The 52993-nt window shown below is 67.1% G+C and carries 68 protein-coding genes (1 of these 68 cut by a window edge); 56 read left to right on the top strand and 12 right to left on the bottom strand.

Features of this window, described 5'->3' with window-relative positions; translation table 11 throughout:
- The 5 genes in view from ACTIGJ_RS09755 to cyoA are tightly spaced (at most 58 nt apart) and all read right to left on the bottom strand, a layout consistent with a single transcriptional unit that may run on beyond the window.
- A protein-coding gene (locus ACTIGJ_RS09755; RefSeq protein WP_439640117.1) for an SURF1 family protein crosses the window boundary here: on the bottom strand, window positions 1-483 show its 5' portion. Its footprint begins 240 nt before the window's first position; 483 of the gene's 723 nt are visible here — the first part of the coding sequence; its start codon is at window positions 481-483; its stop codon lies beyond the left edge, outside the window.
- Window positions 483-905 (bottom strand): cytochrome o ubiquinol oxidase subunit IV, encoded by a 423-nt coding sequence (cyoD, locus tag ACTIGJ_RS09750; RefSeq protein ID WP_439640116.1) that lies wholly within the window; start codon window positions 903-905, stop codon window positions 483-485. The genes ACTIGJ_RS09755 and cyoD overlap by 1 nt, the downstream gene beginning before the upstream one ends.
- Complete coding sequence (gene cyoC / locus ACTIGJ_RS09745; RefSeq protein WP_439640240.1) at window positions 902-1507, bottom strand: cytochrome o ubiquinol oxidase subunit III; 606 nt, start codon at window positions 1505-1507, stop codon at window positions 902-904. Before cyoC ends, cyoD begins: the two co-directional genes overlap by 4 nt.
- Window positions 1508-1532: 25 nt before the next feature.
- Complete coding sequence (gene cyoB / locus ACTIGJ_RS09740) at window positions 1533-3554, bottom strand: cytochrome o ubiquinol oxidase subunit I (protein WP_439640115.1); 2022 nt, start codon at window positions 3552-3554, stop codon at window positions 1533-1535.
- Window positions 3555-3612: 58 nt separating this feature from the next.
- A complete protein-coding gene (gene cyoA, locus ACTIGJ_RS09735; RefSeq protein ID WP_439640114.1) occupies window positions 3613-4707 on the bottom strand; it encodes a ubiquinol oxidase subunit II in 1095 nt (364 codons plus the stop codon).
- Between the two features lie 159 nt (window positions 4708-4866).
- On the opposite strand from cyoA, the gene ACTIGJ_RS09730 reads away from it, so the two are divergent.
- On the top strand, window positions 4867-6198 hold the full coding sequence (locus ACTIGJ_RS09730) for an MFS transporter (RefSeq protein WP_439640113.1): 1332 nt from the start codon (window positions 4867-4869) through the stop codon (window positions 6196-6198).
- A gap of 36 nt (window positions 6199-6234) precedes the next feature.
- Here ACTIGJ_RS09730 and ACTIGJ_RS09725 read toward each other — a convergent pair whose 3' ends face one another.
- Window positions 6235-6510 carry a hypothetical protein gene (locus tag ACTIGJ_RS09725; protein ID WP_439640112.1) on the bottom strand — a complete coding sequence of 92 codons (276 nt, stop codon included), beginning with the start codon at window positions 6508-6510 and terminating at the stop codon, window positions 6235-6237.
- A 234-nt stretch (window positions 6511-6744) separates the two neighbouring features.
- Between ACTIGJ_RS09725 and ACTIGJ_RS09720 the strand changes: the two genes are divergently transcribed.
- From ACTIGJ_RS09720 to ACTIGJ_RS09700, 5 genes are all read left to right on the top strand, one after another.
- On the top strand, window positions 6745-8295 hold the full coding sequence (locus ACTIGJ_RS09720) for an amidohydrolase family protein (protein ID WP_439640111.1): 1551 nt from the start codon (window positions 6745-6747) through the stop codon (window positions 8293-8295).
- Complete coding sequence (locus ACTIGJ_RS09715) at window positions 8292-9053, top strand: SDR family NAD(P)-dependent oxidoreductase (RefSeq protein WP_439640110.1); 762 nt, start codon at window positions 8292-8294, stop codon at window positions 9051-9053. Before ACTIGJ_RS09720 ends, ACTIGJ_RS09715 begins: the two co-directional genes overlap by 4 nt.
- Window positions 9054-9094: 41 nt before the next feature.
- Complete coding sequence (locus tag ACTIGJ_RS09710) at window positions 9095-9496, top strand: nuclear transport factor 2 family protein (protein ID WP_439640109.1); 402 nt, start codon at window positions 9095-9097, stop codon at window positions 9494-9496.
- A 70-nt stretch (window positions 9497-9566) separates the two neighbouring features.
- A complete protein-coding gene (locus tag ACTIGJ_RS09705) occupies window positions 9567-10844 on the top strand; it encodes an ATP-binding protein (protein WP_439640108.1) in 1278 nt (425 codons plus the stop codon).
- Window positions 10841-11491: a response regulator gene (locus tag ACTIGJ_RS09700; RefSeq protein ID WP_439640107.1), complete on the top strand. Its 651-nt coding sequence runs from the start codon at window positions 10841-10843 to the stop codon at window positions 11489-11491. The genes ACTIGJ_RS09705 and ACTIGJ_RS09700 overlap by 4 nt, the downstream gene beginning before the upstream one ends.
- A 32-nt stretch (window positions 11492-11523) precedes the next feature.
- Here ACTIGJ_RS09700 and ACTIGJ_RS09695 read toward each other — a convergent pair whose 3' ends face one another.
- The 3 genes from ACTIGJ_RS09695 to ACTIGJ_RS09685 form a co-directional block, all read right to left on the bottom strand.
- Complete coding sequence (locus ACTIGJ_RS09695) at window positions 11524-12582, bottom strand: LuxR C-terminal-related transcriptional regulator (RefSeq protein WP_439640106.1); 1059 nt, start codon at window positions 12580-12582, stop codon at window positions 11524-11526.
- A gap of 337 nt (window positions 12583-12919) precedes the next feature.
- Window positions 12920-13366: a hypothetical protein gene (locus ACTIGJ_RS09690; protein WP_439640105.1), complete on the bottom strand. Its 447-nt coding sequence runs from the start codon at window positions 13364-13366 to the stop codon at window positions 12920-12922.
- Window positions 13367-13472: 106 nt separating this feature from the next.
- Complete coding sequence (locus ACTIGJ_RS09685) at window positions 13473-13832, bottom strand: helix-turn-helix domain-containing protein (RefSeq protein WP_439640104.1); 360 nt, start codon at window positions 13830-13832, stop codon at window positions 13473-13475.
- A gap of 84 nt (window positions 13833-13916) precedes the next feature.
- Here ACTIGJ_RS09685 and ACTIGJ_RS09680 point away from each other — a divergent pair, with 84 nt between their 5' ends.
- The 12 genes from ACTIGJ_RS09680 (at window position 13917) to ACTIGJ_RS09625 (ending at window position 21154) form a co-directional block, all read left to right on the top strand.
- On the top strand, window positions 13917-14120 hold the full coding sequence (locus ACTIGJ_RS09680) for a helix-turn-helix domain-containing protein (protein ID WP_439640239.1): 204 nt from the start codon (window positions 13917-13919) through the stop codon (window positions 14118-14120).
- Window positions 14121-14178: 58 nt separating this feature from the next.
- Entirely contained in the window at window positions 14179-16239 is a 2061-nt protein-coding gene (locus ACTIGJ_RS09675) for a transposase domain-containing protein (protein WP_439640103.1), read from the top strand.
- A gap of 101 nt (window positions 16240-16340) precedes the next feature.
- The gene (locus tag ACTIGJ_RS09670; RefSeq protein ID WP_439640102.1) at window positions 16341-17321 is read left to right on the top strand and encodes an AAA family ATPase; all 981 of its coding nucleotides are present in this window, start codon (window positions 16341-16343) and stop codon (window positions 17319-17321) included.
- On the top strand, window positions 17318-17749 hold the full coding sequence (locus ACTIGJ_RS09665; RefSeq protein ID WP_439640101.1) for a hypothetical protein: 432 nt from the start codon (window positions 17318-17320) through the stop codon (window positions 17747-17749). Before ACTIGJ_RS09670 ends, ACTIGJ_RS09665 begins: the two co-directional genes overlap by 4 nt.
- Window positions 17746-18060, top strand: a complete 315-nt coding sequence (locus tag ACTIGJ_RS09660) for a hypothetical protein (RefSeq protein WP_439640100.1) — start codon at window positions 17746-17748, stop codon at window positions 18058-18060. Before ACTIGJ_RS09665 ends, ACTIGJ_RS09660 begins: the two co-directional genes overlap by 4 nt.
- Complete coding sequence (locus ACTIGJ_RS09655) at window positions 18057-18623, top strand: hypothetical protein (protein ID WP_439640099.1); 567 nt, start codon at window positions 18057-18059, stop codon at window positions 18621-18623. Before ACTIGJ_RS09660 ends, ACTIGJ_RS09655 begins: the two co-directional genes overlap by 4 nt.
- Window positions 18620-18922, top strand: coding sequence for a hypothetical protein (locus ACTIGJ_RS09650; protein WP_439640098.1), 303 nt, complete (start codon window positions 18620-18622; stop codon window positions 18920-18922). The genes ACTIGJ_RS09655 and ACTIGJ_RS09650 overlap by 4 nt, the downstream gene beginning before the upstream one ends.
- Window positions 18919-19194: an HU family DNA-binding protein gene (locus ACTIGJ_RS09645; RefSeq protein WP_439640097.1), complete on the top strand. Its 276-nt coding sequence runs from the start codon at window positions 18919-18921 to the stop codon at window positions 19192-19194. Before ACTIGJ_RS09650 ends, ACTIGJ_RS09645 begins: the two co-directional genes overlap by 4 nt.
- 2 nt (window positions 19195-19196) lie before the next feature.
- Window positions 19197-19850 (top strand): gp16 family protein, encoded by a 654-nt coding sequence (locus ACTIGJ_RS09640; protein WP_439640096.1) that lies wholly within the window; start codon window positions 19197-19199, stop codon window positions 19848-19850.
- The gene (locus ACTIGJ_RS09635) at window positions 19847-20053 is read left to right on the top strand and encodes a hypothetical protein (protein ID WP_439640095.1); all 207 of its coding nucleotides are present in this window, start codon (window positions 19847-19849) and stop codon (window positions 20051-20053) included. The genes ACTIGJ_RS09640 and ACTIGJ_RS09635 overlap by 4 nt, the downstream gene beginning before the upstream one ends.
- Window positions 20046-20450: a Mor transcription activator family protein gene (locus ACTIGJ_RS09630; RefSeq protein WP_439640094.1), complete on the top strand. Its 405-nt coding sequence runs from the start codon at window positions 20046-20048 to the stop codon at window positions 20448-20450. Before ACTIGJ_RS09635 ends, ACTIGJ_RS09630 begins: the two co-directional genes overlap by 8 nt.
- A complete protein-coding gene (locus ACTIGJ_RS09625) occupies window positions 20447-21154 on the top strand; it encodes a DUF2786 domain-containing protein (RefSeq protein ID WP_439640093.1) in 708 nt (235 codons plus the stop codon). Before ACTIGJ_RS09630 ends, ACTIGJ_RS09625 begins: the two co-directional genes overlap by 4 nt.
- 120 nt (window positions 21155-21274) lie before the next feature.
- On the opposite strand, the gene ACTIGJ_RS09620 is transcribed toward ACTIGJ_RS09625, so the two are convergent.
- A complete protein-coding gene (locus ACTIGJ_RS09620; RefSeq protein ID WP_439640092.1) occupies window positions 21275-21499 on the bottom strand; it encodes a hypothetical protein in 225 nt (74 codons plus the stop codon).
- Window positions 21500-21676: 177 nt separating this feature from the next.
- Between ACTIGJ_RS09620 and ACTIGJ_RS09615 the strand changes: the two genes are divergently transcribed.
- From ACTIGJ_RS09615 to ACTIGJ_RS09550, 14 genes are all read left to right on the top strand, one after another.
- On the top strand, window positions 21677-22243 hold the full coding sequence (locus ACTIGJ_RS09615; protein WP_439640091.1) for a hypothetical protein: 567 nt from the start codon (window positions 21677-21679) through the stop codon (window positions 22241-22243).
- 60 nt (window positions 22244-22303) lie between these two features.
- Window positions 22304-22876: a hypothetical protein gene (locus ACTIGJ_RS09610; protein ID WP_439640090.1), complete on the top strand. Its 573-nt coding sequence runs from the start codon at window positions 22304-22306 to the stop codon at window positions 22874-22876.
- A gap of 134 nt (window positions 22877-23010) precedes the next feature.
- Window positions 23011-23616 carry a glycoside hydrolase family 19 protein gene (locus tag ACTIGJ_RS09605; protein WP_439640089.1) on the top strand — a complete coding sequence of 202 codons (606 nt, stop codon included), beginning with the start codon at window positions 23011-23013 and terminating at the stop codon, window positions 23614-23616.
- Window position 23617: 1 nt separating this feature from the next.
- Window positions 23618-24100, top strand: coding sequence for a holin family protein (locus ACTIGJ_RS09600; RefSeq protein ID WP_439640088.1), 483 nt, complete (start codon window positions 23618-23620; stop codon window positions 24098-24100).
- Complete coding sequence (locus ACTIGJ_RS09595; protein WP_439640087.1) at window positions 24097-24480, top strand: DUF2730 family protein; 384 nt, start codon at window positions 24097-24099, stop codon at window positions 24478-24480. Before ACTIGJ_RS09600 ends, ACTIGJ_RS09595 begins: the two co-directional genes overlap by 4 nt.
- Window positions 24477-24776, top strand: a complete 300-nt coding sequence (locus tag ACTIGJ_RS09590) for a VpaChn25_0724 family phage protein (protein ID WP_439640086.1) — start codon at window positions 24477-24479, stop codon at window positions 24774-24776. Before ACTIGJ_RS09595 ends, ACTIGJ_RS09590 begins: the two co-directional genes overlap by 4 nt.
- Window positions 24773-24895: a hypothetical protein gene (locus tag ACTIGJ_RS09585; protein WP_439640085.1), complete on the top strand. Its 123-nt coding sequence runs from the start codon at window positions 24773-24775 to the stop codon at window positions 24893-24895. Before ACTIGJ_RS09590 ends, ACTIGJ_RS09585 begins: the two co-directional genes overlap by 4 nt.
- Window positions 24892-25143, top strand: a complete 252-nt coding sequence (locus ACTIGJ_RS09580) for an Acb2/Tad1 domain-containing protein (RefSeq protein WP_439640084.1) — start codon at window positions 24892-24894, stop codon at window positions 25141-25143. Before ACTIGJ_RS09585 ends, ACTIGJ_RS09580 begins: the two co-directional genes overlap by 4 nt.
- Before the next feature lies 1 nt (window position 25144).
- Window positions 25145-25345: a hypothetical protein gene (locus ACTIGJ_RS09575; RefSeq protein WP_439640083.1), complete on the top strand. Its 201-nt coding sequence runs from the start codon at window positions 25145-25147 to the stop codon at window positions 25343-25345.
- Entirely contained in the window at window positions 25342-25902 is a 561-nt protein-coding gene (locus tag ACTIGJ_RS09570; protein WP_439640082.1) for a DUF3486 family protein, read from the top strand. The genes ACTIGJ_RS09575 and ACTIGJ_RS09570 overlap by 4 nt, the downstream gene beginning before the upstream one ends.
- A gap of 1 nt (window position 25903) precedes the next feature.
- Window positions 25904-27490, top strand: a complete 1587-nt coding sequence (locus ACTIGJ_RS09565) for a terminase large subunit domain-containing protein (RefSeq protein ID WP_439640081.1) — start codon at window positions 25904-25906, stop codon at window positions 27488-27490.
- Window positions 27490-29043: a DUF935 domain-containing protein gene (locus tag ACTIGJ_RS09560; RefSeq protein WP_439640080.1), complete on the top strand. Its 1554-nt coding sequence runs from the start codon at window positions 27490-27492 to the stop codon at window positions 29041-29043. Before ACTIGJ_RS09565 ends, ACTIGJ_RS09560 begins: the two co-directional genes overlap by 1 nt.
- 2 nt (window positions 29044-29045) lie before the next feature.
- Complete coding sequence (locus ACTIGJ_RS09555; RefSeq protein ID WP_439640079.1) at window positions 29046-30332, top strand: phage head morphogenesis protein; 1287 nt, start codon at window positions 29046-29048, stop codon at window positions 30330-30332.
- A gap of 225 nt (window positions 30333-30557) precedes the next feature.
- The gene (locus ACTIGJ_RS09550; RefSeq protein WP_439640078.1) at window positions 30558-31079 is read left to right on the top strand and encodes a phage virion morphogenesis protein; all 522 of its coding nucleotides are present in this window, start codon (window positions 30558-30560) and stop codon (window positions 31077-31079) included.
- Between the two features lie 7 nt (window positions 31080-31086).
- On the opposite strand, the gene ACTIGJ_RS09545 is transcribed toward ACTIGJ_RS09550, so the two are convergent.
- A complete protein-coding gene (locus ACTIGJ_RS09545; protein WP_439640077.1) occupies window positions 31087-31401 on the bottom strand; it encodes a hypothetical protein in 315 nt (104 codons plus the stop codon).
- A gap of 330 nt (window positions 31402-31731) precedes the next feature.
- On the opposite strand from ACTIGJ_RS09545, the gene ACTIGJ_RS09540 reads away from it, so the two are divergent.
- From ACTIGJ_RS09540 to ACTIGJ_RS09490, 11 genes are all read left to right on the top strand, one after another.
- Window positions 31732-32466 carry a BRO family protein gene (locus tag ACTIGJ_RS09540; RefSeq protein ID WP_439640076.1) on the top strand — a complete coding sequence of 245 codons (735 nt, stop codon included), beginning with the start codon at window positions 31732-31734 and terminating at the stop codon, window positions 32464-32466.
- A 20-nt stretch (window positions 32467-32486) separates the two neighbouring features.
- Entirely contained in the window at window positions 32487-32696 is a 210-nt protein-coding gene (locus tag ACTIGJ_RS09535) for a hypothetical protein (RefSeq protein WP_439640075.1), read from the top strand.
- 283 nt (window positions 32697-32979) lie between these two features.
- Window positions 32980-33978, top strand: coding sequence for a phage protease (locus ACTIGJ_RS09530; protein ID WP_439640074.1), 999 nt, complete (start codon window positions 32980-32982; stop codon window positions 33976-33978).
- 33 nt (window positions 33979-34011) lie between these two features.
- Window positions 34012-34404: a hypothetical protein gene (locus ACTIGJ_RS09525; RefSeq protein ID WP_439640073.1), complete on the top strand. Its 393-nt coding sequence runs from the start codon at window positions 34012-34014 to the stop codon at window positions 34402-34404.
- Between the two features lie 34 nt (window positions 34405-34438).
- Window positions 34439-35347 (top strand): Mu-like prophage major head subunit gpT family protein, encoded by a 909-nt coding sequence (locus ACTIGJ_RS09520; protein ID WP_439640072.1) that lies wholly within the window; start codon window positions 34439-34441, stop codon window positions 35345-35347.
- Window positions 35348-35353: 6 nt separating this feature from the next.
- Complete coding sequence (locus ACTIGJ_RS09515; RefSeq protein ID WP_439640071.1) at window positions 35354-35791, top strand: gp436 family protein; 438 nt, start codon at window positions 35354-35356, stop codon at window positions 35789-35791.
- 2 nt (window positions 35792-35793) lie between these two features.
- The gene (locus tag ACTIGJ_RS09510) at window positions 35794-36333 is read left to right on the top strand and encodes a hypothetical protein (RefSeq protein WP_439640070.1); all 540 of its coding nucleotides are present in this window, start codon (window positions 35794-35796) and stop codon (window positions 36331-36333) included.
- On the top strand, window positions 36330-37799 hold the full coding sequence (locus ACTIGJ_RS09505) for a phage tail sheath subtilisin-like domain-containing protein (RefSeq protein WP_439640069.1): 1470 nt from the start codon (window positions 36330-36332) through the stop codon (window positions 37797-37799). The genes ACTIGJ_RS09510 and ACTIGJ_RS09505 overlap by 4 nt, the downstream gene beginning before the upstream one ends.
- 12 nt (window positions 37800-37811) lie before the next feature.
- Window positions 37812-38177: a phage tail tube protein gene (locus ACTIGJ_RS09500; RefSeq protein WP_439640068.1), complete on the top strand. Its 366-nt coding sequence runs from the start codon at window positions 37812-37814 to the stop codon at window positions 38175-38177.
- On the top strand, window positions 38174-38455 hold the full coding sequence (locus ACTIGJ_RS09495; RefSeq protein ID WP_439640067.1) for a phage tail assembly protein: 282 nt from the start codon (window positions 38174-38176) through the stop codon (window positions 38453-38455). Before ACTIGJ_RS09500 ends, ACTIGJ_RS09495 begins: the two co-directional genes overlap by 4 nt.
- The gene (locus ACTIGJ_RS09490) at window positions 38428-38580 is read left to right on the top strand and encodes a GpE family phage tail protein (protein WP_439640238.1); all 153 of its coding nucleotides are present in this window, start codon (window positions 38428-38430) and stop codon (window positions 38578-38580) included. Before ACTIGJ_RS09495 ends, ACTIGJ_RS09490 begins: the two co-directional genes overlap by 28 nt.
- Here ACTIGJ_RS09490 and ACTIGJ_RS09485 read toward each other — a convergent pair.
- Complete coding sequence (locus ACTIGJ_RS09485) at window positions 38519-38701, bottom strand: hypothetical protein (protein WP_439640066.1); 183 nt, start codon at window positions 38699-38701, stop codon at window positions 38519-38521. The two genes, ACTIGJ_RS09490 and ACTIGJ_RS09485, sit on opposite strands and share 62 nt — an antisense overlap.
- 14 nt (window positions 38702-38715) lie before the next feature.
- Between ACTIGJ_RS09485 and ACTIGJ_RS09480 the strand changes: the two genes are divergently transcribed.
- From ACTIGJ_RS09480 to ACTIGJ_RS09420, 13 genes are read left to right on the top strand one after another with little or no spacing between them, the layout of a single operon-like run.
- Window positions 38716-40473: a tape measure protein gene (locus ACTIGJ_RS09480; RefSeq protein ID WP_439640065.1), complete on the top strand. Its 1758-nt coding sequence runs from the start codon at window positions 38716-38718 to the stop codon at window positions 40471-40473.
- Window positions 40470-41591, top strand: a complete 1122-nt coding sequence (locus ACTIGJ_RS09475) for a DNA circularization protein (protein WP_439640064.1) — start codon at window positions 40470-40472, stop codon at window positions 41589-41591. The genes ACTIGJ_RS09480 and ACTIGJ_RS09475 overlap by 4 nt, the downstream gene beginning before the upstream one ends.
- Window positions 41584-42633 (top strand): phage baseplate assembly protein, encoded by a 1050-nt coding sequence (locus tag ACTIGJ_RS09470; RefSeq protein ID WP_439640063.1) that lies wholly within the window; start codon window positions 41584-41586, stop codon window positions 42631-42633. The genes ACTIGJ_RS09475 and ACTIGJ_RS09470 overlap by 8 nt, the downstream gene beginning before the upstream one ends.
- Window positions 42630-42971 carry a hypothetical protein gene (locus ACTIGJ_RS09465; protein WP_439640062.1) on the top strand — a complete coding sequence of 114 codons (342 nt, stop codon included), beginning with the start codon at window positions 42630-42632 and terminating at the stop codon, window positions 42969-42971. Before ACTIGJ_RS09470 ends, ACTIGJ_RS09465 begins: the two co-directional genes overlap by 4 nt.
- Complete coding sequence (locus tag ACTIGJ_RS09460) at window positions 42961-44661, top strand: hypothetical protein (protein ID WP_439640061.1); 1701 nt, start codon at window positions 42961-42963, stop codon at window positions 44659-44661. Before ACTIGJ_RS09465 ends, ACTIGJ_RS09460 begins: the two co-directional genes overlap by 11 nt.
- On the top strand, window positions 44631-45635 hold the full coding sequence (locus tag ACTIGJ_RS09455; protein ID WP_439640060.1) for a hypothetical protein: 1005 nt from the start codon (window positions 44631-44633) through the stop codon (window positions 45633-45635). Before ACTIGJ_RS09460 ends, ACTIGJ_RS09455 begins: the two co-directional genes overlap by 31 nt.
- Window positions 45632-46204, top strand: coding sequence for a phage baseplate assembly protein V (locus tag ACTIGJ_RS09450; protein ID WP_439640059.1), 573 nt, complete (start codon window positions 45632-45634; stop codon window positions 46202-46204). Before ACTIGJ_RS09455 ends, ACTIGJ_RS09450 begins: the two co-directional genes overlap by 4 nt.
- Entirely contained in the window at window positions 46204-46743 is a 540-nt protein-coding gene (locus ACTIGJ_RS09445) for a phage GP46 family protein (RefSeq protein WP_439640058.1), read from the top strand. The genes ACTIGJ_RS09450 and ACTIGJ_RS09445 overlap by 1 nt, the downstream gene beginning before the upstream one ends.
- Window positions 46740-47168, top strand: coding sequence for a spike base protein, RCAP_Rcc01079 family (locus tag ACTIGJ_RS09440; RefSeq protein ID WP_439640057.1), 429 nt, complete (start codon window positions 46740-46742; stop codon window positions 47166-47168). The genes ACTIGJ_RS09445 and ACTIGJ_RS09440 overlap by 4 nt, the downstream gene beginning before the upstream one ends.
- Window positions 47168-50503, top strand: coding sequence for an alginate lyase family protein (locus tag ACTIGJ_RS09435; protein ID WP_439640056.1), 3336 nt, complete (start codon window positions 47168-47170; stop codon window positions 50501-50503). The genes ACTIGJ_RS09440 and ACTIGJ_RS09435 overlap by 1 nt, the downstream gene beginning before the upstream one ends.
- Window positions 50503-51561 (top strand): baseplate J/gp47 family protein, encoded by a 1059-nt coding sequence (locus ACTIGJ_RS09430; RefSeq protein ID WP_439640055.1) that lies wholly within the window; start codon window positions 50503-50505, stop codon window positions 51559-51561. Before ACTIGJ_RS09435 ends, ACTIGJ_RS09430 begins: the two co-directional genes overlap by 1 nt.
- Window positions 51552-52091: a YmfQ family protein gene (locus ACTIGJ_RS09425; RefSeq protein ID WP_439640054.1), complete on the top strand. Its 540-nt coding sequence runs from the start codon at window positions 51552-51554 to the stop codon at window positions 52089-52091. Before ACTIGJ_RS09430 ends, ACTIGJ_RS09425 begins: the two co-directional genes overlap by 10 nt.
- A gap of 3 nt (window positions 52092-52094) precedes the next feature.
- The gene (locus tag ACTIGJ_RS09420; RefSeq protein WP_439640053.1) at window positions 52095-52721 is read left to right on the top strand and encodes a phage baseplate protein; all 627 of its coding nucleotides are present in this window, start codon (window positions 52095-52097) and stop codon (window positions 52719-52721) included.
- Window positions 52722-52993 lie beyond the last annotated feature (272 nt).

Below are 52993 nucleotides of genomic sequence, written 5' to 3'. Positions count from 1 at the left end.
CGAGTACCAGCGGTTGCCGGTCGGGTCGTTGCGACGCAGGAAGCCGCCGTTCGGCTCGCTGAGCCGCAGCAGGCCGGTGACGGTAACCGGCCCGGTGCGCTGCGCGGCGGCGCGGGTCGCCGGATCGCGATGCGCCTCGTCGACGAAGCCGCGATTGACCAGCAGCCAGTCGCCGGCATCCGTCTGCAGCGGCGTCAGCACCCAGCAGCCGGGGCCGCGTTCGGTGACCGCCTGCGTGCAGGCTTCGAGATCGTGGTGGAACACGCCTGCGGCGCGCAGCCGGCGATAGGCGTCATCGCGGCCGATGGCCTGCCATTGCTCGGCGCCGGGCACCGGCACCGGTGACGCGGCCAGGTGCTGCGCCACCTGTTCGACCAGCGCCCGCTTCCACTCGCGCCGCGCCAGCTGCCAGTTGCCGAGCAGCAACAGTCCGGCGAAGGCCGCCGCCAGCACCACCAGCAGCGCCAGGCGGCGGCGCTTCATCAGGGCGAGGTGCCCATCTCGTGCACCATCGCCGGCATCATGTTGTCGTTCATGTGGAACATCACCCACAGCGAGCCGGCGATGGTGATCACCACCAGCACCACGGTGAAGATCGCCGCCAGCATGTTCCAGCCGCCCTGCGAGCGGCTGTCGAGATGCAGGAAGTAGACGATGTGGACCAGCATCTGGGCGATCGCGAACACCACGATGATCGCCGTGGTGGCGAGCTTCGACGGCAGCACGTCGGCCATCACCAGCCAGAACGGTACCGCCGTCAGCAGCACCGACAGCAGGAAGCCGATCAGGTAGTCCTTGAACGCGGCGTGGGGAATGCCGTCGTCGTGATGGTCGTCATGCGCCTCGTCGTGGCCGTGGACGAACTCGGCGTTGGCGGAGGCCTTGTGCAGGTCGGCGGCACTCATCGCAGCACTCCCATCAGATACACGTAGGTGAAGACGCCGATCCAGATCAGATCGAGGAAATGCCAGAACATCGACAGGCAGGCGAGCCGGCGGCGCGTGGCGTCGGTCAGGCCCCAGCGCTTGAGCTGGAACACCAGGGTCACCAGCCAGACGATGCCGAAGCTGACGTGCAGGCCGTGGGTGCCGACCAGCGCGAAGAACGCCGACAGGAAGGCGCTGCGCTGCGGCCCGGCCCCTTCGTGGATCAGGTGCTGGAACTCGTACAGCTCGATGCCGACGAAGGCCAGGCCGAACAGGCCGGTGACGATCAGCCAGACGATCGTCGCGTTCACGCGCCGGCGCTGCATCTCGATCATCGCGAAGCCGTAGGTGATCGAGCTGAACAGCAGCATCGCGGTGTTGACCGCGACCAGCGGCAGCTCGAACAAATCCTTCGGGCTCGGGCCCGCCGCGTAGTTGTGGCCGACGACGCCATACATCGCGAACAGGCAGGCGAAGATCAGGCAGTCGCTCATCAGGTACAGCCAGAAGCCGAGCATGGTGCCCGGCTGGGCGTGCAGCTCTTCGCGGACCAGCCAGCGGTCCGCGCCTTCAGCGGCCATCACAGCATTGCTTGCGGACATCGGCTCAGGCTCCGTTCGCGGCGAGCGCACGGGTATGCGCGCCTTCGACGCGCGCGACCTCGTCCGCCGGGATGTGGAAATCGCGGTTCAGGTTGAAGGTGTGGAAGATCGCGAAACCGACCAGGCTCGCGAAGCTGGCCACCGCCAGCCACCAGATGTGCCAGATCAGCGCGAAGCCGACGACCGCACTGATGCCGGCCAGGATGATGCCGGCCGAGGTGCCCTTCGGCATGTGGATCGCCAGGAAGCCGGTGGTCGGCCGCTGATAGCCGCCGCGCTTCATGTCCCACCAGGCGTCGATGTCATGCACGCGTGGCGTGAACGCGAAGTTGTACTCCGGCGGCGGCGACGAGGTGGCCCATTCCAGGGTGCGGCCATCCCAGGGGTCACCGGTGACGTCGCGCAGCTGCTCGCGGCGCTGGTAGCTGACATAGAACTGGATCAGCGAGGCCAGGATGCCGCAGCCGATCAGCACGGCGCCGAACGCGGCGACGATGAAGAACGGCTGCAGGCTGGCGTCCTCGAAGTGGCTGACCCGGCGGGTCACGCCCATCAGGCCCAGCACGTACAGCGGCATGAACGCGAACAGGAAGCCGATCTGCCAGCACCAGAAGCTGACCTTGCCCCAGAACACGTCGAGCCGGTAGCCGAACACTTTCGGGTACCAGTAGCTGACCGCCGCGAACACGCCGAACACCACGCCGCCGATGATCACGTTGTGGAAGTGCGCGATCAGGAACAGCGAGTTGTGCAGCACGAAGTCGGCCGGCGGCACCGCCAGCAGCACGCCGGTCATGCCGCCGACGACGAAGGTGAACATGAAGCCCATCATCCACAGCATCGGCAGCTCGAAGCGGATGCGGCCGCGGTACATCGTGAACAGCCAGTTGAAGAGTTTGGCGCCCGTCGGGATCGAGATGATCATCGTCGTGATGCCGAAGAAGCTGTTGACGCTGGCGCCCGAGCCCATCGTGAAGAAGTGATGCAGCCACACCAGATACGACAGGATGGTGATCACCACCGTCGCGTAGACCATCGAGGTGTAGCCGAACAGGCGCTTGCCGGCGAAGGTCGACACCACTTCGGAGAACACGCCGAACAGCGGCAGGATCAAGATGTAGACCTCGGGGTGGCCCCAGATCCAGATCATGTTCACGTACATCATCGGGTTGCCGCCGAAGTCGTTGGTGAAGAAGTTGGTCCCCACCGTGCGGTCCAGGCCGAGCAGCAGCAGCACCGCAGTCAGCACCGGGAACGCGGCGACGATCAGCACGTTGGTGCACAGCGCGGTCCAGGTGAACACCGGCATCTTCATCAGGGTCATGCCCGGCGCGCGCATCTTCACGATCGTCACGATCAGGTTGACGCCCGACAGGAGCGTGCCGACGCCGGCGATCTGCAATGCCCAGATGTAGTAGTCGACCCCGACGCCGGGGCTGTAGTCGGCACCCGACAGCGGCGGAAAGGCCAGCCAGCCGGTGGTCGCGAACTCGCCGACGAACAGCGACAGCATCACCAGCGCTGCGCCGGCCGTGGTCATCCAGAAGCTGAAGTTGTTGAGGAACGGAAAGGCCACGTCGCGCGCGCCGATCTGCAGCGGCACGATGTAGTTCATCAGCCCCGTGACGAACGGCATCGCCACGAAGAAGATCATGATCACGCCGTGCGCGGTGAAGATCTGGTCGTAGTGGTGCGGCGGCAGGTAGCCGGCCGAATCGCCGAAGGCGATGGCCTGCTGGGCGCGCATCATGATGGCGTCGGCAAAGCCGCGCAGCAGCATCACGAAGCCGAGCACCATGTACATCACGCCGATCTTCTTGTGGTCGATCGAGCAGAACCAGTCGCGCCACAGCCAACCCCAGGCGCGGGCCCGGGTGATCCAGGCCAGCACGGCGGTGCCGGCCAGCGCGGCGACTAGGAAGGTCACCACGATGATCGGCTCGTGATACGGAATGGAATCGAGGCTCAGGCGACCGAACAGCAAGGTCGCCAGCTCGGAGCGGGGTTCGGCGGATGCAGGCGTCATGGAAAGCTCAGTCCGTGGAATCTGGGCGTGAAATCAGGGCGGGCGCGATGGCCGGCGTTCAGGGCGCGAGCCGTGCGCCGCCGTAACGCGGCGGGTCGACCGGGCTCTGGTAGGCATCGGGCGCAACGGTGCACAGCGCGGTGACGTAGCGGTCCGGCGTGGGGGCGGCGCGGTCACGCCGGCGGTCGGCGTCGTAGCGCAGCTGGGCGACGTTGTAGACATTCGCGAGGCCGAGACCGCCGCGCGCGTCGATCGCCATCATGTCGCGCATGCACATCTTGGTCGGGTCGACGCACAGGTTCAGCGCCGCGTCGTAGAGACCCGCGACGACCTTGCCGTAATGGCGCGCCGGCTCCTTCTCGCTAGGCCGTTCGAGCTTCAGGTATTCCTCGCGGCTCAGCTCGGCCGGTGCCGCGCGCACCTGGGCCACCCACTGGTCGAAGGCCGCACCGTCGAGACCCTTGAAGCGGAAGCGCATGTGCGAGAAGCCGGCGCCGCTGTAGTGGGCGGACATGCCCTCGTAGTCGCCGGCCTGGTTGATCACCGCGTGCAGGCGCGTGTCCATCGCCGGCATCGTGTAGATCATGCCGGCCAGGGTCGGCACGTAGAAGGTGTTCATCACCGTCGACGAGGTGAGCTGGAATTCGATCGGCACGTCCACCGGCGCCGCCAGCTCGTTGACCGTGGCGATGCCGTAGTCCGGATAGATGAACAGCCACTTCCAGTCCAGCGCCACCACCTGCACCTTCAGCGGCTGCACGTCGGCCGGCACGGCGCGCGTCGCGTCAAGGCGATCGAGCTTGCGGAACGGATCAAGCGTATGGGTGCTGATCCAGGTCACCGCGCCGAGCGCGATGATGATCAGCAGCGGTGCCGACCAGATCACCAGCTCCAGCTGCGTGGAGTGATTCCACTCCGGCGCATAGGTGGCGCGGCGGTTCGACGCGCGGTAATGCCAGGCGAACCAGCTGGTCAGCGCCATCACCGGCACCACGATCAGCAGCATCAGCACGGTGGACACCACGATCAGGTCGCCCTGCTGGCGGGCGATGTCGCCGGCCGCATCGAGGGTGACGAGGTTGCAGCCGGACAGCAGCGCGGACAGCGCGGTCAGGCACAGGGTGGCGGCAAGGCGCAGCGATCGGGCAGACATGACGGAATTCGCGACGGGCGCAGTGGCAGGATTGCGAGGCGCAGTCTGGGCCGCAGGGTGCGGGCGCGCGATTGGACCAATTGTCCAATGGGCGCAGGCGGCCACCCGTGCGAAAGTCTCGGCGCCGGAAATCCCCGGCCCGCACCCGGATTGCGCCCGATGGCCCTGACCACCGCCCACCCCAGCTCCGCGCTGCCCCCTACGGCCGGCGCGCATCACGCCTCGGTTTCGCCCGGCGAGATCGCCATCGGCGTGGTCATCGGCAGGCTGTCTGAGATGTTCGACTTCTTCGTGTTCGGCATCGCCTCGGTGCTGGTATTCCCGTCGGTGTTCTTCCCGTTCGTCGACGCCCGCACCGGCACCTTCTACGCATTCGCGATCTTTTCGCTGGCCTTCGTCGCGCGGCCGTTCGGCTCGGTGCTGTTCCGGCTGATCCACGAACGTTACGGGCGCGGCAGCAAGCTGACGATCGCGCTGTTCGTGCTCGGCACCGCCACGGCCGGCATCGCCTTCCTGCCCGGCTACAAGACGCTTGGCGAATGGTCGATCGTGCTGCTGGCGCTGATGCGCATGGCCCAGGGCATCGGCCTGGCCGGCTCCTGGGACGGCCTGCCGTCGCTGCTGGCGCTGAACGCACCGGAGAACCGCCGGGGCTGGTTCGCGATGCTGCCGCAGCTTGGCGGGCCGATCGGCTTCTTCATCGCCGCCGGGCTGTTCGCGTTCCTGGTGTCGTCGCTGAAGCCGGAAGATTTCCTCGTCTGGGGCTGGCGCTATCCGTTCTGCGTGGCGTTCGCGATCAACGTGGTGGCGCTGTTCGCCCGCCTGCGGCTGGTGGTGACGCCGGAGTTCACGGCGCTCTTGCAGACCCGCGAACTGGAGCCGTCGCCGATCGGCGAGCTGCTCAGCAGCCAGCGCGCCGGCATCGTGCTGGGCGCCTTCGCGCCGCTGGCCAGCTTCGCGCTGTTCCATGTCGTCACCGTGTTCCCGCTGTCCTGGGTCACGCTGCTGACCACCGAGAAGGTCAGCGTCGTCGAATGCCTGAGCGTGCAGATGTTCGGCGCGCTGCTGTGCATCGTCGGCATGCTGCTGTCCGGCCAGATCGCCGATCGCATCGGCCGCCGCGCCACGCTGGCGCTCGGCGCCGGCCTGATTGCGCTGTTCAGCCTGATCGGCCTGCTGCCGATGTTCGTCAAGGGCAGCCTGATCGGCGCGCTGCTGTTCGTACTCGGCGGCTTCGTGCTGCTCGGCTTCACCCACGCGCAGGCGGCCGGCGCGATCAATTCCACCTTCCCGAGCCGCTACCGCTACAGCGGCGCGATCATCACCTCGGATCTCGCCTGGCTGGTCGGCGCGGCGTTCGCGCCGCTGGCCGCGCTGTTCATCGCCAGCCGTTTCGGCGTCGGCTATGTCGGCCTGTACCTGCTGTCCGGCGCGGTCGGCACCTTGATGGCGCTGGGCATCAACCGCAGCCTGGAAATGCGCGACGACTGACCGCGCGGCACGCGGTCCAGCTGCCGGCCACGACGGTCAGTCCAGCGGCCCGCGCAGTCCTTCCAGCCAGTAGCTGCGCACGGTCGTCCGGTCACCGTCGGTGCGGGTGATCGTGCGGATCAGCGTGTCGGCCTCCGGCGGCACCGGCCGCTCGGTCACCGGCACCCAGCGGCACAGCATCGGATTCCGCGTCCGATCCACCAGTCCGACCCCCGCTTCGCGCAGCAGCGCGACCAGCAGGTCGGCATCCGCCACGCCCGCCCGCTGCAGGGCCTGCAGGGCTCGCCATTCGCCGGCGCTGTCGTCATGCATGAGGCGGTTCCGTCCAGAGTCAGAGGAAAAGGGTAAAGCAAGGCTCGCGCCGGAGGTCCTTGAATGGGCCGCGACATGAGGCGCGCAATCCCGAGCCTGCGCACGGCTCCGGGCACGCCGACTGCGCTGCCGGCGACCCGCCTGCCATGCCCCCCGAACGAGTCGCGGCAAACCCTGAGTCGCGTGATACCGGCGACCGGCGGTGACCACCATGCTGGCCACCGAGATGGACACGTGACAGGCGCCGATCCGGTGCCGGCCGTGGCCATCCGCGAACGGGGGACGCGCATGTGGCTCGATGACAGGCAGATCGGCGAACTGACCTCGCTGGACGATGGCAAGACGGGCTGGCCAGTGCCGACCCGGATGATTTCCAACGGCGAGTTCCTGCCGATCGCGCAGACCGAACAGCAGAAAAGGGTGGAGCGCGAACTCGCCCAGCTGACCGCCGCCCACAGCCGCAGGCTCGGCGTCAGCCGTCGCGATTTCCTGCGCAGCGGCGCCGGCATGAGCGCGGCCTTCCTGGCGATGAACACAGTGTTCGGCAGCTACTTCAACGATGCCGATGCCGCAGCACTCGACCCGGATGCCGCCGAGGCGTTGCGCGCCCGGCTGCGCGACCAACCGATCATCGACGTGCAGCTGCATTTCGTCCGCGACGACTACAAGAAGACCATCGTGCTGGCGCTCGGCGAGTACGCCAAGAACTGGAATCCGGTGATGGCGCGCGAAGGCGTCAGCATCGAACGCTACAAGTTCGACCACTTCCTGAAGGAGGTGTACTTCGACAGCGACACCACCATCGGCCTGGTCAGCGCCGCGCCGTCCGAACAGGGCGACAACGTGATCGTCGGCAATGCCGGGCTGGCGCAGGCGCGCCGGCTGGTCAACGAGGCGGCGGGCTCGCGCCGCATGCTCTGCCACAGCGTGATGGCGCCGGGCCAGAAAGGTTGGCTGGAAGAGATCGACAAGGCCATCGAGCTGTACAAGCCGGACGGCTGGAAGGGCTACACGCTGGGCGATCCGTTCGAGAACTCCCAGTACCCCTGGCGGCTCGACGACGAAAAGCTGATGTACCCGGCCTACGAGAAGATGATGAAGTCGGGCATCCGCACCGTCTGCATCCACAAGGGCCTGCTGCCGGACGACTACCAGCGCACCATGACCCATTGGCGGCACGCGATGGTCGACGACGTCGGCAAGGCGGCGAAGGACTGGCCGGGCCTGAAGTTCGTGATCTACCACAGCGGCTTCCGCAACTTCCTGTCGAGCCCGGACCCGGTGCTCGCCGAGTTCGACAAGACCGGCCAGATCGACTGGGTGACCCAGCTTGCCGAAGTGCCGGCGAGGTTCGGCGTCAGCAATGTCTACGCCGAGCTGGGCACCACCTTCGGCAGCTGCGCGGTCACCCATCCGAAGCTCGCGGCGGCGGTGCTCGGCACGCTGATCAAGGGCATGGGCGCGGACCACGTGGTCTGGGGCACGGATTCGGTCTGGTACGGCTCGCCGCAATGGCAGATCGAAGCGTTCCGGCGCATCGAGATTCCACCCGCCATGCAGAAGGCGCATGGCTACGCGGCGCTGGGCGCGGCCGACGGCAAGATCAAGTCGGCGATCCTGGCCGGCAACGCCGCCGGCCTGTTCAACTTGCAGAAGGAGATGGCCGAACAGCCCTGGCGCAACGACCTGCTGGCCCAGGCCCGGGCCGAGTACCGGGCGGCCGGCGGCAAGCCGTCGAACCAGTATTACGGCTTCATCCGCAAATCCAGCGGGCCGCAGTCGTGAGCAGCAGTCTCGCCGGCCGGACCGTGCTGGTCACCGGGGCGGCCTCCGGCATCGGCCGGGCGATCGCGCTGGCCGCCGGCCGTGCCGGTGCCAAGCTGATCGTCGGCGACATCGCCGCCGCAGGGCTGGCGGATACCGTTGCCCTGCTGGCCGAAGTCGGTGCGCCCGCCGTGTCGGCCCCCTGCGACGTGCGCCGGCAGGCGGATCTCGACGCGCTGTTCGCCACTGGCGCGGCCGCCTTCGGCGACCCGCAGGTGGTTTTCGCCAATGCCGGCATCCTGGGTACTCCGGTGGAGGTCTGGGACTGCCCGGAAGCCGCCTTCGCGCAGGTGATCGACATCAACCTGATGGGCGCCTTCCGCACCATCAAGGCCGCCCTGCCGGCGATGGTGGCGCGCGGCTCGGGCGTGATCGTCGCCACCGCGTCGGTGGCCGGGCTGATCGGCGCGCCGGGGCTTGCCGCCTATGTCGCCAGCAAGCACGCGGTGGTCGGCCTGGTGAAATCGACGGCGCTGAACGTGGCGGCCCGGGGCGTGCGAGTCAATGCGCTGTGTCCAGGCATGGTCGACACCGCGATGCTCGACGCGCTGGCCAGCGATCAGCCCGGCCTGCGCGAAGCGCTGATGGCGATGAACCCGATGAAGCGGATCGCCACTCCGGAGGACATCGCCGGCGCGGCCCTGTGGCTGGCCTCGGATCAGGCGGGCTTCGTCACTGGCCACTGCCTGGCGGTCGACGGCGGCTTCATCGCCCAGTAGGCCCAGCATCCCTTCGGTACCGCATCGCACTGGAGTCGCACATGAACGCCACCCTTGATCCCCAGGACGCCTGCGAACGCCGGGTCCGCGATTTTCTCGGCGCCTGGACTGGCCGTGACATCGACGCGCTGTGCGGCTACTTCGCCGCCGACGCGGTCTACCACAACGTGCCGGTGGCGCCGATCACCGGGATCGCCGGCATCCGGCAGATCTTCGTCGCCTTCCTCGAAGCTTTCGAGGCCGCCAGCCTCGATGTCGTCAGCCTCGCGGCCGCGCCGGGGCTGGTGATCGCCGAGCGCATCGACCGCTTCACGATGCGCAACGGCACCCGCGTGGTGCTGCCGGTGACCGGCGTGTTCGCGCTGCGCGGCGGCCGGATCATCCGCTTCAGCGACTACTTCGATCTCGCCGATTTCGAGCGCCAGAGCGGCCTGAAACTCTAGTGCCGGCCGCATGCCGAGGCGGAATCGCTGCGGGGTATGCTGGCGCCCCCTCGTGCTGCCGGTGACCGCCATGACCCGTCCCTGGACCGCCTCGCCGGACCTGCCCTGGCTCGACCGGACGCCGCAGTGGGTCGAAGCCGGACACGACGAGCAGCGCCTGCGGCGCGCCGAGAAGGACATCCGCTGGCTGCGCAACATCGGCCTGATCGGCTGGTTCGTGGTGCTGCGCGGCCACGGCTACGCGCTCGGTCCGACGCCGGTCTGGGCGGTCCATGCGGCGGGCGTGGTCTACGGCCTGTGGGCGCACCGGGAAGCGGGGCGAACCCGCAACATCCGGCGCACGGCCGTGATCACCACCTTCGGCGATCCAGTGCTGGCCGGCATGATCTGCCTGTTCACCGGCGGCATCGATTCGATCCTGTATCCATTCTTCTACTTCACGCAGATGTCGGTCGCGATCCGCTTCGGCGTGCTCGAATCGATCGGCATCGCCTGCTTCAACTGCTTCGTCACCGTGCTGATCTTCTTCGCCGAACCGCTGTACAGCGGCGATGCCGAGCGCGATACCTGGCTGACGCTGACCACTCAGTTCTTCCTGCTCGGCTTCGCCGGCTTCATGGGCGCGATCCTCGCCGACTGGGCGCGCGAGCACGCCCAGCTGATCCTCGAACACGCGCGCAGCCTGCGCGAATCCGGCGAGCGCTATCAGGCGGTGCTGCGCCGCTTCGCCCAGGTCCAGGAAGAGGAACGGCGCAACATCTCCGGCGAGCTGCACGATCGCATGAGCGGCCACCTGTTCGGCCTGCGCCACGGGCTGGAGCAATGCATGGCCGGGCTCGACGATCGCGCGGCGCTGCGCGAAAAGCTCCTTGAGCTGGAGGTCACGGTGCGCGCCTGCAATCACGATGTGCGCTCGATCATGAACGAGCTGCGGCCGACGGTGCTCGACGAACTGGGCTTCTTCGAGGCGGCCAGCGAACATCTGGCCCGGCATTCGGACATCGCGCCGTACCGCCTGAGCTGCCGCATCGACCCGCGCCTGCGCGACTGGCGCTCGCGGCAAGACGCGATGCTGTTCCGTCTGCTGCAGGAAGCGCTGCTGAACATCCAGAAGCACGCGCAGGCGTCGACCGTCGAAGTCGTGCTCGAACCGCGCCTCGGCCAGGTGGTGCTGAGCATCAGCGACGACGGCCTCGGCTTCGATCCCGATCAGGTGCCGATCGGCCACTACGGCCTGATGACGATGCGCGAACGCGCCGAAGCGGCCGGCGGCCGGCTGATCGTCGAGGCCGGCGCCGGCCGGCGCGGCACCCGGATCGAAGTGCGGCTGCCGGGGAGCGGATCGTGACCGTCGCGACCCGCGTGTTCCTGATCGACGATCACCATGTGCTGCGCCAGGGCATCGCCCGGATGCTCGATCAGGAAGCCGACATCACCGTCGTCGGCCAGGCCGGCGATGCGCAGAGCGGCATCCGCAGCATGGAAGCGCTGCAGCCGTATCCGGACGTGGTGGTCATCGATCTGAAGATGCCGGGCCAGAGCGGCATGAGCGCGATCGCCGACATCATCGCCGCGCATCCGGACACCCGGATCATCGTGTTCACCATGTACGACAACCCCGGCTATGTCTGGAGCACGATGAACGCCGGCGCCCGCGGCTATTTGCTGAAGAGCGCCTCGAGCAGCGACCTGCTGCGCGCGGTGCGCTCGGTGGCCAGCGGCGGCGGCTATCTGCAGGCCGAGATCACAATGCCGCTGCTCCGGCGCCTGGTGCAGGACGCGCGCAGCGCCGACGACCGCGGCGCGCTGTCGGTGCGCGAGATGCAGATTCTCGAAGCGCTGGCCGATGGCCTGAGCAACAAGATGATCGCGCGGACGCTGACGATCACCGAGGAAACGGTGAAGTCGCACCTGAAGAAGATCTACGAAAAGCTCGGCGCCGCCGACCGCGCCCATGCTGTCGCCATCGCGCTGCGCCAGCAGCTGATCGGCTGAGGCGCGTCCCGGTCGTCGGCCACGCGCGTGTTCTAGCGGATCAGCTTCAGCTCGCGCGCGGTGGCAATCGCCTGCAAGCGGCTGCCGACGGCCAGCTTCGCGTAGATGTTCTTCAGGTGGTACTTCACCGTGTCTTCGGACACGAAGATCGCGCGGGCGATTTCGAGGTTCGAGTGCCCGTTATCGAGATGGCGGAGCACGTCGATCTCGCGTCGGGTCAGCTGATCCAGAAGGCGCAGATCCGGGCTCCGCGATCGGGTGTCGCCCGGCCCTTCCGGAAGCGCGCCGGCACGCACCGCGCGCCGTTCGAGATCCTCCACTTCGACCAGCGTGGCCGCCACGCTCAGGCCGCCGTTGATCCGCAGGGTCGCGATGCCATTCGCGATCGACCGCAGTCGCAGCGGGCTGACCTCGAAGAAGCCCTCCAGCGAACGGCCGACGGCATGTTGCTGGGTGATGCCCAGGAGCTGCGCAGCGATCGTGTTGGTGCCGAGGATCTCGCCTTCCTTGCCGACGGCGATCAGCCCTTCCGAGATGCCGCCGAGGCCGCAAGGGTGCGGATGCAGGCGGAGAATCTTCGGGCTGCCCAGTTCGCGCAGCAGCTGTCGCTCCATCCGCAGCACCGCGCTCTGGACCATTTCCACAATGCCGGGCAGCAACGGCCGCTGGTCGCTGCAGACGCCGAGCACGCCCAGCACATCACCACCGGGCGTGAAGATCGGCGCGGCCAGGCATTCCAGCTGCCGCAGTCGGGTCAGAAAGTGATCGCTGCGACGCACCAGGATCGGCTGCCGATCGGCGAGCGCGGTCCCCGGTGCGGTGGTGCCGAAACTGGCCTCGCTCAGATCGACGCCCAGGCGCAGCCGGCGCAGGGTATCGCCGGCGTGGTGGACATCGCCGGCAACGGCGGCGATGAAGCCCTGGTCGTCGATGACCACCAGCACGTGGCCGGTATCGGCAACCGCCCGGGACATCATCTCCAGCTCCTGCCGGGCGACTGCCGCCAGGCGGGCGTCGCGCTGCAACAGCTTGCGCAGCTGGCTGTCGGTCACCGGTTCGAGCGGCAGATCGAGATCGTGATCCAGATGCATGCCGCGACAGCGATGCCAGGACGCGGACAAGCGCTCGAACGCCGCTTCCCTCGGAAAATCGGATCCTTCGGCTATACGCATGAGATCGGTCTCATTTGAGGCCCGGCCACACTATAGAGACGGCTGGCTGTGAGGGGGTGTTTGAAGTGAGACAGAAGGAAAGGCGGGAAGAAACGGGAAGAAACGGGAAATAGCGGGATTCAAAAGACTTTTTCCGACGCTCGACTCCTGGTCTGAACCTAGACAGAAACCGGCTTCAGCCCTGAATGGTCGCAACCGGCTGTTTGATCTTAGACACCGCCCCGAGTCAGGCAACGCGATTGCAGCGACGTTGCAACTACGCTTTCGGCTTCTTGGAAAACACGGCCCGGTAGAAGCGTTCCAGGTCGGCGTCCGTAAGCTCAGTCAGGCTTCCAGCACCGAAGTGCTCAGCCAAGTACGACACCTTCCAGTCCTCAAGGCCAAGCTCCTTCACGCGGGAATGAATCGACCGATACCGCTTGAGACGGTAGTCAGGAACCTTCGCAGGGGCACTCTTCGCCGACATCAGGCGGCCAATTTGCTCGCGTAAGTACGCTTCCGCTTCTTCGCCCTGGCGAGCCGGCATCAGCGGCAGCGTCGAGTACTTGAACTTTCGCCGCATCGCGCCCCAGACCGCCGCGTGGCCACGCGGATCACGCTTCACGGCGGCTTCTACGGTCACGATTTCGTTGACGAGTTGCGCAGCCGGAACGCCATATAGCGGCGAATGATGTTCCGGCTTCCGGGTCGAAAGAGGGAACATCGAGTAATGCCGGCGCGAAAGCCGGAGCATTGGCGCAACTAATTATTTAATAAAAGAAATTAGAAAAATTTAGCAATGAAAGCCGGAACCGAAAGCCGGAACATCATTACCCCGGTTTTGAGCGCCAACGCGGGTACTCGTTGCCCTCATATTTCACCGCCGCCAAGCGCTCGAACAGGATGTTGATCCCGTCCTTGGCGTACACGTCGATCCGTCGATATGTATCCAGAATGAACTGCTCCGCCTCGCTCAATTCGATCAGTCGCGAGCGGAGGCCGGTGAACAGAAACGGCACGTCAACCCCGGCTTCGGCGACACGACGCAGGTACTCGGCATCTGGGCTGCGCTTCGCGCTCTCGTACATATGTTGAGTACCTTTCAGCACCCCTCCTTTTTCCCCCAATTCGGCCTGACTAAGACCTAGACGTTCACGCTCTTCGCGGAGTCGTGCGGAAAAGTTGTTCATTTGGATATCCATCGCTTGACAGTAGCGCAAAAGCGTTACTATTCTCGGCCGTGTTCGTTATTGAACAACAGCCTAGCACCGCAAATGCACCGAGCCGACATCACCGCTGCTCTGAAAAAAGCTGGCAGCAGCCAGTCACAGATCGCCAGGAATCTGGGCGTTACCAGCACGGCGGTGTGCTCGGCAATTGCTGGACGAAGCGAAAGCCGGAAGATTCGGCGTGCGATCAGCAACGCCACGGGGATCCCTCTCGCCGATCTTTGGCCAGCGCGGATGCCGCGCCCATGATCCAGGTGCTGGCGTATATGCCCTCTCCCGAGCGTGATGCAGCAGTGCCGGAACTGCATTGAACGCCATCTTCACAGCCGCACAACTGGCGGATGTCGCGCTCGTCACCGAGCGTGCCATCCGGAAGAAAGCCGAGCGCCAGCAATGGCCATATTTCGAGCGCCCAGTGCTCGGCGGACGGCAGCGCGTCTACCAATTCCGCGACCTGCCAGCCGACATTCAAGCCCGGCTCGCCATCGCCGGCCACGTCACCTCAACCGTCTCCTCCGCACCGGCCGGCACAGCCGGTGCCGCACCTTCGGCAGCTGATGCTGCCGCTTCTTCTTCGTCACCGGCAGCAAGAAATGCTGTCGCCTCCATCGAGAATTCGGAAAGCCTCTGGGCTCGATACGAACGCGCTGCCCCTGGCTGCAAAGCCAGGGCGGAAGCCGCCACCCGTGCCGTTCAGGCGGTTGCCGCTCTGGTCGACCAAGGGCATCCGGTTCGCAAGGCCATCCGCGAAGTCGTCGCACGCGGTCTGGAAACCGAAGGCACGCTGCGCAAGCTCTGGTACGACGTGAGGCCGTATCCCAGGGCCGACTGGCTGGCCGTCTTGACTCCTGGCTGGCTCGGTCGCACGTCGGACAGCGTCAGTCCGGAGGCCTGGGACTTTTTCAAAGGGGACTACCTGCGTCTCGAAGGTCCAACGGCCAGCGCTGTTTACGACCGCCTGACCCGCGCTGCAAAAGAGCGCGGCTGGATCGTGCCGAGCCTCTCCAGCCTGCGTACCCGGTTGGACCGCGAAGTGCCACGCGCTGTGCAGGTGCTGGCGCGCCGGGGTACCGAGGCCTTCGCCCGGACCATGCCTGCCCAGCAGCGTGATCGCAGCGTCTTTCAGGCGATGGGCGGCGTGAACGCAGACGGGCATCGCTTCGACGTGTTCTGCAAATGGCAGGACGGCACCGTGGCGCGGCCTGTCATGGTCGGCTGGCAGGACCTCTACAGCGGCAAGCTGCTCGCCAAGCGCGTGGACCGCACCGAACACAGCGGTCTGGTCCGCCTCAGCTTCGGCGACATGATCGAGCAGTACGGCATCCCCGGCGCGGTCTGGCTCGACAACGGCCGCAGTTTCGCCAGCAAGTTCATCACGGGCGGCATGGCCAACCGCTATCGCTTCACCGTCCGCGAAGAAGACCCGGAAGGCCTGCTGACCAAACTGGTCGGACCCGAGAACGTCCACTGGACAACGCCGTATCACGGCCAGGCCAAGCCGATCGAACGCGCCTGGCGCGATCTCTGTGAGCACGTCGCCAAGCATCCGGCCTTCGCCGGCGCCTACGTCGGCAACAACACGATGGCCAAGCCAGAGAACTACGGCAGCCGCGCGGTGCCGATCGAAGAGTTCCTGGCCGTGCTAGACACCGAGATCGCCGCTCACAACGCGCGCCCTGGCCGTCGCTCGCACGTCTGTGCCGGCCGCAGCTTCGATGCTGCCTTTGCCGACAGCTACCAGGAAGCCGGCGTGCTGATCCGCATGCCCACGGCCGAGCAGCGGCGCTGGTGGATGCTGGCTGCCGAAAGCGTGTCCCTGGCCAGCAACACCGGCGAGGTCTCGCTGCTGGGCAACCGCTATTGGGACGAACGCCTCGTCGACCACGCCGGCGACAAGGCCGTAGTCCGCTTCGACCCCGACAGCCTGCACAAGGGCGTGCACGTATACACGCTCGACGGCCGCTACATCTGCGCAGCGGACTGCTCTCATGCCGGCGGCTTCAACGATCTTGACGCCGCCCGCGATCTGGCCCGCGCGAAGAGCCAGCGCAAGAAGCACGCGAAGGGCGTGCTGGAAGCCGAGCGCCGCATGGATGCGGCCCAGGTGGCAGGCCTCATGCCGCGCAGCACGCCCGTCGTGCCCGCCACAGCCAAGAAAGTCGTGCGCATGGCCACCGGCCTGCCGCATGCGCCAGCCACCAACAGGCCGAACTTCGACCCCGCCGAGGCCACCTCGAAACCGGGCGCAAAGGTCGTTGCAGGCCGGTTTCAGAAGCCGAGTGCTCAATCCGCCGCCGAGATGGAGGCGGCCTTCGAAGAGGGCGTGGCCATGTTGCAGCGGAGGCAGGCCGGCAAGGCACGCCTGTGATCCGCACGGAACCAGAAACAGAAAACCCGCCAGGTGGTGACACACCGGGCGGGCTGACAACCGGGGCGGAAGCCCCTTCACAACGCGAAAGGAGTCTAGCAATGGCTGACGCATCACACGCAGAACACCCGAATTCCCCCGGCGGCACGGCCGCCATCGATAGCGTTCGTAACCAGGTTGCGCAGCTGATCGCCGATCCTGCCGAAAACCTGAGCCAGGCTGATGTCAGTCGCGAAGCGAACGTCAACACCAGCACGCTCAGCCGATTCTTGAAGAGCGCCTATCCGGGCGACAACGCCGAGATCGCAACGAAGCTTGCCAAGTGGCTGGACACCCGGCGTACGCGAGCGGCGAGCCAGGGCCAGCTGCCCACGGCACCGGCCTTCGTCGATACCACGATCAGCCGCCGCGTGCTGGCCGCGCTCGGCTACGCCCAGATGGCGGGCGACATCGCCGTGGTCTACGGTGGCGCCGGCCTCGGCAAGACCAAGGCCACCAGACGCTACGCCGAACAGCACTCCAGCGTCTGGCTGGTGGAAATGACCCGCAGCCACGGCCGTCTGCTCGGCGCGCTGGAGCGCATCGCCGCCACGCTGGGCCTGCGCGGCATCGCCCGCGAGCCGGCGAAGGTCCAGGACAAGATTCACGACCGCGTCGAAGGCACCGGCGGCCTGCTGGTCATCGACGAAGCCCAGCACCTGGACAACGACGCGCTGGAGGCCATCCGCGCCATTCACGATGCCACCGGGATTGGCGTCGTGCTGATCGGCAACGAAGTGCTGTACTCGCGCCTGACCGGCGGCAAGAGGGACGCCGGCTTCGCCCAGCTGTTCAGCCGCATCGGCAAGCGTGTGCGGCTGACCCGCGCCAGCGCCGCCGATGCCGACGCCATCGCCGACGCCTGGAACGTGGAAGATGCCGAGGCCCGCGAGCTGCTGCGCGACATCGTCGCCAAGCCCGGTGCCCTTCGCGGTGCAACCAAATGCCTGCGCCTCGCTAGCGTCAGCAGTGCGGCTGGCGCGCGGGGCATCACCGCCCAGCACCTGGTTCATGCCTGGCAGGAACTGGGAGGTGCGGAATGAGCGGCCCCGGCGCCTTGGGGCTGCATTCCCGCAACATCGGCCTCGTCGCATTTCCGTCCGGCATCGCTTCCGAAGATCTGCTGAGCGAAGCCGACATCGCCGGTCTCGCCTCTTCGAAACACCGTCGAGCCATCGAAGCCGCAGTCGGTGTCGATAACCCTGTGCTGCCGGGAAACAGTGGATTCGCCGTCGGCTTGCTGATGGCGGGCCGGGCACTCGATCGCCTCGACCAAGCTCGGTGTCTGGTTGTCGGCATCGAAGTAGGGTTCCAGTCGGCCACGATCCGGCTCGCCCGGCCGCCGAGCGCGGTGCTGAATCTCCGTGAAGAGCGGGCGTGCCATACCGGGCCGCGTGGCGACCGCATCCACGTCATGCGCACCCACTTCATGGGCGTGACCCTGGAATGGCGCGAGGCGCCACCGCTGTGACCGCCCAGGCGATCACCGACGGGCTGCTGGCCTACCTGCAGCACGGGCCGCGGCCGCTGCTGATGGTGCAGATGCACCTGCAGCGCCAGCACGGCCTGAGCCACGTCGAGGCCAACCGCACGTTGCTGATCGCCCTGAAGTACGGCCGCATCGAGACCCACGGCATGCACTCGCTATTCGTGCGCGCCGCTGGTGATCCCCGCCGCTGGCCTCGCCAGCCCCAGCCCCGGCCACCGCATCGAGGCCCGTGCCTGCATCCCGCCTTCCGTAGCAGCGAACCCGCTGCAGCCTCCACAGGAGTTTCCGCATGAACGCAGTCCCGAAGTCCGTCAGCGCCCCAGACACCACCGTCGCGCTTGCCATCGTTGAAGAGCGCACCAAGAACTACCGGCACGCACGCGATCTGCTCGCCAGCAGGCTTCGTCAGCTGGAAGACGAAATGGATGCGGCCAAGCGCCGCGCCATGCCGTTGATCACCAGCGCGCTCGGGGCTGCCAAGGCGGCCGAAGGCGAACTGTCCGCCGCCATCCAGGAGCGCCCGGAACTGTTTGTGAAGCCGCGAACGCTGATCGTGCATGCCATCAAGATCGGCATCGAAAAGCAGAAGGGCAAGATCATCGTCGACGATGCCGACCGCACCGTGGAGCTGATCCGCAAGTACCTGCCGGATCAGTTCGATGCCCTGGTCAAGACTCGCCACAAGCTGGTGAAGGCCGGCCTCAACCAGCTGAAAGCCCAGGAACTGAAACGCATCGGTGCCGAGGCGACTGACGCCGGCGACGTGGTCGTGATCCGGCCGGTGGATTCGGATCTGGAAAAGCTGCTGAACGCCTTCCTGAAGACCGACGAAACGTCGGTAGAGGAAGACGCATGATCGCGCAGCCGAAGCGGAAGTTGACGGCCTTGCTGGCCTGGCATTCAGAGGCCGCCGAGCGCGAGTCGCGGCGGCGCCAGGCGGCCCGCTTGAGCCCCAGCGTGCAGGTGGACTCCTGGAACGCTGAGCATCCAGTTGGAACGCCGGTTTACGTGCGTCTCGACAACGGCACGGAAATGGAGACCACCACCCGCAGCAAGGCCCAGGTGCTCAGCGGTCACAGCGCCGTGATCTGGCTGGAAGGGATTACCGGCTGCTATCTGCTGGACCGCTGCCGCGTGCGGCAGGTGCCGGCGTGAAAGCCGCCGAACTCGCCGTGCACATCGCCGCCGAGCGGGGCATCACCGTGGCGCTCGCTGCCCATCTGCTTCACGACCTGGCCTCGGCGGCAATCGCCGAACTGCAGGCCGGCAAGCAGGTTGAACTGCCAGGCCTCGGGTTGTTGAAGCCCGAGCTGCAGCCGGAGCGCCGCTGGCGTGACGGCCGGATCAAGGCCCACGTCGTGGTGCGCCTGCTGCCCTCGGCCGATCTCAAGTACGCGCTCGCCCTCGCGCCATCGGCCAGCCGCTGACCATGAGCGACCACCCATCGCCGCGCCGCGCGCAGCCGACGGTCAGCGCGCTGCACAAGAAGCTGGTGCAGCTCGTGCATGTCGGCAAGAGCAAGCTCCGGCTGGACGAAGACACCTATCGCGCCATGCTGGTCACGCATGGCGGTGCGGACAGCACCACCGGCATGACGGTGGCGCAGTTGGAGCGCGTGCTGGCGCACCTGCGTACCTGCGGTTTCATCCCGGCCCGCACCGCCCAGACCCGAGCGGGCAAGCACCGCACGCCGCACAACCTGGGCGCTGGCCATAACGGCGACCTGGTGAAGAAGGTTGAAGCTCTGCTGACCGATGCCGGTCTGCCCTGGACGTACGCCGTATCCATGGCGCAGCGCATGTACCGCAAGGATCGCATCGAGTTCTGCGATTCCGTCGAGTTGGCCGGCATCATCACCGCACTTGAGCGCTCGGCCACAAAGCGCCTGCAGCAGCAGCTGCAAGCAGCGCTGGCCGCAGCCGGCTTGCAGTGGGGGCACGTCAAGTACATCGCCGTCATGGAATTCGGGTTCTCGCCGAAATGGGGCGTCGAGGCGTACCCCCAGGCCATGAGCCAGGTGCTGCGCTTCCTGAAGGGCGAGCTGGTGGGTGCCGGCAAGCTCACGCCGCCGGCAACGTCATGACCATACCGACGACAGACCAGGTCATGGATGCCATCCGCACCCTCCTTGGCAGCCTGCCGCGCGATACCGAAATGCGCTTCTACTGGCAAGACGGCCGACAGTGTCTGGACTGGACAGACCCCGAATCGGGCACCCAGAGCCTGCGTCTGATCCGCCGTCAGGACGATGGCTGCGGCACCTGCGAGCGAATCCCGAATGGCTGACCTGTTCGAGGATCAAGACCTGCCGCTGGGCGCGCTGCCGGAGCACGAAGCGCTGCTGCAGAAGTGGCCATCGCGCCTGGTCGAAATTCTCGACCACCTGGAGCACCAGCTTGGTGCCGAGCTGCGCGGCACCGTGGCACCGGAAACCATCACCCGCATCGCCAGGGAAGCTGTGCTGGCCATCGCCAGCGTCGCTGGCGGTCGCCCCATCTACCTGCCAGCGGCCAGCCACCTGCGCCGCGCCTTGCGAGACGAGCACCTGTGGGAGGGCTTCCGGGGAAACAACTACGACGAGCTGTGTCGCACCACCGGCCTCACTGAAAGCCAAGTGCGCCGGATCATCAACACGCAGCAGAAAGTGCAGGTCGCACGGCGGCAAAGGAGCCTGAAGCTGTGAAGACTGAACGCGAGCGCAAGCTAGACAAGCTCAAGAAGTGCCTGCGCCTGGCGAAGTCCAGCAACGAGCATGAGGCAGCTGCGGCACTGCGCCAGGCGCGGAAGATGATGGACGAGCTCGGCCTGTCCGCTGACGACGTGGCCGCATCGGAAGCGTCAGAAGCCCAGGCGAAATCACAGGCGGGCCGTTCTCCACCGATGTGGGAAACGCTGCTGGCGAGCACGGTTGCGCGGGCCATTGGCTGCGGGCTGTTCTTCCGTGGTCGCTACACCGCCCGCAGCACGATGGAGGGCCACTACGTGTTCGTGGGCTGCAGCGGCGGAGCCGAGATCGCCGGCTATGCGTACACGTCACTGTCTCGTCGGCTCAGGGCGGCGCGGTCGGAGTACCAGGCCAAGCACCTGAACCGCTGCAAGCGGGCCAACCGCGTGGAGCGCGCCAACGCCTTCTGCACCGGCTGGGTGATCGCCGTGGAGACAAAGGTGGGCGCTCTGGTCGTAGCCCCCGAGAATCGGGCAGCGATCGACAGTTACATGGCTCGGCTTCGGCTTCAGCCAGGTCGCGCAGAGAACACAGTGGCCAAGGCCGAGGAGGCGATCAGCCGCCGATACCATGACTTTGCGCAGGGAGCCCGACAGGGCCGTGAAGTGGACCTGCGCCGGCCAATAGCCGGCGGCGGCCCAGCGCCGGAGGCGATCCGCTGATGCAATGCCCGATCCCCGGCTGCACCGATTCGACTCGACCGGGGCAATTGCTCTGTCGCCTCCATTGGTCCGCCGTTCCCACGGAACTCAAGGGCCGGGTGTGGAGCACCTGGCGCGCGTTCACGAAGGCGGTGGGGCACCGCGCCGCCCTCGTCGCCCGCCAGCCGTACCTGGATGCGCGCCAGGCCGCGATCGATCACGTTGCTGCGGCGCAGGGTCCGCTGCTTTGAACGGCTCGTCTCCAGCTTCGGACCTATGCAGTTTCAACCAGACGGCAATTGCATCGAATGCCGCTTTCAGTACCTTCAAAACTTCGATCAGCAGCATGATTTCATCGTGGTTCACCGGCGCTCTCCTGTTGATGGCCGGTTCCGATCATCTGGTCACGACTTCGCTGCGTCTGCGGGGGATCGGCGTTGCAATGAATCTTGCAACCCCTAAACGTCGTGCAACTTGCATGACGCAACCGCGATCCCTGCTTGACAGATCGCGTGTCGTGACGATCGGCACAACGCGTTCGCCATGCGTCTGACCTGCAGGTCCTGCGGTGCCACCGGTTCCGCCGAGACCGTGTTCGGCGATGCCGACGCCGGTGCAGCGCTGCTGCTGGCTGGCGAGCTGCAGCCCGCAGTGGCGCGCCAGGTCTGGGCCTACCTGGCGTTGTTCCGGCCGCGCGAGCGGGCATTGACATGGTCACGCACCCACAAGCTCCTGGCCGAACTGGTGGAGCTGATCCGTCCGGGCACCATCCGCCGCAAGCACGCTGACTATGTGGTGACTCAGGCCATGTGGCTGCAGGCGCTGGAACACATGACCACCGTCCGCGACTCGCTGACGTTGCCGCTGAAGAGCCACGGCTACCTGCTCGATGTGCTGGCCGGCTATGCCGACAAATCGGCCGCGCTCGCCGAGCGCGATCAGGAGCAGAAGATCCGCGACAAGCCGGGTGCTCCGCCGTCGGCGTCGGCGATCACTGCCAGGCAGCTGGTGCACTTCGAGAACGAAGCCCGCAAGCGGCTGAAGATGGCGCCGCTGACCGCCGATGAAGAAGTTGCGTTTATCGCCAAGAGCCGTGATCTGTCTCTCTGAAGCGCAGGCGCGTCACCGATAGAATTTGGCCGAAACCTCGCCCCCACACCAGGACGCACGATGAAGACGCTGGGAAGGATTCTGATGATTCTGCTGGCCGGTATTGGCGGTGCCGTGCTCGTGGTCGGCGTCGTGCTCTGGCAGAAGGAGGACGCGCGCAGGGACGAAGTCCGGGAGCAACTTGCTTCGGCACCCCAGGCCAGCCGCCCCCTGGCATCTCCGGACCACTACTACAGCTACGTTGATGGCACGGAGTACGGCTACCAGCCGGCGCTGTCGGAAGAAGATAGGCAGACGGGCAAGATCGGTGCCGAGCTGGTCATGTTCCGGTATCACGGCATCCGCAATGGCCGCATCCAGCTCGGCACCAACCTGGGCGGCGGCATCAGCCAGGTGGTGGATTGCACCGAGCCCTGCGATACCGTGCGCATCCGGCTGTTCAGTGGCTGGCGCGAGATCAAGCGGGACTACCTCGCGCTGACGCCGGGCATGATCGTCGGGATGGCGATGAGCGATGCACGTCGGGGCAAGATGAAGCTGCACCTGAACCGCGATGGCAAGTACGTTTTCTTCGGCGAGACCCGCGCAGAAGCGACACTCTTCGGCAGTGCCAAGGAAGTGGGCGGCATTTGACCTGAGTGCGAACCCGCGCTTTTTCGCAAACTGACCCGGATGCTTAACTGAAGGCCCGCCACCCAGCGGGCCTTTTGCTTTGCATCCGCATCTGCGAAACCCTTGGGTCCGGGCACGCGCGCGATCCTGCGCGCATGACGCCATCCCAGCTCTCAGCCTTCTGCCCGGCGGCGCAGCCGTACTACCTTGCGCTGCGCGCGGCCATGACCGCCTTCGGCATCGAAACACCTGCACAGGTCGCCATGTTCCTCGGGCAGGTGGCCCATGAAAGCTGCGGCTTCACCCGCCTTGAAGAAAACCTGAACTACTCCGCCGAAGCACTGCTGGCCACCTGGCCGAAGCGCTTCAACGAAGCCCAGGCACGGGCGTACGCCATGCAGCCGGAGCGGATCGCCAACCGCGCCTACGCCAACCAGCTCGGCAATGGCGATGAAGCCAGCGGCCACGGCTGGCGGTATCGGGGTCGCGGCCTGATCCAGCTCACCGGGCTGGACAACTATGGCTGGTGCAGCAAAGCGCTATCGCCCAAGCCTGGCTACCTGTTGAGGAACCCGGAAACATTGCTGCGTCCGCTCTTTGCGGCAGAGTCTGCTGCGTGGTTCTGGCGCGCCAAGAAGTGCAACGACCCCGCCGATGCCGGCAGCCTTGAAGAGGTGACCCGGCGCATCAACGGCGGCCTGACCGGTCTGGCTGATCGGCGAATCTGGTGGGAGAAGGCGCAACACGCCTTGTACGCCTGACATGGCCAACCTGATCGCGAAAGTGCTGGGCGGTACTGCTGGCGAAGTGGTGGACAAGATCGCCGCCGCTGCGGATCGATTCATCACCACGGATGCTGAACGCAACCAGTACCGCCTGGATGCCGAGAGGCTGCTGCAGGCGCGTGACTCCGAAATCGAGCAGACCCTGCGCGCTGAACTCGGCGCCCAGGAACGCATCCTGGTGGCTGAGCTGCAGCAGGACGACACCTTCACCAAGCGCGCCCGGCCTGCCGTTGTGTATGTCGGCTTAGGCGTGATCGTCTTCAACTACTCGGTGGTGCCAGTGCTCGGCTGGGCGTTCAACACCACGCCGCCGCAGTTCAGCTTGCCGGAAGAGTTCTGGTACGCCTGGGGCGGCATCCTCGGCGTCTACAACCTCGGCCGCAGCTTCGAGAAGCGGGATCGCCGCATCAAGGCCCAGAGCACTGTGCAGCCGGTTCGCCTGATCGGGGAGCGGCCATGAGCATGGAATGGATCAAGCTCGGCTGGGAGATCGCCATCACGCTGATTTCGGGCGCAGCGTTCCTGGTCGCCTGGTTCGGCCGCCGTGACAAGGCCCACAAGAAGGCGGTCGAGGAAGTCTCTCAAGACTTGGCGAAAAAGACCCTGAACGAAGCGGCCCGCTACAGCGAGCTGCGGCATGAGATTGCCGACGTACAGGCCCGCATCAGCGTGGTGGAAGAAAACATCAAGCACCTGCCCACCGCCAACGATCTGCATTCCCTGCAGAACGCCATCGGCCAGTTGGCGGCAGGCATCGGCAGGTTGGAAGGTGCCCAGCAGGGCGTGATCCGGCAAGTGGATCTGATGAACAGCTACCTCATGCGGACGGAGAAGGTATGAGCTTTCGCGAACACCTGCAGGCCGATCTGCGCCTGGTGCTGCTGCGCGTGCTGGAGTGCGCGCCGGGCTACGAGTGCAACAGCAGCATCCTGCAGCGATCGGTCGAGGACTACGGGCACAACCCCAGCCGCGACCAGGTGCACACCGAACTGAGCTGGCTTGCCGAGCAAGGCCTGGTCACGCTCGAAAAGCCGGTGGCCACCGTCGTCGTCGCCACCTTGACCGGCCGGGGCCAGGACGTGGCGAAAGGCCGCAGCAACGTGCCCGGCGTCAAGCGGCCGGGGCCGAGCGCATGAACATCCGCCCCGGCCAGATCCTGGTGTTCCCGCTTTTGATGCTGCTGATCGTGTTGCTGCTGCCAGTGGTGGTGCTCGTGCACGCGATCGAGTGGCTTGCCCCTGAGTGGATGTCGTGACCAGCAAGGAGAACGTGTCGATGGAAACCATTACCCAACCGAAGATCACTGGCTATCGGCAACTTAACGAGGCCGAAGCCGCCCTGATGAATGAGATCAAGGCTCGCGGCGTAGAGCTCGGTGAACTGGTCAACAAGCTGCGCACTACTGCTGGCCTCGATCAGCGCTGGATCAGCATCGGCTCAACCGACCTGCAGACCGGCCTGATGGCGCTGGTCCGTGGCGTAGCCCAGCCAACCACCTTCTGACATGCACCGCATCCTGACAATGCTCGGCCTGCTGCTGATCGCCTGGGGCCTATCCAGCGGCTACACCCGGTATCGCATCGCCCAGACCTGTCTCGATGCCGGTCTGTTCGCTGTCGAGGAGCGGGCCTTCGTCTGCGTTCCGGTCCGCGTGGATTCGCCTGAGCCTGCTGCCCCACGACCTTCGAAAGAACGCGCGACGTGAGCCGCAAGAGCAGCATCTCCACGCTCGACCCGGCGATCCGCACCGAGCTGGACCGGCTGCTCAAGGATGACCGGTTCACGTTGGAACAGATCGCCGCGCACCTGCGCCAGCTGGGCGCCCAGGTGTCGCGCAGCGCCCTCGGCCGGTATCACAAGCGATTCGAGGAATCCGGCAAGAAGATCCGCGAAGCACGTGAGGTTGCCGCCGTGTGGGCGGAGCGGCTGGGTAACGAGCCGCAGGGCGACATCGGTAAGGTCGTCATGGAGCTGCTGCGCACGCTGGCCTTCGACGCCACCATGCAGCTCGGCGAAGAAGGCAACGCCGAAGTGCAGATCAGCGGCAAAGAGATCGGCGCGCTCGCGCTGGCCATGCAACGCCTGGAAGCCGCCAGCTCCCTGAGCCTCAAGCGCGAGCAAGCATTGCGACAGGCCGCTGCCGAAGAGGCCGCCAGCCTGGTCGACGCCGTTGCTGCCGAAAAACCGGCCGGCCTGACGCCGGAGGCGGCCGAGGAAATCAAGCGCCGCATCCTCGGCATCAAGTCTGGCGGCGGGTCCTGATATGGCCGCTGCCTCGCCACTACTGCCCGTGAAAAGTGTGCTTGCCGACGCGGCCGAGGTGTTCCTGGGATATCAGGCGCGATGGTCGGCCGACGACTCACCGGTCAAGATCATCGAGAAGTCGCGCCGCATCGGTCTGTCCTGGGCGGAGGCCGCCGATTCCACGCTGCTCGCCGCGAGCCAGCAGGGCATGGATGTCTGGTACATCGGCTACAACAAGGACATGGCCGACGAGTTCATCCGTGATTGCGCGGACTGGTCCAAGCACTATGCCTTCGCCGCGTCGGCCATCGAAGAAGGCGCCGAGGTGTTCAAGGACGGCGACGAAGAGAAGTCGATCCTGACCTACACCATCCGCTTCGCCAGCGGATGGCGCATTACCGCGCTGTCGTCACGGCCGTCCAACCTTCGTGGCAAGCAAGGCCGCGTCATCATCGACGAAGCGGCGTTTCATCCCGATCTCGCCGAGCTGCTCAAAGCGGCCCTTGCGCTGCTGATCTGGGGCGGCCAGGTGCATGTGGTGTCGACCCACAATGGCGAAGAGAACCCCTTCAACGAACTGATCAAGGAAGTCCGCGCTGGCAAGCGGCCGTACTCCCTGCATCGGGTCACCCTGGACGACGCCCTGGCAGACGGCCTGTACCAGCGCGTCTGCCAGGTGCGCGGCCTGCCTTGGACGGCCGCAGGCGAAGCGGCCTGGCGCGCGCAGCTGGTGGCGCAGTACGGCAGCGGCGCGGACGAAGAACTGTTCTGCATCCCCAGCAAGGGTGGCGGCATCTGGCTGCCACGCGCGTTGATCGAAGCGCGCATGGCGCCGGTCGAAGCACCGCTGAAGATCATCCGCTGGCAGGCGCCGGACGGCATGGATCTGTGGGCGGACTATCTCATCCAGGAGGAAATCACCGCGTTCTGCGAGCGCGAGCTGATACCTGAACTGGAACAGCTGGACCCCGAGCTGGCCAGCGGCTTCGGCCAGGACTTCGCCCGCCGGGGTGACCTCTCGGTGATCGCCCCTTACCAGCTCACCCGCAATCTGGTGCGCCGGTTTCCGTTCCTGGTCGAACTGCGCAACGTGCCGTTCAAGGCCCAGGCACTGATCCTGTTCTACATCGCCGACCACCTGCCGCGCTTCTCGCACGGCATGCTGGATTCGACCGGTAACGGTGCTTACCTCGCCGAGGTGGCCCAGCAGCGATATGGCGAAGCGCTGATCACCCGCGTCCATCTTTCCGAACCCTGGTACCGGGACAACACGCCAGCGCTTAAAGCAGCCTTCGAAGACGGCTCCATCCTGCTGCCGCGTGATGTCGAGGTGCTGAACGACATCGCCACCTTCCGCCTGGTGCGGGGTGTTGCCCGCATCCCCGACCAGCGCGCCCAGGACAAGGACGGCAACAAGCGCCACGGCGACGCCGGCATTGCCGTGCTGCTCGCCTACGCCGCCAGCCGCCACGACCCCTACCAGCCCGCCACCTACGAAGCGGTGCAGGCGCAGTCCAGTGATCGCGGTGGCCACCTGTTCATGCGGCCGGACCAGGACGAAGACCGCCCGGAGCCGCGCGGCTTTCATCACCACGGAGTCATCTGATGGGCCAATCCAGAATCCTCGGGCCAGACGGCCAGCCGATCGAAACGGCGGACCTCAGCGAAGAGATCGCACGCGGCGGCGTCACCGGCGTGCGTTCGGTCTGGCACGACAGCGTGGCCCGCAACCTGACGCCAGCCAGGTTGTCGGCGCTGCTGGAAGACGCCGCCAACGGCAACGCCGATGAATACCTCACGCTGGCAGAGGAGATGGAAGAGCGCGAACTGCACTACGCCTCGGTGCTCGGTACGCGCAAGCGGGCAGTGTCGAGACTGCCGTGCACGGTGGAATCGGCATCTGACGATGCCGACGACGTGCGCATTGCCGACGACGTGCGCGAACTGACCCTGAAGCCCGGCTTCCGGCTGTTGCGCAAGGACATGCTCGATGCGCTTGGCAGGAGCTACTCGGTGCACGAAATCGTCTGGCAACGCGGCGCGAAGTGGCTGCCCCAGTACGAATGGCGCGACCCCCGCTGGTTCCGGTTCGATCGAGAGACCGGCCGCGAGCTGCGTCTGAAAGACCCGCAGGCCCCCATCGACGGACTGGCCCTGCAGCCGTACAAGTGGATCGTCCACCGGCCCAGCCTCAAGACCGGCCTGCCGATCCGCTGCGGCCTGGCGCGCCTAGTCGCTTTCGCCTGGATCTGCAAGGCCTACGCCCAGAAGGACTGGAACGCATTCGCCGAAATCTTCGGCTTGCCCCTGCGCATCGGCCGCTACGGACCAGGTGCCACGGCCAAGGACATCTCCGTGCTCCGGCACGCGGTACAGAGCCTGGGCAGCGATGCCGCCGCGATCCTGCCCGCGTCGATGTCCATTGAGTTCCATGAGGCCGCCAAGAACGGTGGCGGCGATCTGTACGAGCGGCTGTGCGATTACCTGGACCGGCAGATCAGCAAAGCCGTGCTCGGCCAGACCATGACCGCAGACGCCCAGAAGACCGGGCTCGGCAGCAACAACGCGTCCGTCCACAACGAAGTCCGCAACGACATCCGAGATGATGACGCCCAGGATGCCGAAGAGACGCTGAACCGCGACCTGGTCGTTCCGTACGTCATCCTCAACTACGGCCCGCGCAAGGCCTATCCGCGAATCACCTTCCCGATCCGCGAGCCCGAGGATCTGGCGGCCCTAGTCAAGAACGTCACCGCCCTGGTGCCGTTCGGCCTGCAGGTGGAAGAAAGCGTCATGCGTGATCGCCTGGGCTTCCCGGAGCCAGCCGAGAATGCCGTGCTGTTGAAAGCGCCCAGCAGGCCCGTTGCAAGCCCGACGCAAGAGCCCACCGAACAAGCGCTCAACGCGCGTCAATCAGCCCCGCTGAACACGCCCGATCGGCAGATCGCCCGGCTGGCCGCGCAGGCGGACCCGATCGTCGCCGAGCTGACAGCGCCGATCGCGGCCATCCTCGCGGCCTGCAATTCGTTCGAGGAGTTCCGTGAGCGCGTCACCGATACCTACCGGGAGCTGGACGACCGTGCACTGTCCGCGCTACTCACCCAGGCGCTGACGGCCGCACAACTCGCCGGCCGCTACGAGTTGCTGCTCGGCGTCTGACCGTGGCCGCGTACGGGAGCCTGCCCTTCAAGGAGCAGATCGACTTCTTCCGGGACAAGCTCAATCTGCCCACGAAGTCCTACACCGACATCCAGGGAGCAGCTCACGACCAGGCATTCGTTGTGGCCGGGGCCATGAAAGCCGACCTGCTGGTGGATCTGCGCGCTGCCGTTGATCGCGTGGTGTCCAGCGGCGTGGGCTTCGACGCATTCAAGGCGGATTTCCGCAACATTGCCGCCAAGCATGGCTGGGCCTACAACGGCGGCGCCAACTGGCGCGCGCAGGTGATCTACGAGACCAACCTGTCCCAGAGTTACAACGCCGGCCGCGAAGCCCAAATGGCCGATCCGGAGCTGCGCAAGCGCCGGCCCTATGGCTGCTACAAGCACTACCAGAGCCCGAACGAACGCCCGGAGCATGCAGCCTGGGACGGTATGGTCGTGCTGCTCGACGACCCCTGGTGGGACACCCACAGCCCGATGAATGGCTGGGGCTGCAAGTGCAAGAAGTTCATGTACAGCCAGGCGGATGTCGAGCGGCGCGGCCTGAAGGTCACGCGCCCCGTGGCCGAGCCGCTGGAAGACCGTGTGATCGGTGCGCGCAGCGGCAACCCGCAGACCGTACGCGTGCCACCAGGCATTGATCCGGGCTTCGACTACACCCCCGGCAAGTCGACTCTGGGCAGGCTCGCCGAGCGCGGCCTGGGCAGCACGGCCCGGCTGCCGGTGGTGCCGGGCGCGGAAGCTTCAGCGCAGATGATGGCGCCGCCCGTCGTTCGCCGCGCCCTGACAACGGAGTTCGGTGCCTGGACGGATCAGGTACTGGCGGTCCAGCGGCCGGGCAACGTCGCATTCAATCTCGGAGCCTTGACCCCGAAGATCGTCGAATTACTCGGCGCACGTGGCCTGGTGCCCGAGTCGGCAACCATCTCCATCCTCGACAAAGACCTCGGGCATGTATTCCGGGATTCAAAGCCGCCGACCCGCGCCGGCCTGCCGAAGAAGCCGAGCCTGGAAGACTTCAAGCGCCTGCCCGAGCTGCTCGATCAGCCGCGCGCGGTGCTGCTGGACCAGAAAGCGAACCGCCTGATCTACGTCTTCGATCCAGCCCCGGCCGGCCGGCGCAGTGCCGGCAAGATCGTGGTGGAAGTGAACTACGTTCTGAAGACAGCGGCAGCCGGAAAGATCAAGACCAATTCGGTGCGTACCGTCACCCTCACGGAGACCATCAGCCTTGAAAAGGAAGTGGCAGCCGGCGTGCTTGAACTGGTTGTGGGGAAACTGAGATGAAGCCAAGGGCGGACGCCACTTCCGCCGTGCAGGTGGTTGGAATTTTGCCACCCGAGCCGGAGCCGGCGATTTCCCGACCGTCATGGCTTCACTTGCAACCTACCACAAGAAGCTCAGGGTGGACGCCACTCCCACCGTGCAGGCGACCTTGCAGTCCCCCGAGCCGGAGCCGGCGATTTCCCGACCGTCAGAGCTTCGCCAACAGATTACCACCGGAGATAAGCCATGGCCGGCGCACTGATTGAACTGGATCTGTCTGGGCTCGCCGCCGCCGAAGCGATGCTCGCAGAATACCAGCGGCTCATCGCCTCACCCAGACCACTACTCAAGGACATCGGTGAATACCTGCTCGAGTCCACCGATCAACGCTTCGATCGCCGCGAAGCCCCGGACGGCACACCCTGGGCAGCGGTCAGCCCCGAGTACGCAAACTACAAAAGCCGGGGCCACGATCGCCAGCGCAGCGCCAGCACCGGCCGGCTGCTCAAGCAGAAGCCCGGCAGCCGCGCCACCCAGCGCAGCGGCGGCAACCAGAACCCGGAAGACATCCTTGAACTCACCCGCGACCTGCGCCGCCTGATCCGCTACCAGGTCAACGGCAGCGAGCTGCTGGTGGGTACCGATCGCGAGTACGGTGCCACCCACCAATTCGGGCGCGGCGGAATCCCGGCGCGGCCGTTCCTCGGTGTCAGCGCCGAGGACGAGCGCGAGATCGCCAGCATCGTCCGCAAATACCTGCAGCTTTGAAGCCCCCTCAACGCAATACCGAGAACAGACTGATGACCGCCAATACCAGCAACGCCGCCGTCGAACCTGTCAGCGGCGCATCCCGCAACGGCCCGAACATCACCCAGCCGATATTGCCGAACGACACCGTACCCACCAGCCCGCCCACCCAGAACCGCCATCCGCGCGCCTGCGTGTACTGGTCGCTCGGCACGCTCGCCATCCTGCTGTCGCTCGCCGGCATCGGCCTGCGCGCCTTGCTGGTGGATGACACGATCTTGATGATTTCGGCCACCAGTTGCATGGTCGCCACCAGCACCGCCAGCGCCGCTTGCAGAGACATCGTTCTCTCCTGGTTCGGGATGACCGCCGAAGGCTAGCGCAGTGGCAGCACGCCAGCCGTGACCCGCGCCGCGCTTGACAGCAGCACCATGACAAGAGCATTTTGGTTGCGAGGACTGAAAACCTTGCTCAAAGCGGTAAGCCGGCCCCGTCAGTCATGCCGGCTTTGTTGTGCCCGTCGATTTATGGTCGGGAGGGCGGCAGCGATACAACACCGGACCCGTCCGGGAAAACTGCCCGCCGTCTTTGAGCGGTTTTCAGCCTCCCGACCGCCTGCTTCCGTGGCTGAAAACACGGATGCGGGTTTCCATCTCACTCAAAGGGGAACCTCGTGACAATCACCAACAGCCTCACCACTTCGGCCGAGTTTTCGGGCCTGATTTTTACCATTCACGATCACAGCGGTTCGCGCTGGATCACCTCGACCGATGTTGGCAAAGCGCTTGGGTATGCGCAGCCAGATAACGTCACCCGCGTTTACCGCAATCACGCGGATGAATTCACGGCAGGCGACACCTGCACTTCCGTTTCGGAAGTCCAGGGTCAGCGACGCGAAGTCCGCCTGTTCTCTGCCACCGGCTGCGTGCTGTTGAGCATGTTCGCCAACACGCCGCGCGCCAAGGATTTCCGCGCCTGGGCCAAGCGGGTGCTGGCCCAGCCGGCGGCGGTGGCCCCGGTGGCCACGCCGTCGAGCATCGAACACCACCTGGCGGAAATCAGCCGCCACATGGCCAGCCTCACGGCGGTCTCCGCCCAGCAGGCGCGCAAGCTGGAAGTCACCGGCCGCTACATTTCCCTGCTGGAACTGAACCAGCGCGGCAGCGTCAAGGTCACGCCGGCACTGGCGGCGGAAGTGCACAGCCTCTCCGCCCAGGGCATGCCGCAGGCGGATATCGCCCGCCTGCTGCGCACCAGCGCCACTACTGTCAACCGCTTGCTCAAGGGCACCTATCCCAGTACCCAAGCCCTGCCGGGCGGGGCGGCGCTCACCCCGCTCAGCGTGGAAACTGCGCTGGAACAGGCCATTGCCAGCGAAGCCGCGCGCCTCACCGGCGGTGCCCGGTGAGCGCCGCCCTGAGCCCGGCCATGAGCCCCGGCGAAGCCTATGACGACCTCACCACCGTGGCCAGCTACTGGCGGCTGATCTACGGCCTGGCCGGCAGCAACGCCGGCAAGCTAGACGCCGTAGACGGTGACGACCTCGCCCTGGTCATGTCCGAACTGCTCGACCGTCAGGACCGGGCACTGGCCATCATCAGCCCCGTGATCCACCAGCGCCGCCACCCGGCGGCGTGAAACCGCCCACGCCGTAGCCACCAAGGCCCGCTCATCGAGCGGGCCTTTGTCGTTCCGGGCTTCCGGCCGCCGCAAACGGCCCTGTGGCGCGCGCAGGCGGTATCGGGCACGCTGGCATGGCGCGGAATGGCACGCGCGTTTTGCAACGGGTTTGCAACGCTTTGCAACGGGGTTCCGCCCGCCTGTTGCTCCGCAGCCATTCGCGCGCGCGAGTCGGCCCGCCCGGGAACTCAGTCGCAGCTGCGAAACCCCGGCCAGGGGCCGCCGCTTCGACACTGGCGGCATGTCGAAAGCCCGCCGCCTTACCGCCCTCTGTTTTGCACTGCCTGCCGGGGCTACGGCTGAGGCCGCTCCGGCGCGCATCCCCGTCATCCCGGCGCCGGACGCCCAGGGCCGCATCGTTGGGGCCGACGGCCGCCAGTGGCGTCTCAGCCGTCCTGCCCAGGTTGCCGCTTCGGCGACCCGGCCCATCCCGATCGACGAGAACCACAGCACGCAGCTTGCGGCGCCGGCCGGCCAGGCGGCGCCGGCCTTTGGCTGGGTGAGCGGCCTGGCCGTCGATGCGGACGGTGGCATCAGCGGCCCAGCCGATTGGAACCCTCGCGGGCTCAACGCTTACGCCAACCGCGACTACCGCTACCTCTCGCCGGTCATCGAATTCGATGCGGCCACGGGCGAGATCGTCGGCGTCAGGAGCGTGGCCCTGACCAACAACCCGAATTTTCCCAGCCTGGCGCTGAATGCCGCACAAGCGGCCGGCGCCCTCGACGAGACCCTGCCCATGCCTGCCCTCAACAAACTCCTGCAGCTCCCCGACGCCGCGAGCGAGGCCGACCAGGTCATCGCCGTGCAAGCGCTGATCGACGCCAAGGCCACCGCGCTGAACGCCGCCAGCCACCCGCCGCTGGACAAGTTCGTGCCGCGCGCGGACCACGAACTGGCCCTGAACACGGCGAACCAGGCGCGCACCGCCGCCGAAACCGCGCTGGCCACCGAGCGCAAGACCCGGCTCGATGCCGAGACCAACAGCCTGATCGAGCAGGCGCTGCAGGACGGAAAGATCACGCCCGGCACCGTCGAGTACCACCGCGCCAACTGCGCACGGCAGGGCGGCCTGGATGCCTTCCGGACCTACCTGTCCACCGCACCCGTCGTCGCGCCTGAAAGCGCCGCGAAGGGGCAGCTGCAGAAGACCGGCGTCGCGCTCAACGCCGAGCAGCTGTCGGCGATGACTGCGATGGGCGTCGACGAAGCCGCCTTCCGCAAGGCCAACGGCCTCTAAGCCCTCACCCATCCACGTCACCGGAGCAAGCCCATGGCTGCACTCACCGCTGGCCGTCGCGTGTTTACCCGCCTCGGCAACTTCCTTTCCGTCGTCATGGCCGCAGGTGCCCAGGGTTTCCAGGGTGGACTGGCGGCGCTCAACCCCGCCGGCAACGGCGTGGCGGCATCCGCCAGCAACACGCTGAAGGTGGTCGGCTGGTACTCGGTGGACGCGCCGGCCGGTACCACGGTGGATGTCTGCAAGGACATCGCGCCGTTCTCCAACTCAACCGCCGGTGATGCGATCTCCAAGGCCGACATCGGTGCGGACTGCTACGTGGTCGACGACCAGACCGTGGCCAAGACCAGCAACTCGAACGCCCGCCCGCGCGCCGGGAAGGTGTTCGACGTGGACGACTACGGCGTCTGGGTCGACTTCCGCTAATCCGCAAACCGCCCCTTTACCCAAGAGAACTCCAATGCCGAAAGTGACCGTATCGCCGCAGCTGATGACGGCGATCTACCAGGGCTACAAAACGATGTTCAACGCCGGCCTCGCCATGGGCGACCGGTTCTGGACGGATCTCGCGATGGTCGTGCCGTCCGGCGACAGCCAGGAGGTCTACGGCTGGCTCGGCCAGAGCACCGGCTTCCGCAAGTGGATCGGCGATCGCATCGTGCAGAGCTTGATGAGCTACGACTTCACCATCAAGAACGAGCACTACGAGAACACCGTCGGCGTCAATCGCGACCAGATTGAGGACGACAAGTACGGCCTGCTCGGCGTCGTGTTCAAGCAGATGGGTGTCGATGCCCAGCAGCATCCGGACACGCTGATCTGGGAGCTGATCAAGGCCGGCACCGCCACGCTCTGCTACGACAAGAAGCCGTTCTTCGCTGCCGACCACCCGGTGAGCGATGCCAAGGGCAAGAACACGCCCACGGCCAACCTCACCACCGAAGCCGGCGGCAAGCCGTTCTGGTACGTGGCCGACAACAGCAAAGTGCTGAAGCCGGTCATCTGGCAGACGCGCAAGGATTACGACTTCGTGCGTGCCGATGCGCCGACGGATTCCACGGTCTTCATGCGCAACGAGGCGGTGTACGGCATCGACGCCCGCGTCAACGCCGGCTTCGGCCTCTGGCAGCTGATGCAGGCCAGCAACCAGGATCTGACCGCCGCCAACTTCAAGGCGATCCGCACCCGCATGCGCGGCATCAAGGCCGACAACGGCCGCCCGCTGACCATCAAGCCCACGCACATCTATGTGCCGACGGCGCTGGAGTCGGCGGCGGAGTTGCTGTTCAACCGCGACCGGATCGACGGCGGCAGCTCCAACGAGCTGTACAACGCGGTCAAGGTCGTGGTCTGCCCGTACCTCGATTAAGCCGAAATGGGCTACTGCACCCGCCAGGACATCCTCAACCGCGAAGGCGCCGACGCGCTTTTCGCGGCTGCGGATCGCGATCGGGACGGCCAGACCGATGTCCTGGCCGTGGACGCCAAGATCGCCGACGCCTCGGCAGAGATCGACACTTACTTAAGCCTGCGCTACCCGCTACCGCTCAACCCGGTGCCGCCGGTGCTGGTTCGTCTGTGCGTCGACATCACGCTGTACCGCCTGAGCCTGTCCGCTGACGCCCTGACCAAGGAGCTGCGTCAGCGCTATGAAGACGCGGTATCGCTGCTGAAGAAGATGGCCGAAGGTCTGGTCGGCCTCGGCGTCCCGACCACGCCCACCGCTGACACCGGCGGCGAGGTGAAGGGCGGCGAAATCCTGGTGTCCTCGAATCCCAGGATCTTTAGCCGCCGTAGCCAGGCAGGCCTGTGACCGTGGATCTGCTCGGCCACCGCGATGCCATTGTCGAGGCCTTGAGCGGGCTGCTGCCATCGTCTGTAACGGTCAGCGGCATTCCTGGCCGGTTCGATCTCGCCGAACTGGAGCGCTACGCCGTGAAAGCTCCGGCCGTGCTTGTCGCCGTGCTTTCCGGTACCGGCGTCGACGATCGCGGTGATGTCAGCCCCAAGCTTGAAGTGGCCGGCTACGTGCTGACCAAGAACGGCCGTGGCGGCGTCGCGGCGGCAACGGGGCTCAAGCTGGTCAGCGTCCTCTTGCACGTCATACGCGGCCGGCAGCTCTCGCCCGAAAGCCAGACCGCCACCGGTCTGGCGTTCCGCAACTTACACAGCACCGGCCTGGGCGAAGAAGGCGTTTGGCTCGCCGCCGTGACCTGGTCGCAAGTCTCGCCGCTCACGCAAGAAGCCGACGACACGCTCACCGACTTCCTTCGCCTGCAGGCGACCTACGACCTCGCGCCGGCGGACGCCACGCCCGAGGCCACCAACCTCATCAACGTGCGAGCACCCGCATGAACATCCAGTTCAACAGCGTACCGGTCAATTTCTATACGCCCGGACAATACGTCGAGTTCGATTCCAGTCAGGCCGACACTGGCACGCCAACGATCCCGCAGAAGATCCTGCTGATCGGCCAGATGCTCGCGACCGGCACGGGCACCGCGAATGTCGCCACGCTGGTCAGCAGCGCCGATGCCGTGGCGCTGCTCGCCGGGCGCGGCAGCATGGCCCACCACATGGCGCGCCAGCTGTTCGCTTCGGCCACGGTCACTCCGGTATACCTGCTCGCGCAGGCCGATGCGGCCGGCGCCACGAAAGCATCGCGCCAGGTCACCATCGGTGGCGGCGCCACCGCCGCCGGCGAGCTGGACCTCTACGTCGGCGACACCCGCTATGCGCTGGGCGTTGCCACCGGTGCCACCAGCGCGCAGATCGCCACCGCAATCGTGGCCGCGATCAACACCGATGCCGATCGCTATGTGGATGCCGTCGTCGACGGCGCCAACATCAGCCGCGTGAATTTCAGCGCGCGGCACGGCGGCATCGACGCCGGCCGAGTGGAGGTGACCCTCAACCGCTACGACGGCGAGCGCCTGCCGCTCGGCATCACCGTCACCATCGCTGCCCTTGTCGAGGGAACCGTCAACCCGTCGATCGCCGCCGGCATCACCGGCCTCGGAGAAGCCTGGTATCCCACCGTCGTCATGCCGTACACCGACGGCGCCAACCTGGCCTTGCTCGACGCCGAGCTTGCGGACCGCTTCGGCCCCCTGCGACAGATCGAGGGCTATGCGCACGTCGGCCGCAGCAGTGACCAGGTGACGCTGCAGGCCCAGGCGGCAGCGCGCAATTCGCCGCATCAGTCGCTGATCGACTGCGCGGACGTGCTGACGCCTGCCTGGGCTGTGGCTGCGGCCGTCGCGGCCGTCGATGCTGCCGAACCGGACCCCGGCCGACCGCGCCAGACGCTCGCATTGCCGCGTGTGCTCGGCCGCGTGGCCACCGGCCGCCGTACTCGCGTTGTGCGCAACCAGCTGCTGGCGGCCGGCGTGTCGACTCTTGTGGTCGACGACGCTGGCGTTGTGCGGATTGAGCGCCTGACGACTACCTACCGGCTGAACGCCAACGGGCTGCCGGACAGCAGCTACTTCGACACCGAATCGCTGCACCTGCTGGCCAACCTGCGCTACACGCTGCGCGTTCGCTTCGCCAACAAGTACCCGCGCCACAAGTTGGGAAAGGACGGCAGCCAAGGTCCGAACGTCATGACCCCGAGCACCGCGCGTGCCGAGGCCATCGCGCTGTACCTGGACTGGATGAGCCTCGGCTGGGTCGAAGGCGGAGCCGCGTTTGAGCAGTTCAGGAAGCAGCTGCGCGCCGAAATCGATGGCACCGACCCCAATCGCCTGAACCTGCTGCTGCCGCCTGACCTCATCAACCAGCTGCGCACCGTCGCTGCGCAGATCCAGTTCCGCCGTTAAGAGGACTTCCACATGGCTTCACGAATCCTGGGCCGCGCCACCATCAAGGTGGATTCGCGCGTGATCCTCTCCAAGCGCGGCAGCACGCTGGATATTGGCGGCGTCAAGCGCACGCCCGTGGTCGGCGCGCTGAAGGTGCATGGCTTCACCGAAGAAATCATGGCGCCGATGCTCGATGTGAAGATCACCCAGACGCCGGGCTTCGGTCCGGAACAACTGCGCGCGATCGCCGACGCCACCATCGTGTTCGCAGGCGATGACGGCATTGAATACACGCTGGTCGGGGCGTTTACCACCGACGTGCCGAAGCTCAGCGAGAACGAAGGCGAGATCGAAGTGCAGTTCTCGGCAATCGAATGCGTGCGGAGCGCCGGATGAACCCGACCACCGCCACCCGCATTCCGCTCGTGCATCCGATCCAGCACGGCGACAAGACCATCACCGAACTGGTGATCCGCCGGCCGAAGGCCCGCGACTACCGCCTGATCAAGAAGCTCGACAACCCGTTCGACATGGTGCTGGACATGGCCGCAGCACTCACCGACCTGCCGGCCGCCGTGATCGACGACCTCGACGGCGTCGATGACCTGCCGAAGCTCATGCAGGTGGTGACCGGTTTTTTGGACGGATTCCCCGAAATTGGCCGGACGTCCTAGGCGACATCGCCGCGCACTTCCATTTCCCGCCGGCCGCGCTGTGGGAGATGGACGCCGACGAAATCAGCTTCTGGCATCACCAGGTGCTGCGGATTTCCGCGATGGCTTCCCCGCCCACGCGCTGATCAGCGGCCACAACAGCCACAGGCCATAGCCGGCCAGCACCGGCTCCGGCCACGGGGTCAGCACCACCAGCGGCAGGAACAGCAGCGCGGCAACCAAGCCTTGGGAAACGTCACGAACCATGAGCGGAAACTAGCATGACCGATCTGGCCGTTGCGCTGAAAATCTCGGCGGTTGACCTGGCGTCGGCCAAGTTCCGCAAGATCGCGACGGCCGTCGCCGCCACGCGCGACCGGCTGAAAGCGGTCGAAGACACGGCCCGCCAGCTGCGCCAGTACCGGGAGCTGGGCGCGCGCACCCAGGCCAACGCGGCCAAGATGCAGGCGGCGGGACTCAAGGTGGCCGAGCTGGCTCGCCGCATCCGTGCGGCGGAAACCCCGAGCAAGGGGCTCGTCCAGCAGTTCGAGGCGGCCAAGCGCAGCGCCGGCCGGCTCAAGGACGCCCACGTCGCCAACACCAACGCCCTCGGCACGCTGGCCGGCAAGCTGCGGGCGGCCGGCCTGTCCACCACGAATCTCAGCCAGTCCGAACGCGTGCTGGCGCTGCGGGCGCGCAAGGCCAACGATGAACTGAAAGCCCAGGCCGGCACGCTGGAACGTGCTCGCAAAAGCCAGGAGCGGCTGCAACGCATCGGCAGCTCGGCCAGGAACCTGACCGGCGGCGCTGCCAGTGGCCTGCGGCGTGCCGGTGGTACCGCCGTGCGTGGTGCCGCGCTGGCCGGCGGCCTCGGCTACCTGTTCAATCGCACGCTGATCGAACCGGCGGCGCAGTACGAGCGCTTCACGCTGCAGCTGACGGCACTCACCGGCAGCGCGGAGAAAGCCCGCACCGCGCTCGGCTGGATTTCCGACTTCGCCACCCGCACGCCGTTCGAGGTGGAAGGGCTCACGGCCTCGTTCACCAAGCTCAAGGCGTTCGGCATGGACCCGCTGGACGGCACGCTGCAAGCACTGGCCGACCAGACGGTCAAGCTCGGCGGCGACCAGGAAATGCTGGATGGCATCGTGCTGGCGGTCGGTCAGGCGTGGACCAAGCAGAAGCTGCAGGGCGAAGAAGCGCTGCAGCTGCTGGAACGCGGGGTGCCGGTCTGGGACCTGCTGTCGGAAGCCACCGGCAAATCGGCGGTCGAGCTGCAGAAGCTGTCATCGGCCGGCAAGCTCGGGCGCAAGGAAATCAAGCTCCTGGTTGATGCCATCGGTCGGGGCGCTTCTGGCGCTGCCGTCAGTGGCGTCAATACCTGGGCCGGCATGGTCTCGAACCTGTCGGACCAGTGGGCGCAGTTCCGCCTCAAGGTGATGCAGAACGGGCTGTTCGACTACCTCAAGTCCCGCCTCGCCATCATCCTCGACACCGTCAACCGCATGGCGGCCGACGGTTCGCTCGACAAGATCGCCCGCCTCTGGGGCGACCGCATCCAGAAGGCGCTGGAGAAGATCTGGGCCATCGTCACCCAGATCGCGCCGGTCATTGAGCGGCTGCTCGGTGCCGTGGATGCGGTGGCCAACGCGCTGGGCGGCTACGACAAGCTGCTGGCCATCTGGATCGGCGGCAAGCTGGTGGCCGGGGCGGTGGCCTTTGCCGGCGCGCTGGGCGGCGTGGCTGCTGCGGCGGGCACTCTGGAAGCGGTGCTGCTGCCGCTCTGGCCGGTGCTGGCCGCACTGGCCGCGGCCGGCGGGCTCGGTTATCTGGCCTACAAGGCGTTCTCCGGGCCTGATGAACCGGCCAAGGGCCTGCCATCGGCCCCCGCGCCCGGCAGCCGGGCGGCATCGGCCGGCACCGGTCTGATCCGGATCGAGCTGGTCGACGGCCAGCTTCGGGTGACTCAGGCGAAGCCGATGGGCGGCATCGATTTCGACTTCAGCGCCGGCCCCATCGCGCTGGGAGCGGGCCAGTGAGCTGGCGCGAGCAGCTGCAGCCGGCCTCGTTCCGGGGCACGCCGTTCTTCGTCGACGAGGCGTCGGCCGAAGGCGCGCGCCGCGTGGTGGTGCACGAGTACCCGCTGCAGGACAAGGCCGAAACCGAAGACCTCGGTGCCCGCGCCAATCGCATCCTGATCAACGGCTACGTGCTCGGCAACGACTACTTCGCTGCCCGCGACGAGCTGCTGCTGAAGCTGCAGATGCCCGGCCCTGGCGAGCTGGTGCACCCGTATCGCGGCACGTTCCAGGCACAGCTGATCAGCTACCGGCTGGCGGAATCCACCCGCGAAGGCGGCATGGCCCGGTTCGATATGGAGTTCGTCGAGGCCGCGCTGGTCACCGGCCCCAGCGAGCGCCGCGACACCCCGCGCCGCGTGCTCAGCCAGGCGGCAGCCGTCGTGGCCGCCAGCCAGACGCAGTTCGTCCAGGCCTGGCCGCTGCAGCTCGCTGCGGAGTTCGACCGCGCCGTGGCCGCCGTGCTCGATGCCGTGCGCAGCGTCGAGACGGTGATCGGCGTTGTCACTGTGGCCCAGGACGAGATCGCTGGCCTCGTCTCGTTTCCGGACCGCATCGCGAACCGCATCCGCGTGGACATCCGCCGCATCCGCGACCTCGCCAGCCTGCGCCGGCTCTTCGCCTACCGCGCGCCGGCCGGCAGCAACACGCGCGGCGCGCTGGCCAACGCGGCCGCGCTGAGCGGACTGGTGCAGCAGCAGGCGGTGATCGCGGCGGCCGAGCTGAGCGCCACGCTGACGTTCGACAGCCAGCGCCAGGCGCTGGCTGTGCAGGACGAGCTGGCCGACGCGATCGAGCGCGTCAGCTTTGCTGCCGACGATGCCACCTTCGCCGAGCTGCGCGAGCTATCGGCTCGGGTCATCGAAGACATCCGCACGCGTGCCGTGGATCTGTCCCGCATCGAGCGCTACACGCCCGCTGAGACCCTACCGGCGCTGGTCATCGCGCAGCGCCTGTACGGCGTTGCAAGTGGCGTTGAAGGGCTGTTGAAGCGCGAGCAGGACATCGTGTCGCGCAACGGCATCTCGCATGCCGGTTTCGTGCGCGGCGGTGTCGAGCTGGAGGTGCTCAGTGATTGAACTGAACACCGACGTCGAGCTGCGCATCGACAGCCGCGTCTACACCGGCTGGACGTCGATCAGCATCGGCATCGGCATCGAGCAGATCGCCGGCACCTTCGAGCTCCAGTGCGCCGATCGCTGGGCGATCAGCGGCGCACGCCGGCCGATCCTGTCCGGTCTGGCCTGCGAGGTACGGCTGCAGGGAGTAGCCGTCATCACCGGGTACATCGATGACGCCAGTCCTGGCTACGGCCCGAACGAGCACAGTCTCACCATCACCGGCCGTGACGCGACCGGCGATCTCGTGGACTGCGCCGCGCGAACGGATGGCCAGAGCTGGGAAGGCCGCACGCTGCTCGATGTCGCACGCGACATCTGCGGCCCGTTCGGCGTGCCGGTCTCGCAGCAGTTCATTGATGGCCAGCCGCTCAAGAAAGCAGCGATCAACCCCGGCGAAACCGCGTTCGAGGTGCTGAGCCGCGCAGCGCGCCAGCGCGGCTGCCTGCTGGTGTCCGATGGCGTGGGCGGCCTGCTGATCACCCGCGCCGCCAGCGGCCGTGCAACGCGCAGCCTACGGCTCGGCGTGGACATCCTGACCGCCAGCGGCACCTCCAGCCACGCCGAGCGCTACTACCGCTACGACGTGGTCGGGCAGGACAACGAGGCCGCGTACGGCAACGCAAACGCGCTGGCCCAGCAGATCAAGGCCACGGCGTTCGATCCAGAGATCCGCCGGACTCGCGTCACCGTCATCGACGTGCCCGACGCCGTCAGCACGGCCGACGCGATCGTGCTGGCCAACTGGACCGCCGCCACCCGCAAGGCGCGCGGCCAGCGCGCCGAGCTGACCGTGCGCGGCTGGCTCGACGGCGCGCAGCCGTGGCGCGCCAACACGCTCGTTCGCATCGACGACCCCTGGCTCGGGCTGGCCGGCGATCTGCTGATCGCCAGCGTGGCCTTCAGCCTCGACGACCAGGGCGGCCAGATCACACGCCTGAGCGTGACGCCGCGCGAGGCGTACGTGCCGGAACCCCTGATCGACGCTGGAGATGACGCATGAGCGAGCCGGTGATCCTGTCGAGCGTGAAGTGCGCCGACACCTTCGGCCCGGTCGTGGTCTCGCTAGATCGTGTGCCGGCAGCCGGCGCGGAAGTGCTGGCACAGCTGAGGGACGCCGTCGACGCGCTGATCTACAGCTGGTCTACCAGCGCCGGCACGGTGGTCATCAGCGGTGCCGACATCGAGCTCGCCGCCGTGCCGCCGGAAGTCACGCGGCTGTGGCCACCCGGCATCCACGGCTTCGAGCTGCAGCTGCGCTCCGGCGGGCGCACCACCACCCAGATTTTTCGCGAAGAGCTCGCGATCACCGTGCTTGGAGACGGCGCGTATGTCAGCTAGCAAAACCATCATCATCCGCGAAGGCGAAGCCGGCCAGAGCGCGTATGAGCTCGCCCTGGCCAAGGGCTTCGTCGGCACCGAAGAGCAATGGCTGGTTAGCCTGCGGGGCGGCCTCAACGGCTGGTCGCCCGTTCCTGCGCTGATCGCAGACGGCAATCGATCCGTCTGCAAGATCATCGACTGGACAGGCGGCAACGGTGCCAAACCTGCGTCCGGCTACTACGTCGGCCCGCAAGGCCCGACGCAGGACATCGCCGAAGCCCTGGATCTGCGTGGCGCGTCGGGTATGCAGGGGCCTGCTGGGGCTGCCGGTTCACCAGGTGCTGCAGGCGCGGCCGGTACCGCTGGCCCGGCCGGCCCGGCTGGGGCAGCCGGCCCGCAGGGGCCGAAAGGCGACATCGGCGACACCGGGCCTGCCGGCCCTGCCGGTGCAGCCGGTCCCGCCGGCCCGCAGGGCGCGAAGGGTGACACCGGCGACACCGGGCCTGCCGGCCCCGCCGGTGCAGCCGGTCCCGCTGGCCCGCAGGGCGCAAAGGGTGACACCGGCGACACCGGGCCTGCCGGCCCTGCCGGTGCGACCGGTCCCGCCGGCCCGCAGGGCGCAAAGGGGGATACCGGAGCCACCGGGCCTGCCGGCGCTACGGGCGCCACCGGTCCCGCTGGCCCGCAAGGGGCGAAGGGCGATACCGGAGCCGCCGGGCCTGCCGGCGCTGCCGGTGCGACCGGTCCCACTGGCCCGCAGGGTGCAAAGGGCGACACCGGCAATACCGGCGCTGCTGGCCCTGCCGGTCCAGCCGGCGCTACCGGTGCCACCGGTCCCGCTGGCCCGCAGGGTGCGAAGGGCGATACCGGCAACACGGGTGCCGCTGGCCCGACCGGCCCGGCTGGCCCAGCAGGCGAAGGCGTTCCCTCCGGTGGCACGGCCGGGCAGGTGCTGGCGGTAGCAAGCGGTGGCGCCCGTACTTGGGCCACACCAACGCGCGCCACCGTGGGCCTGAATACGGCCGACGATCTCCCGGAAAAGACGACCGACCCGGTGAACCGCTGGTTCACCGACGAACGCGCGCGCGCAGCGTTGGAGTCCAGCAACGCCGCGATGGCCACGGTTCTGCTCGCTGACCTGCCTGCGGCTGCACTCGAAAACGCGGATCGCGTGGCCTCTGTGCGCCGCGATATCAGCATCAAGCGGCGCTTCGTGCTGATCAGCGACGGTAGCGCGTGGCAGTACGTCAACAACATCGCGGTGATCGACGCCGCTGAGGCGGAGAGCGCGGACCTGACGCTCACCGCGACGCCGGCCGTGTTCTCTACCGGCACCATCGTGATCCCCGGCAAGCTGATTCTGCCGCGCCATGAGTACGCGCTGGATCTCGACGTGCTGTTCCAGAGCGCATCGGCATCGAACGCGGTGAGTGTCACGGCGAACGGCACCGCTGTCTTCGAGCCGCCTGGCACCAGCAGCACGCGGCGCTACGGCGGCGTCTGCAGGCTGTGGATGAACGCGGCGGGCAACGGATTCCGTACCGGCGGACATCTGGCCGGGTTCGGCTGGGGGACAAACAGCGGCGGCGGGTACTTGTCCGAAACGGCGTATACGCCTGGCAGCGATCTCACGCTGCAGATCCGCGCCCTCGGCGTGGTCGGCGAGATCGCGCGGCTTTGGCGCTGGAAGCTGGTGGCCACCCGGTGACGCGCTTCATTCGCACGCTGGTTCGAGTGCCGCCGTCGTCGGTGCCCACCGCGCCGGCCGACATCCTCGACCTCAGCAACTTCGACCTGGCATTGCCGGTGAGCGAGCCGATCGCCGCAGACCAGGTCGGTGGACCGTACGCGGGCGGTGAGCTCAAGTACTCGAACGCCAGCGCTGCCGATATCGCGCAGTCCGACTGCTGGCAAAGCATCTTCCCGATCGGCCGGCTGACCAACGAGTGGTTCAAGGTGTCGCTCGGCCCGGACAACGTCTGGGAAGTGCCCTGCAAAGCGCCGGTGTTCGGTTCTGTCAGCAACGCATTCGAGGGTTCCGATCACACGCGGACCGAGTGCCGAAGCCGGCTGAAGGGCAGCGCACCAGCCAGCTCAAAGGGTGAGTTCCTGCAAGTCGACAAAGCCCGGCTGCGCGGTACGTGCCGGCCGATGCGGTGGCCGGACAACGATGCGAACGGCCGCCCGGCGAGCGGCGCCAGCGGCACCATCAGCCACAACCTGACGGTCTGCCAGATTCACGATCTCAGCCTGGTGTTCGTGATCGTGCTGCTGCGCAAGAAGACCAATGGGCTGGGCCGCATCGAGTTCACCAGCCGCAACGTCGATCAGAGCGCACGGCCGTCTGTCGTGCTGCATGACGACGTTCCGCTGGCATCGCTGCTGGATTACCAGCTGGTCTGGGGGCCTGACGCCAACCTGTACTGGCGCAGCCGCGTGAGCCTGTGGAACGGCAGCAGCTTCGGCGGCTACGGTGCATGGAACGAGCAGGTCATTCCCTGCGACCCCGGCTGGGCGAACAGGCCGCAGTATTTCAAGGCGTTCGCGTATCACGGGACCGGCCCCGAGTGGTCCACGGACTACCTGCGTGGCGCGGTCGTCAACGGCGTACTGCCCGCTGACCAGGTCACCGACTACATCCAGGTGAACTACCGGTTCATCGCAGTGGACCGCGCGCCGTGAGCCCGCTGCTGAACGCCATCCAGGCGGCCCAGCGCCCGCTGCTGCGCCGGCTGCGCGCGCTGGCCAGCCGCGCCACCATTGCCCGTGTCGACGACGCACCGCAGCTGCAGCAGGTGCAGGTCACCGTGATGGCGGGCGAGCGTCTGACGGGTGTTCAGCGGCTGCAGTACTTCGGCCTCAGCGCCGTGCCGCCGGCCGGCAGCACCTGCCTGCTCGTGTCCATCGCCGGCAGCCGTACGCACTGCATCGTCATCGGCGGCGAGCACGAATCCCGGCCGCGCGATCTCGAACCGGGTGAGAGCCAGCTCTACAACAGCGGCGGCGATCACGTCTGGCTGAAAAACAGCGGTGAAATGGTCGTTCAAAGCCGCGTGCAGGTAACGCTCGACGCACCGCTCGTCCACTGCACCGGCGAGCTCACCGCCGCCGGCCGGATCTACAGCGCCACGGCCGTGCAAGACCCGCTCGGCACGATGCAGGAGATGCGCGAGCGCTACAACGCGCACACGCATGGCGGCGTGCAGCCCGGCAGCGCCAGCACCGCCACCACCAGCACGGTGATGGACTGATGGCCGACCTCGCGCTGCTGCCGATCGCCGCCGACCTCGATGCCGGCATCGGCCTCGACCTCGTCGACGGCGATCTCGCGCTGGATGATTCGCTGCGCAGCGCAGTGACCATCAGCCTGTTCACGGACCGCGAGGCGGATGGCGCGGACCGCCGGGGCTGGTGGGGCGATGCGCTGACGCCGGGGCAGGACCGCATCGGCAGCCTGCTGTGGCAACTGCAGCGGCGCAACGAGAGCCCCGCGCTGCTGACCGATGCCAAGCGTCACACCGAGGCCGCGCTGCGCTGGCTGATCGACGACGGCGCAGCCCGCGCAGTCACCGCCACGGCCTCGTTTCCGGCGCGCGGCCGGCTCGACATCCAGGTCGAGATCGAGCGCCCGAACGGCACGCGCGAGCTGATCCGCTTTGCGGACATCTGGGCGGCGTCGCTGAGCCCCTACCAAAACCGCGTCGTCTCCGAGCGCCTGCTGGCGCTGCAGCAGCTGGCGGCCGACTGGACGTACATCGCACAAGTTCTCTACCCGCAGGTTCACGCATGAGCGCAACGACCGAAGCCGAGCTGCAACAAGCCGCGTCCATCACGCGGCGGATGGTGGAGATCATGGCCGCCGTCGCCCAGGGCGGGCCGGCGCAGACCGTCAACAACGGCCAGGTCGATCTGCCGACGCTCGCGAAGTTCTTCGCGGACGCACAGGCGCAGGTGAATGCCGCCGTCGCTGTCATCGTTGCCACGCCGACCGGCGGACAGAACCCAGCGCCGATCATCCCCAGCGACACCGCTGTACTCGCCGGCCTGGTCGGCGGCATGGAGTTCATCACCGGCGGCCTGGTGGTGATGGAGTTCAGCAACGGCCAGGTCATCCCGCGCACCTTTGCGCCGGGCGAGTTCTACCCGAACAACCCGAGCCGCGTGCGGGCCACCGGCACGGATGTCGGCATCCAGATCATCGGCTACTTCATCTGATGATCCGCACCACCACGCCCAACCGCAGCGGCATTCGGCTGCAGGCGGATTACCGCCGCAACCGCGCATTCGTCGCCGGCCTGCGCAGTTCGGCATCGCCGCTGGCCGGGCTGATCTGCGCACGCGCAGCGGCGGCCACGGCGCAGATGGCCAACGGCACCACGGTCACGTTCGGCAGCAACGTGCTGCGCGCCGTCGATCGCGGCGCAGTCGTCGAGCGTCCCGCGACGCAGTTGATGACCAACCCATCGCTCGCCGGGGCTGAAAGCGGCTCGCCGGGCAAGGTGCCGACTGGCTGGCGTCTGCCTGCCGGCTCGGTGCTGCTGTCCGTCGCCTTGATCACGGTCAACGGCCTGCCCGGCATCACGGTCGAGCTGAGCGCCGTCAACGCGTCGGCAACGGCCGCAGGGCTGACGCTGAATCTGGAACCGGCGGCCGGCATCGCCGTGCCGGCCAGCCGGCGTGCGGTGTTCAGCGCCAGCACGTCGGTGGTGTCCGCCAGCAATGTGGGTGATGTCAGCACGCGCCTGATCGGCCGCAACAGCAGCGGCACCGGTGTGGGCGACCAGGGGCGCGGCACGGTACCGGCCGGCAACCCGGCCCCGATCGTCACCGCTCCCGCAATCGACGACTCGGCCGTGGCGCTGTTCCCGGTGCTGACCTGGTCGGTGGCCGCACTCAGCACCGGCATCCTCAAGTTCACGCTGATCGCGCCGCAGGTGACCGAGGGCAGCAATCCCACCAGCTTCATTCCACGCTCGCCGCCGGCCGAGAGCCGCGAGAACCGCTACCCGAACCCCGGCCTCACCGGGGCCGCCGCCGGCACGCCCGGCACGCCGCCCACGTACTGGTCGAACGCGACGATGACCAGCAGCCGCATCCTGGCGGTCAACGGCGACGGCAGTATCGACATCGAACTGAGCGCCACCGCTGGCGCCAGTGCCGCGATCCCGGCCTATCGGCTCAACGTGCCGCCGCCGGGCGGCCCGGCCGGGCTGATCGCTGCCGCCGCTGGGCAGACCTGGGAAGCCTCGGTCGAAGCGCAGGTGCTGTCCGGCCCGGCAGACGCCAACCCGCGCTTGAACGTCACGGCGCGCAATAGCAGCGGCAGCACCATCAGCGGCTTCAATACGTCGGCGAGCTTCGTGTCGACAACGTCGCTGGCATCGGTCGGCCGGCGTTTCGAGTCGCTGCCGGATGGCGTAGCCGGCCTGCAGATGCAGATCCTGCTGTCGATCCCGGCTGGCGAAACCCGCACCGTGCAGCTGCGCATCCGCGCGCCGCGATGCGACCTGATCACGCTCGTTGCCGGCAGCGGCAGCGCCGTTCGTGAGCAGGACGTGGTCAGCTGGGCCAACCCCAGCGTGTTCGCGGGGCCGAGCACGGTCATCATCGAAGCCGAGATGGCCGCGCTGGATGCCGGCGCCACCCTGCTCGCGCTGGCGTTCGGCGGCGGGCACCGCCTGCGCCTGGTCGCGGGCGACTATGTCGGCGTCATCGTCACATCGCCCGGCGGCCCGCCGGTATCGGCGCTGGCCCCGATCTTCGCGCCGCCTGGCGTGATCCGCCTGGCGCTTTCCTATGCCAACGGCCAGGTCAACATCGCGTTCAGCGATGCCTGCGACGGCGGCGCGGCCTCGCTCAGCGTGCCCGGCCTCGATGTCGGCACGGTCACCGGTGCCTGGTTCGGCTCAGATGCCGGCGCCAACGGCATGACCAGCGCGCTGCGCAGCATCGACATCCGCAGCGGCGCGCGGCCGGCCAGCGACCTGCGCCAGCGCACGCGTGCGGGCTGGTTCGCGCGGACGATGGTCGCTCCGATCGCCGGCCTGCGCTCGCCCGATCTCGCCAGCGTGCCGCCGTACGAGCCGCCAGCGAACATCGTCGTCGGCCCGTCGATGACCTACAGCTGGATCGGCAACCGCTACTGGAAGCGCTCCAACGGCGGCGCGCCGATGTCCGATCACCTGCCGCACGCCAACTCGGTCGGCTCCATCGAAGGCAGCCCGCGCGCAATCCTGGTCATCAACAACGACGCATCCGCGACCCTCACCATCGATTCGCTGGGCGGCAGCATCTACGCGCCGGCCGACGAGGTGCCGTACCTGCTGCCGCCGGTACCGCAGATCGTCGTCGCGGCGCAGAAGCGCGTTTTCATTCAGAGCGATGGCTACGACGGCCCGACCGCTGAGTACGTCACCGGCAATGACAACTGGTGGTACGTCGAGCGCGACAACGACCTGATCAACCTGCAGCAGGCGTACTCGTTCCCGTCGGTCTACGGGCCGGTCAACGCGGAGCTGAACGCCTCCCGCGCCGTGCTGTACCCGCCGGCCTCGTCTGCCTACAACGCGGACATCGGCCCGTGCCGGCAGATGAGCGCCTACGCGGTAGCCGCCGCCAACCGCTGGGTCTACTACCGCTCGGCCTACGACGCCGCCCGCGCCATGCGCACGCTGCGGGACGCCTGTGCCGCCGACTACTGGCGGATTTCGCTGCCGCCGAAGACCACCATTACCCAGCTGAAAACGCAGATCACGTCCACCGGCATGGCGTATCTGCAGATCCGCGATGCCGGCGTCGGCACGGCGCAGGACCACGCTGTCATCCGCGAATGGTTCCGCGATCGAGCCGAGCAGACGATCGCGTTCTACGACGCCGAAGCAGCAGCGGGCACCGGCACCGCGCGCGGCAATCACGTCTATGCCGCAGCGCTGGCCTGCGCCACCGCCGCCGAGATTCTCGACCGGGCCGACTACTACCGCTGGGCGGTCGGCAAGTTCGAGCTGGCCATGCAGGACTCCGCCTCGATCCCCGGCAACACCGGCTCGATGCTGCTGGAGCTGCGCCGCGCAGACAAAGCGGTGCAGTACCACGGCCTGGCGATGACCCAGCTGATGTCGCTGGCTGAATCGCTGATCCGGATGGGCTACGACGCCTATGGCTACCTCGGTGGCCAGCTGATCAAGTGCATTAACTTCGTCGCGGCAACCATCGACAACCCGAGCCTGATGACCGCCGAGCAGCAGCGGCTGGTCAACATCGGCGGCGCGTGGGCGGTTGGCATGGTCGTGGCCACCCAGCAGAGCCTGGGCTTCAGCCGCGACATCGATCCGATCACCGGTGAGCAGCTGTTCAACGAGTCCCGCGTCGCCTGGCTGTTCTACGCCTGCGGCCGGCTCACGGATCAGCAGATGCCATCCCGGCCGGTCTGGGTGCCGCGCCTGGAGGTGTACGACAACGTCTACAACGGCAGCACCGGCGGCGCCTACGCCACGATCCGGCCGTTCCTCGGCATCAACGTGCCACCCCCACCACCGCCGGTGATCGCCTGATGCCGCTCTCCCGCCCAACGCTGGGCGCGCTGAACGCGCGCCTGCAAGCCGATATCCGCAGCCAGATCGAAGGTGCCCAGCCGGCCTTGCGCCGGTCCGTGCTTGGCGTGCTGGCCAGCGCTCTGGCCGCTGCCGTGCATGCGCTTTACGGCTACATCGCGGATCGCGCAAAGGCGGCCGTGCCGCAGACCGCCGTCGACGCCGACCTGGACGCCTGGGCCAGTCTCTGGGGCATTGGCCGCCGCCCCGCCTCGATCGCCAGCGGCACCATCGTGATCACGGGCGGGGCTGGCGCTGAAGTGCCGGCGAACACCGCGCTGCAGAGCACACGTGGCGCGGAGTACCGCACCACGGCAGCAGCGGCGATCGGCGCAGGTGGGGCCGTTGCGGTCGGCGTCTACGCGGTGCTGCCGGGGGTCGCCGGCAACCAGCCGGGCGCGGCGGTGCTCGCCTTCGTCAGCCCCGCCATCGGGGTCGACGTGCTGGCCACCGTTGACGGTGGAGGCATCAACGGCGGCGCCGGCATCGAGGACGACGAAGCCCTGCGCGCCCGGCTGCGCGCGCGCATCAGCCAGCCGCCGCATGGCGGCAATGCCGAGGACTACCGCCGCTGGGCGCTGGATGTACCCGGCGTCGACCGCGCCTGGGTGTTTCCGCTGTACCTCGGCACAGGCAACGTCCGTGTCTATATCGCCGATGACGACTACGTGGGCAGCGCGCTGGCCAGCCCCGCCACCGTTGCCGCTGCTCAGGCAGCGCTTGATGCCCTGCGGCCGGTGACCGCCGACGTCGACGTCGTGGCGCCGAACCGCCAGCCGGTCAACGTGCGTGTGACGCTGGGGCCGGATACACCGGCCACCCGCGCTGCTGTCACGGCCGCACTGGCGGATCTGTTCGCCCGTGAGGCCGCGCCCGAGGGCACGATCCCCCGCACGCATATCGCAGAGGCCATCAGCCAGGCAGCCGGCGAATACGACCACAACCTGATCACGCCCGCCGCCAACGTCACAGCGGCTGCCGGCGCCATCCTCACCCTGGGCACGCTGACGTGGACCTGAGGCCGGCCGACTACGCCGCCCAGCTCGCTGCGCTGCTGCCGGTGGGCAATGCCTGGCAGGCCGGGCCAGAGACCCTGCTCGGCCGCCTGCTGCTCGCGCTGGGCACCGAGCTGGCCCGCGTGCACGCCCGCGCCAACACGCTGCGGCTGGAAGCCGATCCCCGCTCGACGATCGAGCTGCTCACCGAGTGGGAAGCCATCGCCGGCCTGCCGGACCCTTGCGTCAATGTCACCCAGACCGTGGACCAGCGCCGCGCTGCGCTGGTCGCCCGCCTGGTCGGCACGGGCGGCGCCTCGCGGGCCTACTTCATCAGCGTCGCAGCGGCCTACGGCTACACCGTCACGGTGGAAGAGCCGGCAACCCACACCTGGCGTCTGCGCTCGGCCGAAGTGGTCGGCGTCACCCGGTTCCGCGCCGGCCTGAGCACGGCAGGCGACCCGCTGGCCAGCTTCGGGAACGAAGCCTTCGAATGCCTTTTCAACCGGCTTAAACCCGCCCACACGGCGCTGCTGTTCGCCTACGGAACCTGATCAATGGACCGCATCAACCACCCCACCGCGACCCCCGGCCGCCAGTTCACCGAAGGCGATCCGGGCTCTGGCACGCCGGCCACCGTCGTCACCGCGCAGTTCCTCAACGGCATGCAGGAAGAGCTGGTCGGCGTCATCGAGGCCGCCGGGCTGTCGCCCAATGCCGCCCTGGTCAATCAGCTGCGGCGCGCCATCTTCGAGCTGAGTTACCCGGTCGGCAGCTACTACTGGACGCGGCGAACGGACCTCACGGCCTCGCAGATCCTGGGTGGCGGTACCTGGGTGCAGCTGCCGCCCGGCCGGGTGCCGGTGACGCTGAACATCAGCGAGACCGAGTTCAACGCGATCGGCAAGACCGGCGGTGCCAAGACGCATCAGCTGACGCCCGCCCAGATCCCGGCTCACAACCACCGGCCGCCGAACGACGCCACCGGTACCGGCTACGGCTTCATCCCGACCTCGATCTCGGGCCAAGACGTGACGCCGAGCAACTTCGACACCAGCGCATCGGGCGGCGAGCCGAACATCCGCAACCAGCCGGTCGCACCGGTCACGGTTGGCGCCGACGAAGCCCACAACAACCTGCAGCCCTACGTCGTCGTCGGTCTCATCTGGTACCGGATCAGCTGACCTGCAAGGCTGTTGTAGTTCCGATTAAATGCTGTTTCGCAGGCGTCTCAAATCAACCTGCCAACCGTCTCAGACCAATTCGCGCCCTACACTGGCAGCGGGCAAACCCCAAGCCGCTCCCGCCCCCCGAATGGGTCGCCTTCAGCCCTTGATTGCGTGATTTTCCGCACCGCCAGCCAGCCGAACAATGGCGCAGGTCGAAGCGGAGACACCGGGTGTTCGGAGAATCGGCAACTGCGGCGAAGACGGGTCCAGCGTTCAGCGAGCCGGAG

It is taken from the genome of Nevskia sp. (assembly GCF_051860985.1).
GTDB lineage: Bacteria > Pseudomonadota > Gammaproteobacteria > Nevskiales > Nevskiaceae > Nevskia.
This window is presented reverse-complemented; position numbering and strand designations above follow the sequence as displayed.

Excerpts from the sequence above, each read along its gene's own strand:
- cyoD (WP_439640116.1), bottom strand. The coding sequence starts at position 905 with ATGAGTGCCGCCGACCTGCACAAGGCCTCCGCCAACGCCGAGTTCGTC.
- cyoC (WP_439640240.1), bottom strand. The coding sequence starts at position 1,507 with ATGGCCGCTGAAGGCGCGGACCGCTGGCTGGTCCGCGAAGAGCTGCAC.
- cyoB (WP_439640115.1), bottom strand. The coding sequence starts at position 3,554 with ATGACGCCTGCATCCGCCGAACCCCGCTCCGAGCTGGCGACCTTGCTG.
- cyoA (WP_439640114.1), bottom strand. The coding sequence starts at position 4,707 with ATGTCTGCCCGATCGCTGCGCCTTGCCGCCACCCTGTGCCTGACCGCG.
- ACTIGJ_RS09730 (WP_439640113.1), top strand. The coding sequence starts at position 4,867 with ATGGCCCTGACCACCGCCCACCCCAGCTCCGCGCTGCCCCCTACGGCC.
- ACTIGJ_RS09725 (WP_439640112.1), bottom strand. The coding sequence starts at position 6,510 with ATGCATGACGACAGCGCCGGCGAATGGCGAGCCCTGCAGGCCCTGCAG.
- ACTIGJ_RS09710 (WP_439640109.1), top strand. The coding sequence starts at position 9,095 with ATGAACGCCACCCTTGATCCCCAGGACGCCTGCGAACGCCGGGTCCGC.
- ACTIGJ_RS09705 (WP_439640108.1), top strand. The coding sequence starts at position 9,567 with ATGACCCGTCCCTGGACCGCCTCGCCGGACCTGCCCTGGCTCGACCGG.
- ACTIGJ_RS09695 (WP_439640106.1), bottom strand. The coding sequence starts at position 12,582 with ATGCATCTGGATCACGATCTCGATCTGCCGCTCGAACCGGTGACCGAC.
- ACTIGJ_RS09690 (WP_439640105.1), bottom strand. The coding sequence starts at position 13,366 with ATGTTCCCTCTTTCGACCCGGAAGCCGGAACATCATTCGCCGCTATAT.
- ACTIGJ_RS09685 (WP_439640104.1), bottom strand. The coding sequence starts at position 13,832 with ATGAACAACTTTTCCGCACGACTCCGCGAAGAGCGTGAACGTCTAGGT.
- ACTIGJ_RS09680 (WP_439640239.1), top strand. The coding sequence starts at position 13,917 with ATGCACCGAGCCGACATCACCGCTGCTCTGAAAAAAGCTGGCAGCAGC.
- ACTIGJ_RS09670 (WP_439640102.1), top strand. The coding sequence starts at position 16,341 with ATGGCTGACGCATCACACGCAGAACACCCGAATTCCCCCGGCGGCACG.
- ACTIGJ_RS09665 (WP_439640101.1), top strand. The coding sequence starts at position 17,318 with ATGAGCGGCCCCGGCGCCTTGGGGCTGCATTCCCGCAACATCGGCCTC.
- ACTIGJ_RS09655 (WP_439640099.1), top strand. The coding sequence starts at position 18,057 with ATGAACGCAGTCCCGAAGTCCGTCAGCGCCCCAGACACCACCGTCGCG.
- ACTIGJ_RS09650 (WP_439640098.1), top strand. The coding sequence starts at position 18,620 with ATGATCGCGCAGCCGAAGCGGAAGTTGACGGCCTTGCTGGCCTGGCAT.
- ACTIGJ_RS09640 (WP_439640096.1), top strand. The coding sequence starts at position 19,197 with ATGAGCGACCACCCATCGCCGCGCCGCGCGCAGCCGACGGTCAGCGCG.
- ACTIGJ_RS09635 (WP_439640095.1), top strand. The coding sequence starts at position 19,847 with ATGACCATACCGACGACAGACCAGGTCATGGATGCCATCCGCACCCTC.
- ACTIGJ_RS09630 (WP_439640094.1), top strand. The coding sequence starts at position 20,046 with ATGGCTGACCTGTTCGAGGATCAAGACCTGCCGCTGGGCGCGCTGCCG.
- ACTIGJ_RS09615 (WP_439640091.1), top strand. The coding sequence starts at position 21,677 with ATGCGTCTGACCTGCAGGTCCTGCGGTGCCACCGGTTCCGCCGAGACC.
- ACTIGJ_RS09610 (WP_439640090.1), top strand. The coding sequence starts at position 22,304 with ATGAAGACGCTGGGAAGGATTCTGATGATTCTGCTGGCCGGTATTGGC.
- ACTIGJ_RS09605 (WP_439640089.1), top strand. The coding sequence starts at position 23,011 with ATGACGCCATCCCAGCTCTCAGCCTTCTGCCCGGCGGCGCAGCCGTAC.
- ACTIGJ_RS09600 (WP_439640088.1), top strand. The coding sequence starts at position 23,618 with ATGGCCAACCTGATCGCGAAAGTGCTGGGCGGTACTGCTGGCGAAGTG.
- ACTIGJ_RS09595 (WP_439640087.1), top strand. The coding sequence starts at position 24,097 with ATGAGCATGGAATGGATCAAGCTCGGCTGGGAGATCGCCATCACGCTG.
- ACTIGJ_RS09590 (WP_439640086.1), top strand. The coding sequence starts at position 24,477 with ATGAGCTTTCGCGAACACCTGCAGGCCGATCTGCGCCTGGTGCTGCTG.
- ACTIGJ_RS09585 (WP_439640085.1), top strand. The coding sequence starts at position 24,773 with ATGAACATCCGCCCCGGCCAGATCCTGGTGTTCCCGCTTTTGATGCTG.
- ACTIGJ_RS09575 (WP_439640083.1), top strand. The coding sequence starts at position 25,145 with ATGCACCGCATCCTGACAATGCTCGGCCTGCTGCTGATCGCCTGGGGC.
- ACTIGJ_RS09565 (WP_439640081.1), top strand. The coding sequence starts at position 25,904 with ATGGCCGCTGCCTCGCCACTACTGCCCGTGAAAAGTGTGCTTGCCGAC.
- ACTIGJ_RS09560 (WP_439640080.1), top strand. The coding sequence starts at position 27,490 with ATGGGCCAATCCAGAATCCTCGGGCCAGACGGCCAGCCGATCGAAACG.
- ACTIGJ_RS09550 (WP_439640078.1), top strand. The coding sequence starts at position 30,558 with ATGGCCGGCGCACTGATTGAACTGGATCTGTCTGGGCTCGCCGCCGCC.
- ACTIGJ_RS09545 (WP_439640077.1), bottom strand. The coding sequence starts at position 31,401 with ATGTCTCTGCAAGCGGCGCTGGCGGTGCTGGTGGCGACCATGCAACTG.
- ACTIGJ_RS09535 (WP_439640075.1), top strand. The coding sequence starts at position 32,487 with ATGAGCCCCGGCGAAGCCTATGACGACCTCACCACCGTGGCCAGCTAC.
- ACTIGJ_RS09530 (WP_439640074.1), top strand. The coding sequence starts at position 32,980 with ATGTCGAAAGCCCGCCGCCTTACCGCCCTCTGTTTTGCACTGCCTGCC.
- ACTIGJ_RS09525 (WP_439640073.1), top strand. The coding sequence starts at position 34,012 with ATGGCTGCACTCACCGCTGGCCGTCGCGTGTTTACCCGCCTCGGCAAC.
- ACTIGJ_RS09520 (WP_439640072.1), top strand. The coding sequence starts at position 34,439 with ATGCCGAAAGTGACCGTATCGCCGCAGCTGATGACGGCGATCTACCAG.
- ACTIGJ_RS09515 (WP_439640071.1), top strand. The coding sequence starts at position 35,354 with ATGGGCTACTGCACCCGCCAGGACATCCTCAACCGCGAAGGCGCCGAC.
- ACTIGJ_RS09505 (WP_439640069.1), top strand. The coding sequence starts at position 36,330 with ATGAACATCCAGTTCAACAGCGTACCGGTCAATTTCTATACGCCCGGA.
- ACTIGJ_RS09500 (WP_439640068.1), top strand. The coding sequence starts at position 37,812 with ATGGCTTCACGAATCCTGGGCCGCGCCACCATCAAGGTGGATTCGCGC.
- ACTIGJ_RS09495 (WP_439640067.1), top strand. The coding sequence starts at position 38,174 with ATGAACCCGACCACCGCCACCCGCATTCCGCTCGTGCATCCGATCCAG.
- ACTIGJ_RS09485 (WP_439640066.1), bottom strand. The coding sequence starts at position 38,701 with ATGGTTCGTGACGTTTCCCAAGGCTTGGTTGCCGCGCTGCTGTTCCTG.
- ACTIGJ_RS09480 (WP_439640065.1), top strand. The coding sequence starts at position 38,716 with ATGACCGATCTGGCCGTTGCGCTGAAAATCTCGGCGGTTGACCTGGCG.
- ACTIGJ_RS09465 (WP_439640062.1), top strand. The coding sequence starts at position 42,630 with ATGAGCGAGCCGGTGATCCTGTCGAGCGTGAAGTGCGCCGACACCTTC.
- ACTIGJ_RS09460 (WP_439640061.1), top strand. The coding sequence starts at position 42,961 with ATGTCAGCTAGCAAAACCATCATCATCCGCGAAGGCGAAGCCGGCCAG.
- ACTIGJ_RS09445 (WP_439640058.1), top strand. The coding sequence starts at position 46,204 with ATGGCCGACCTCGCGCTGCTGCCGATCGCCGCCGACCTCGATGCCGGC.
- ACTIGJ_RS09440 (WP_439640057.1), top strand. The coding sequence starts at position 46,740 with ATGAGCGCAACGACCGAAGCCGAGCTGCAACAAGCCGCGTCCATCACG.
- ACTIGJ_RS09435 (WP_439640056.1), top strand. The coding sequence starts at position 47,168 with ATGATCCGCACCACCACGCCCAACCGCAGCGGCATTCGGCTGCAGGCG.
- ACTIGJ_RS09430 (WP_439640055.1), top strand. The coding sequence starts at position 50,503 with ATGCCGCTCTCCCGCCCAACGCTGGGCGCGCTGAACGCGCGCCTGCAA.
- ACTIGJ_RS09420 (WP_439640053.1), top strand. The coding sequence starts at position 52,095 with ATGGACCGCATCAACCACCCCACCGCGACCCCCGGCCGCCAGTTCACC.